The organism is Nocardioides bruguierae (genome assembly GCF_023656415.1).
Taxonomy (GTDB): Bacteria; Actinomycetota; Actinomycetes; order Propionibacteriales; family Nocardioidaceae; genus Nocardioides; species Nocardioides bruguierae.
Map to the genome: position 1 here is coordinate 1 of NZ_JAMOIL010000023.1, position 57,671 is coordinate 57,671.

51 protein-coding genes (1 of these 51 running past the window's edge) are annotated in these 57,671 nt (G+C 71.6%); 16 read left to right on the forward strand and 35 right to left on the reverse strand.

The genetic code is table 11. The features are described from left to right. Window positions 1-138: 138 nt before the first annotated feature. From M8330_RS15925 to M8330_RS15935, 3 genes are read right to left on the reverse strand one after another with little or no spacing between them, the layout of a single operon-like run. On the reverse strand, window positions 139-672 hold the full coding sequence (locus M8330_RS15925) for an IS5 family transposase (protein ID WP_308196302.1): 534 nt from the start codon (window positions 670-672) through the stop codon (window positions 139-141). Further along, entirely contained in the window at window positions 623-1,114 is a 492-nt protein-coding gene (locus M8330_RS15930; RefSeq protein ID WP_308196298.1) for a transposase, read from the reverse strand. Before M8330_RS15930 ends, M8330_RS15925 begins: the two co-directional genes overlap by 50 nt. Continuing rightward, complete coding sequence (locus M8330_RS15935; protein WP_250828120.1) at window positions 1,026-1,952, reverse strand: DUF2690 domain-containing protein; 927 nt, start codon at window positions 1,950-1,952, stop codon at window positions 1,026-1,028. Before M8330_RS15935 ends, M8330_RS15930 begins: the two co-directional genes overlap by 89 nt. A gap of 176 nt (window positions 1,953-2,128) precedes the next feature. Between M8330_RS15935 and M8330_RS15940 the strand changes: the two genes are divergently transcribed. After that, window positions 2,129-2,629 carry a hypothetical protein gene (locus tag M8330_RS15940; RefSeq protein WP_250828121.1) on the forward strand — a complete coding sequence of 167 codons (501 nt, stop codon included), beginning with the start codon at window positions 2,129-2,131 and terminating at the stop codon, window positions 2,627-2,629. Window positions 2,630-2,762: 133 nt separating this feature from the next. Here the strand turns inward: M8330_RS15940 and M8330_RS15945 are convergent, their stop codons facing one another. The 3 genes from M8330_RS15945 to M8330_RS15955 all read right to left on the reverse strand — a co-directional run bounded on the left by M8330_RS15945 (window position 2,763) and on the right by M8330_RS15955 (window position 6,607). After that, window positions 2,763-4,067: an argininosuccinate synthase gene (locus M8330_RS15945; protein WP_250828122.1), complete on the reverse strand. Its 1,305-nt coding sequence runs from the start codon at window positions 4,065-4,067 to the stop codon at window positions 2,763-2,765. Window positions 4,068-4,139: 72 nt separating this feature from the next. After that, window positions 4,140-5,612: an argininosuccinate lyase gene (argH, locus tag M8330_RS15950; protein ID WP_250828123.1), complete on the reverse strand. Its 1,473-nt coding sequence runs from the start codon at window positions 5,610-5,612 to the stop codon at window positions 4,140-4,142. 140 nt (window positions 5,613-5,752) lie between these two features. Then, window positions 5,753-6,607 (reverse strand): EamA family transporter, encoded by an 855-nt coding sequence (locus M8330_RS15955; protein WP_250828124.1) that lies wholly within the window; start codon window positions 6,605-6,607, stop codon window positions 5,753-5,755. A gap of 119 nt (window positions 6,608-6,726) precedes the next feature. On the opposite strand from M8330_RS15955, the gene M8330_RS15960 reads away from it, so the two are divergent. The 3 genes from M8330_RS15960 (at window position 6,727) to M8330_RS15970 (ending at window position 8,493) form a co-directional block, all read left to right on the forward strand. After that, window positions 6,727-7,614 carry an ArgP/LysG family DNA-binding transcriptional regulator gene (locus M8330_RS15960; RefSeq protein WP_250828125.1) on the forward strand — a complete coding sequence of 296 codons (888 nt, stop codon included), beginning with the start codon at window positions 6,727-6,729 and terminating at the stop codon, window positions 7,612-7,614. Between the two features lie 224 nt (window positions 7,615-7,838). Beyond that, complete coding sequence (locus M8330_RS15965; RefSeq protein WP_250828126.1) at window positions 7,839-8,075, forward strand: hypothetical protein; 237 nt, start codon at window positions 7,839-7,841, stop codon at window positions 8,073-8,075. Between the two features lie 43 nt (window positions 8,076-8,118). Next, the gene (locus M8330_RS15970) at window positions 8,119-8,493 is read left to right on the forward strand and encodes a hypothetical protein (RefSeq protein ID WP_250828127.1); all 375 of its coding nucleotides are present in this window, start codon (window positions 8,119-8,121) and stop codon (window positions 8,491-8,493) included. Here M8330_RS15970 and M8330_RS15975 read toward each other — a convergent pair. From M8330_RS15975 to mshA, 7 genes are all read right to left on the reverse strand, one after another. Next, on the reverse strand, window positions 8,484-8,708 hold the full coding sequence (locus M8330_RS15975; RefSeq protein WP_250828128.1) for a hypothetical protein: 225 nt from the start codon (window positions 8,706-8,708) through the stop codon (window positions 8,484-8,486). The two genes, M8330_RS15970 and M8330_RS15975, sit on opposite strands and share 10 nt — an antisense overlap. A 110-nt stretch (window positions 8,709-8,818) precedes the next feature. Then, window positions 8,819-9,217, reverse strand: coding sequence for a hypothetical protein (locus M8330_RS15980; RefSeq protein ID WP_250828129.1), 399 nt, complete (start codon window positions 9,215-9,217; stop codon window positions 8,819-8,821). Next, a complete protein-coding gene (locus M8330_RS15985; RefSeq protein ID WP_250828130.1) occupies window positions 9,214-9,573 on the reverse strand; it encodes a hypothetical protein in 360 nt (119 codons plus the stop codon). Before M8330_RS15985 ends, M8330_RS15980 begins: the two co-directional genes overlap by 4 nt. Before the next feature lies 1 nt (window position 9,574). Next, window positions 9,575-11,698 (reverse strand): hypothetical protein, encoded by a 2,124-nt coding sequence (locus M8330_RS15990; protein WP_250828131.1) that lies wholly within the window; start codon window positions 11,696-11,698, stop codon window positions 9,575-9,577. A gap of 1,174 nt (window positions 11,699-12,872) precedes the next feature. Continuing rightward, window positions 12,873-13,385 carry a hypothetical protein gene (locus M8330_RS15995; RefSeq protein ID WP_250828132.1) on the reverse strand — a complete coding sequence of 171 codons (513 nt, stop codon included), beginning with the start codon at window positions 13,383-13,385 and terminating at the stop codon, window positions 12,873-12,875. Between the two features lie 147 nt (window positions 13,386-13,532). Then, window positions 13,533-14,087 carry a type III secretion system chaperone family protein gene (locus M8330_RS16000; RefSeq protein ID WP_250828133.1) on the reverse strand — a complete coding sequence of 185 codons (555 nt, stop codon included), beginning with the start codon at window positions 14,085-14,087 and terminating at the stop codon, window positions 13,533-13,535. Then, the gene (mshA, locus tag M8330_RS16005) at window positions 14,084-15,430 is read right to left on the reverse strand and encodes a D-inositol-3-phosphate glycosyltransferase (RefSeq protein WP_443689927.1); all 1,347 of its coding nucleotides are present in this window, start codon (window positions 15,428-15,430) and stop codon (window positions 14,084-14,086) included. Before mshA ends, M8330_RS16000 begins: the two co-directional genes overlap by 4 nt. A 180-nt stretch (window positions 15,431-15,610) precedes the next feature. On the opposite strand from mshA, the gene M8330_RS16010 reads away from it, so the two are divergent. Then, window positions 15,611-16,435 carry an SDR family oxidoreductase gene (locus tag M8330_RS16010; protein WP_250828134.1) on the forward strand — a complete coding sequence of 275 codons (825 nt, stop codon included), beginning with the start codon at window positions 15,611-15,613 and terminating at the stop codon, window positions 16,433-16,435. A 437-nt stretch (window positions 16,436-16,872) separates the two neighbouring features. Then, the gene (locus tag M8330_RS16015; RefSeq protein WP_250057569.1) at window positions 16,873-17,562 is read left to right on the forward strand and encodes an aspartate/glutamate racemase family protein; all 690 of its coding nucleotides are present in this window, start codon (window positions 16,873-16,875) and stop codon (window positions 17,560-17,562) included. An 88-nt stretch (window positions 17,563-17,650) separates the two neighbouring features. Here the strand turns inward: M8330_RS16015 and M8330_RS16020 are convergent, their stop codons facing one another. The 3 genes from M8330_RS16020 to M8330_RS16030 all read right to left on the reverse strand — a co-directional run bounded on the left by M8330_RS16020 (window position 17,651) and on the right by M8330_RS16030 (window position 20,703). Beyond that, window positions 17,651-19,282: an NHL repeat-containing protein gene (locus M8330_RS16020; RefSeq protein WP_250828135.1), complete on the reverse strand. Its 1,632-nt coding sequence runs from the start codon at window positions 19,280-19,282 to the stop codon at window positions 17,651-17,653. Window positions 19,283-19,444: 162 nt separating this feature from the next. Beyond that, window positions 19,445-19,915: a PPOX class F420-dependent oxidoreductase gene (locus tag M8330_RS16025; protein WP_250828136.1), complete on the reverse strand. Its 471-nt coding sequence runs from the start codon at window positions 19,913-19,915 to the stop codon at window positions 19,445-19,447. A 140-nt stretch (window positions 19,916-20,055) separates the two neighbouring features. Then, window positions 20,056-20,703, reverse strand: a complete 648-nt coding sequence (locus tag M8330_RS16030; protein WP_250828137.1) for a TetR/AcrR family transcriptional regulator — start codon at window positions 20,701-20,703, stop codon at window positions 20,056-20,058. A 146-nt stretch (window positions 20,704-20,849) separates the two neighbouring features. Between M8330_RS16030 and M8330_RS16035 the strand changes: the two genes are divergently transcribed. Further along, window positions 20,850-21,458: a DUF4386 family protein gene (locus M8330_RS16035; RefSeq protein ID WP_250828138.1), complete on the forward strand. Its 609-nt coding sequence runs from the start codon at window positions 20,850-20,852 to the stop codon at window positions 21,456-21,458. Window positions 21,459-21,606: 148 nt separating this feature from the next. Beyond that, window positions 21,607-23,502, forward strand: a complete 1,896-nt coding sequence (gene typA / locus M8330_RS16040; protein WP_250057559.1) for a translational GTPase TypA — start codon at window positions 21,607-21,609, stop codon at window positions 23,500-23,502. Between the two features lie 122 nt (window positions 23,503-23,624). On the opposite strand, the gene manA is transcribed toward typA, so the two are convergent. Together manA and M8330_RS16050 are read right to left on the reverse strand one after the other, a co-directional pair. After that, entirely contained in the window at window positions 23,625-24,809 is a 1,185-nt protein-coding gene (manA, locus tag M8330_RS16045; RefSeq protein ID WP_250057557.1) for a mannose-6-phosphate isomerase, class I, read from the reverse strand. 114 nt (window positions 24,810-24,923) lie between these two features. After that, a complete protein-coding gene (locus M8330_RS16050; protein WP_250828139.1) occupies window positions 24,924-25,928 on the reverse strand; it encodes a hypothetical protein in 1,005 nt (334 codons plus the stop codon). 226 nt (window positions 25,929-26,154) lie between these two features. On the opposite strand from M8330_RS16050, the gene M8330_RS16055 reads away from it, so the two are divergent. Together M8330_RS16055 and M8330_RS16060 are read left to right on the forward strand one after the other, a co-directional pair. After that, window positions 26,155-27,915 (forward strand): sensor histidine kinase, encoded by a 1,761-nt coding sequence (locus M8330_RS16055; protein ID WP_250828140.1) that lies wholly within the window; start codon window positions 26,155-26,157, stop codon window positions 27,913-27,915. Between the two features lie 40 nt (window positions 27,916-27,955). Continuing rightward, entirely contained in the window at window positions 27,956-29,554 is a 1,599-nt protein-coding gene (locus tag M8330_RS16060; RefSeq protein WP_250828141.1) for a sensor histidine kinase, read from the forward strand. Between the two features lie 30 nt (window positions 29,555-29,584). On the opposite strand, the gene M8330_RS16065 is transcribed toward M8330_RS16060, so the two are convergent. The 12 genes from M8330_RS16065 to M8330_RS16120 form a co-directional block, all read right to left on the reverse strand. Next, a complete protein-coding gene (locus M8330_RS16065; protein ID WP_250828142.1) occupies window positions 29,585-30,397 on the reverse strand; it encodes an enoyl-CoA hydratase-related protein in 813 nt (270 codons plus the stop codon). Window positions 30,398-30,415: 18 nt separating this feature from the next. Beyond that, window positions 30,416-31,168: a hypothetical protein gene (locus M8330_RS16070; RefSeq protein WP_250828143.1), complete on the reverse strand. Its 753-nt coding sequence runs from the start codon at window positions 31,166-31,168 to the stop codon at window positions 30,416-30,418. Beyond that, window positions 31,165-32,139 (reverse strand): vWA domain-containing protein, encoded by a 975-nt coding sequence (locus M8330_RS16075; RefSeq protein ID WP_250828144.1) that lies wholly within the window; start codon window positions 32,137-32,139, stop codon window positions 31,165-31,167. Before M8330_RS16075 ends, M8330_RS16070 begins: the two co-directional genes overlap by 4 nt. After that, entirely contained in the window at window positions 32,136-33,350 is a 1,215-nt protein-coding gene (locus M8330_RS22540) for a VWA domain-containing protein (protein ID WP_250828145.1), read from the reverse strand. The genes M8330_RS16075 and M8330_RS22540 overlap by 4 nt, the downstream gene beginning before the upstream one ends. Beyond that, on the reverse strand, window positions 33,347-33,898 hold the full coding sequence (locus tag M8330_RS16085) for a hypothetical protein (RefSeq protein ID WP_250828146.1): 552 nt from the start codon (window positions 33,896-33,898) through the stop codon (window positions 33,347-33,349). The genes M8330_RS22540 and M8330_RS16085 overlap by 4 nt, the downstream gene beginning before the upstream one ends. Further along, the gene (locus tag M8330_RS16090; RefSeq protein ID WP_250828147.1) at window positions 33,885-34,817 is read right to left on the reverse strand and encodes a DUF58 domain-containing protein; all 933 of its coding nucleotides are present in this window, start codon (window positions 34,815-34,817) and stop codon (window positions 33,885-33,887) included. The genes M8330_RS16085 and M8330_RS16090 overlap by 14 nt, the downstream gene beginning before the upstream one ends. A 29-nt stretch (window positions 34,818-34,846) precedes the next feature. Continuing rightward, on the reverse strand, window positions 34,847-35,902 hold the full coding sequence (locus M8330_RS16095) for an AAA family ATPase (RefSeq protein WP_372490240.1): 1,056 nt from the start codon (window positions 35,900-35,902) through the stop codon (window positions 34,847-34,849). 85 nt (window positions 35,903-35,987) lie between these two features. Then, entirely contained in the window at window positions 35,988-38,810 is a 2,823-nt protein-coding gene (locus M8330_RS16100; RefSeq protein ID WP_250828148.1) for a reprolysin-like metallopeptidase, read from the reverse strand. 158 nt (window positions 38,811-38,968) lie between these two features. Further along, complete coding sequence (locus M8330_RS16105; protein ID WP_250057536.1) at window positions 38,969-39,655, reverse strand: dihydrofolate reductase family protein; 687 nt, start codon at window positions 39,653-39,655, stop codon at window positions 38,969-38,971. 282 nt (window positions 39,656-39,937) lie between these two features. Beyond that, window positions 39,938-41,221: an HNH endonuclease signature motif containing protein gene (locus M8330_RS16110; protein WP_250828149.1), complete on the reverse strand. Its 1,284-nt coding sequence runs from the start codon at window positions 41,219-41,221 to the stop codon at window positions 39,938-39,940. An 85-nt stretch (window positions 41,222-41,306) separates the two neighbouring features. Continuing rightward, complete coding sequence (locus tag M8330_RS16115; RefSeq protein WP_250828150.1) at window positions 41,307-42,350, reverse strand: Ig-like domain-containing protein; 1,044 nt, start codon at window positions 42,348-42,350, stop codon at window positions 41,307-41,309. A 410-nt stretch (window positions 42,351-42,760) separates the two neighbouring features. Further along, the gene (locus M8330_RS16120; RefSeq protein WP_250828151.1) at window positions 42,761-43,513 is read right to left on the reverse strand and encodes a hypothetical protein; all 753 of its coding nucleotides are present in this window, start codon (window positions 43,511-43,513) and stop codon (window positions 42,761-42,763) included. Between the two features lie 1,237 nt (window positions 43,514-44,750). On the opposite strand from M8330_RS16120, the gene idi reads away from it, so the two are divergent. From idi to M8330_RS16140, 4 genes are all read left to right on the forward strand, one after another. Next, entirely contained in the window at window positions 44,751-45,404 is a 654-nt protein-coding gene (idi, locus tag M8330_RS16125; protein WP_250828152.1) for an isopentenyl-diphosphate Delta-isomerase, read from the forward strand. A gap of 101 nt (window positions 45,405-45,505) precedes the next feature. Continuing rightward, window positions 45,506-46,600, forward strand: a complete 1,095-nt coding sequence (locus M8330_RS16130; RefSeq protein WP_250828153.1) for a polyprenyl synthetase family protein — start codon at window positions 45,506-45,508, stop codon at window positions 46,598-46,600. 40 nt (window positions 46,601-46,640) lie between these two features. Then, window positions 46,641-48,173 carry a phytoene desaturase family protein gene (locus tag M8330_RS16135; protein WP_250828154.1) on the forward strand — a complete coding sequence of 511 codons (1,533 nt, stop codon included), beginning with the start codon at window positions 46,641-46,643 and terminating at the stop codon, window positions 48,171-48,173. A 35-nt stretch (window positions 48,174-48,208) separates the two neighbouring features. Next, complete coding sequence (locus M8330_RS16140) at window positions 48,209-50,560, forward strand: DUF5914 domain-containing protein (RefSeq protein WP_250828155.1); 2,352 nt, start codon at window positions 48,209-48,211, stop codon at window positions 50,558-50,560. A gap of 7 nt (window positions 50,561-50,567) precedes the next feature. On the opposite strand, the gene M8330_RS16145 is transcribed toward M8330_RS16140, so the two are convergent. The 5 genes from M8330_RS16145 to M8330_RS16165 form a co-directional block, all read right to left on the reverse strand. Beyond that, entirely contained in the window at window positions 50,568-51,800 is a 1,233-nt protein-coding gene (locus M8330_RS16145) for a fibronectin type III domain-containing protein (protein ID WP_250828156.1), read from the reverse strand. A 78-nt stretch (window positions 51,801-51,878) separates the two neighbouring features. Then, on the reverse strand, window positions 51,879-53,285 hold the full coding sequence (locus tag M8330_RS16150; protein WP_308196299.1) for an FAD-dependent oxidoreductase: 1,407 nt from the start codon (window positions 53,283-53,285) through the stop codon (window positions 51,879-51,881). 104 nt (window positions 53,286-53,389) lie between these two features. Beyond that, on the reverse strand, window positions 53,390-54,139 hold the full coding sequence (locus tag M8330_RS16155) for a class I SAM-dependent methyltransferase (RefSeq protein WP_250828157.1): 750 nt from the start codon (window positions 54,137-54,139) through the stop codon (window positions 53,390-53,392). Continuing rightward, window positions 54,136-54,462, reverse strand: coding sequence for a lycopene cyclase domain-containing protein (locus M8330_RS16160; protein ID WP_250828158.1), 327 nt, complete (start codon window positions 54,460-54,462; stop codon window positions 54,136-54,138). The genes M8330_RS16155 and M8330_RS16160 overlap by 4 nt, the downstream gene beginning before the upstream one ends. Beyond that, window positions 54,462-54,794, reverse strand: a complete 333-nt coding sequence (locus M8330_RS16165; protein ID WP_250828159.1) for a lycopene cyclase domain-containing protein — start codon at window positions 54,792-54,794, stop codon at window positions 54,462-54,464. Before M8330_RS16165 ends, M8330_RS16160 begins: the two co-directional genes overlap by 1 nt. Before the next feature lie 500 nt (window positions 54,795-55,294). Between M8330_RS16165 and M8330_RS16170 the strand changes: the two genes are divergently transcribed. Together M8330_RS16170 and M8330_RS16175 are read left to right on the forward strand one after the other, a co-directional pair. After that, on the forward strand, window positions 55,295-56,752 hold the full coding sequence (locus tag M8330_RS16170) for a sugar transferase (RefSeq protein ID WP_250828160.1): 1,458 nt from the start codon (window positions 55,295-55,297) through the stop codon (window positions 56,750-56,752). A 4-nt stretch (window positions 56,753-56,756) separates the two neighbouring features. Continuing rightward, window positions 56,757-57,671 carry the 5' portion of a glycosyltransferase gene (locus M8330_RS16175; protein WP_250828161.1) on the forward strand. Its footprint extends 177 nt past the window's final position, so only the first 915 of its 1,092 coding nucleotides appear in the window; the start codon lies at window positions 56,757-56,759; its stop codon lies beyond the right edge, outside the window.

A 57,671-nucleotide genomic window follows, 5' to 3' on the forward strand; every position in this document is an offset into this window, starting at 1 on the left:
CGCTGGCCATCCGAGGACGGCATCAACGACTCGATCCGCTCCCACTGAGCGTCATTCAGCACTGCCACACGCGACATGTGTCAACCATCGCCGACCACCACGCCCGGATTAAGCAGACACGCTCTAGGTCGTGTCTCTTTAGTTGAGCCAGAGGGTGATGGCTCGTAAGACGACGCCTCCGCAGTAGGTGGTGGCGAGCTTGTCGTAGCGGGTGGCGAGGCCGCGCCAGTCCTTGATGCGGTTGAACGCTCGCTCGACGACGTTGCGGCCCTTGTAGAGGTTGGCGTCGAAGGCCGGAGGACGTCCGCCGGCTCGACCGCGACGCTTCCGGTTGGCCTGCTGGTCGGCGGGTTGGGTGATGGTTGCCTTGATGCCTCGTGAGCGGAGCAGTGCCCGGTTGGCGTGGGAGGAGTAGGCCTTGTCGCCGAGGACTTGATCGGGTCGGGTGCGTGGCCGGCCAGGGCCGAGGCGGGCGACGCGTAGTTGGCTCAACAGGTGCGGCAGCATGGGTGAGTCACCGCCCTGGCCTGGGCCGATGATCACGACCAGCGGCCGGCAGTGGCGGTCCACGAGTTGGTGGATCTTGGTTGACAGGCCGCCGCGGGAGCGGCCGAGGGCGTGGTCAGCTGGCTCCAGGAGTAGTCCGTTGGCCCGATTCGTGTAGTTCGACAGGTCCCCTTGTGCCGGCCAGGGGTGTGCCGGCCAGGGGTGTGCGGGTCAGCGTGGTTGCGTGTTGGTGGGCTCGGTTGATGGTGGAGTCGATGCTGAGGTCCCATCCGACGTCGCCGTTGGAGTCTGCCAGCGCGATCAGGTGGGCGTGGATGCGGTCCCAGGTGCAATCGACGCCGTAGCGCTTGTGGCGTTTCCAGACGGTCTGCCAGGGTCCGAACTCAGCGGGCAGGTCACGCCAGGCGATGCCGGTGCGGAAGCGGTAGATGATGCCCTCGACCACCTGACGGTGGTCCCATCGTCCGGGGCGTGGCCGTTGCCCCCTTCCCCCACCCCAGCCTGGTGCCCGGCAGTGGCTACTGCTTGTCCACACAGAACCGCGGCGACTTGAACGATTCCTCGTCCACCCAGAAGGTGGCGGCGACACAGAACCCTGAGGCGTCACCGCCGGTGAGTAGGTAGGTGTAGACGGTTGCTGCGTCTGGGTCGTTCGCCACAGCCGGCTCTCGGTTCGAGCCACGAGCGGTGATGGAGAGATCGACGTGGTTGCCGACCTGCTTGCCGTCGGTTCGCTCAGCGCGGGCCCAGTAGGCGTCGCAGCTTGCGGAGTGGACCAGCGAGACCAGGCCGACGGACTTCACGACGACAGTCTTGAGCCGTTGTGACCCTGCATCGACGCAGCCCGCAGCAACGGGGTCGCTGTAGTCGGCCGGCCCCCGCCTCGCTGCTGCGGCGGTCTCTCCGGTGGCGTCGCTGAGACTGCTCGTTGGGGTCCCCGGCCTTTCGCTCGGTGGCCCCGGTCTGGCGCCGCTCCACAGTGCCATGGCGGCTGCGGTCGCGCACAGGATGGCCGTCACGGTCAGGAGTAGCGCGACCCACTCGTGGCGAGGTCGGGGTGACGATCCCGTTGGATCGCTGCTTGCGGCGTCGGGGTCACTAGTAGGCGCGATCTCTGATGCAGGGCCTGTGCCCCGAGTTTGCGCGGCGATGTGGGCGCGTCGCTCGAGCCAATAGCCAAGCCGTGGGTGGTCGTAGGCGGTCGCGAGTCCCCGCACCGTCTCTTCGGACGGGACGGACTTGTCGTCGACGTTCAGGGCATTGGAGACGGTGCTGATGGAGGTCCCAATGACCGCGGCGATCGAGCGGACCTTGGGCAGCTGGTGGTTCGGACCGCCCAGAGCGACGGCAGATCGCAGGTCCAGCTTGAAATCATCAAGGCGGGCGTAGCCCGGTTCCTCGGGGGGCCGGTACCCCGGTGAGTCGCCGTCAGGGGTCTCAACCATCGCTAGAGCGTAGAGGAGGAGCGACACGGGGGTGTTCGCCGAACAGATCGGCGAACGGAGAGCCGAACCGAACGAACAGGCGCCCTCCTCGAAGCCCTGGAGGGGGCGTCGGGAGTCGTGTCACGGTCGACTCGCCGGTGAGGCACCCACCCGACTCCGCTTGAAAGGACCCAGCCATGTTCTCCACCATCCTCGGGCAGGCACGACCCCGACACCTGCTTGCCGCGGCCTTCCTGTCGCCCGCGCTGTTGTTCGGCCTCAGCTCGCCCGCGTCGGCCGCAGACTTTGGCGGTAACGGCAACCCGGCAACGAGTTGCTCCAACGCCTACACGGTCAAGTCTGCACCTCTGGTCGGGTCCCGCGGTCCGACCAGAGGCAAGGTCGTCGGGGTTCTGCAGCTCCGCTGGTCCTGGACCTGTCACGGCAATTGGTCCCGTGTGGTCCTCTACGGCAACAGCGGCTACTCCGACACGGTGAACGTCGAACAGATCGTCGAGTCTGAGGGCCGGCGTGCCGGCGCCAACGACTGGATTCGCCCGGGCTCCTCGGGTGCCTCGTCGTGGACGCCATTCATTCGTCTCGCGAACTCTCAGAGCACGGCGTGCGTCCAGGCGTGGGCCAGTTCGGACTTCAACACGCTCAACTACCACACGATCGGTGCTCGCGTCTGCGCCTGATCTGTCGGAAGCGCCGTGGCGGCTCCAGGCCCGGCTCCACCACCTTGGTGGAGCCGGGCCTCGTCAATAGGGGTTCAGTCCTAGTGTGCTCGGGCTACTACCACCTGCGCGCGGTCCCGCCCGCTGGGCGACGTCAGGCACCAAGCGCCGACGCGGCCGCAGCGGGCTCTCGGGGGTTCTCGGAGGCTGGAATGGCCGGGGTCTTGGCTGGTCCGGCGATCTCGTTGCGGGCGCGGCGCCACTCGCGGCCGGCGAGGGCGGTGATCTCGATGAAGCCTTCGCTCGCGCCGGTGGGGAAGGTGCAGCCGGCGCCGTAGGTGACGAGCTTGTGGTTGTACAGGCTCACGCTGGACGAGCGGCGGATGGCGGTGACGGTGCCGCGCGAGAGTCGCAGGGTGATTGAGCCGTTGAGACCGGCTTGGGTCTCCTTTACGAAGGCGCTGAGGTGTTCGCGCAACGGGCTGTGCCAGAGCCCGTCGTAGATGTACTGGGCGAGGAGGTGGTCGACCTGTGCCTTGCAGCTGGTGACGTCTCGTGGGAGCGCAAGCTGCTCGAGCTCGTGGTGCGCGGTGAGGAGCACGGTTACCGCCGGTGCCTCGTAGAGCTCGCGAGACTTCATGCCCATGATTCGGTCTTCGATGACGTCGAGGCGCCCGATGCCGTGCCGGCCCGCAACGTGGTTAAGGTGGCCGAAGATATCCACCGGGTGCAGGGGTACGCCGTCGAGGCCGGTGGGGACACCGTCATGGAAGTCGACAGTGATGTCGTCCGGCTCATGGTCGACGGTTGTGGGGTCAGCGGTGAGGGCCCAGACCTCTTCGGTGGGAACCCAGTCGAGGTCTTCGATGGGACCGGCCTCGATGTTGCGGCCGAGGAGGTTCAGGTCGACTCCCCAGGGCTTGTCCGCGCTGACGTGCGCGTGGATGCCGTGGCTTTGGATGTAGTCCACGGTCTCGGGACGGGTGAAGCTCCATTCCCGGGCAGGAGCGAGGATCTGCATGTCGAGGTCGAGGAGCTTGATGCCCAGGTCGAAGCGGATCTGGTCGTTGCCCTTGCCCGTCGAGCCGTGGGCGACTGAGCCGCAGTGGTGGTCCTTCGCGGCCTGGAGCACGACGTCGGTGATCACGGGTCGTGCCAGGGCTGAGCTGAGCGGGTACTTGCCGTTGTAGACGGCGTTGGCCTGGAGCGCGGGGAGGCCGTAGTCGAGGATGAGCTTGTGCCGGGCATCGATCACGATCGCCTCGTCAGCTCCTGAAGCGAGCGCCTTCAGGCGCAGCGGCTCGAGTTCGTCACCCTGGCCGAGGTCGACGGCGACGGCCAGGACGTAGGAGCACCCCATGTGTTCCTTGAGGTAGGGGATGCACGCGGTGGTGTCGAGGTCGCCGGAGTAGGCCAGGGCGACTCGACCCCTGTCAAAGTCGACGGTGGTGAGACTCATGGTTGTGGGCCTTTCTGCTCTCAAGGGTGCTTCGTCTGTCGTGGGGGTTGGAGGGGAGTTGGGCGGGCCCTGCTAACTACGCGAGTGACCGTCGCTGCCGAGCGCGCTGTTCGCGGCCGCGAGGGCGGCCGCTTGTGCTCGCACGTTGTCTGGGGCTGTGCCGCCGAACGAGGTGCGGCGGGACAGTGCGTGTTCGAGGGTCGTGAGAGTGGTCGGGATGCCGGCGAAGTCGCTGTTGAGTTCGCCGAGGAGCCCGGGCGGGGCGGTGACCAGATCGAACCCGCGCTCGTCGAGAGCCCGGACGAGCTGTCCGACGCTGTGATGGGCATCGCGGAAGGTGAGCCCTCGGTCGGTGACCAGCCAGTCGGCCAGGTCAGTGGCGTTGGCGTTGCCACGACGGGCGTCCCGGCTCATCTGATCTGTGTTGAAGGTGGTCTCGACGATCAGCATCTGAACCACGCGCAGGCACAGGTTCAAGGTGTCGACGCAGTCGAAGAACGGCTCCTTGTCCTCTTGGGTATCGCGGTTGTAGGCGAGCGGGAGCGCTTTCATCACCATCAGGAGGTTCATGAGCGCCCCTGCCATGCGGCCGGACTTGGCGCGGATGAGCTCGGCAGCGTCGGGGTTCCGTTTCTGCGGCATGATCGAGGAGCCGGCGGTCAGACCCTCTGGGAGCTGGGCGTAGCCGAACTGGGGAGCGCTCCAGTTCACGAGCTCCTCCCCCAGCCTGGACATATGGATGCCGCAGATGCTCGCGGCGGCCTCGACGTCGAGCATGTAGTCGCGATCGGAGACAGCGTCGATGGAGTTGCGGGCAGGTCGCTCGAACCCGAGGTCGCGGGCGGTGGCGAACGGGTCGATGTCAAACCCGGTTCCGGCCAGCGCGGCGGCGCCCAGCGGGGATTCGTCCATCCGGCGCAGCGCGCAGAGAAGCCGGTCGCGGTCTCGGAGGAACATCTCGCCGTAGGCCAACAGGTGATGGCCGAGCGTTACCGGCTGCGCACACTGCAGATGGGTGAACCCAGGCATGGCCGCGTCGCTGAACTCGGTCGCTCGCTCGACGATCGCGGCGATGACGGCTTCCAGGATCGCGTCGCACTCCTGGACCGCGGCCTTGGTCCAGAGCTTCGAGTCGACGGCGACCTGGTCATTGCGAGAGCGACCGATGTGCATCCGCCCGGCGACCGGCCCGATGATCTCGCGCAGCCGGGACTCGATGTTCATGTGAACGTCCTCGAGGGCCGGATCGAGCTGGAGGGTTCCGTCGGCCAACTCGCGCCGTACCTGTTCGAGACCGTCGCGGATAACCTCGCCCTCGCCCTGGCTGATGAGGTTCTGGGAGGCGAGCATCCGTACGTGGGCCTGCGAGCCATCCAGGTCGAACTCGGCGAGCTTGTGGTCGAAGTGGACGGTCGAGTTGATCTCGACCAGCAGGGCGTCTGCTCCTGTGCTGAATCGGCCACCCCACAGCGGGTTGACCGCTGCGGCAGTCTCTGCCTCGGTGATGGGATGCGGTTTTGTGGTGGTGGCGGGTGCCGAACTCATCGCGTGGCTTCTCCTTCTCCTTAGGTCCATAGACGGGGCGCGCTTCTGGGGCGGGCGCCGTCCGGGTGCGGTCGTCATCGGTGATCGCGGACTGGCCGTGATGCCCGCATATATAGCGGGCGCGTAGCAGTGTTTGGTCGCTAGGCGCTGGCGTTGATGAGCAAGATGGCGGCCACGGATGCCAGCAGGCCGCCGCTCTGGATGGGGTGAATGCGTTCGCGGAGCACCAGGACGGCCAGGGCCACGGTGAAAGCCGGGTAGAGCGCGATCACGAGGCTTCCAATCGCCAACTCGCCGAACTGGAAGGTGAAGTACATGGCGGCGTTGGCCACAACGTCGACGACCCCGATCAGGACCGGGATACTCCACGAGCGCAGCCGCTGCGGCCACGACACGGTTGCTTCGGGAGTGTGATGTCGGGTGAGCAGGAAGGCGAACACGACCAGGGTTGCGGCGCCTCGAGCGGCGACCAGAGGCAGCATGCCGGAGCCGGTCGGGATCTCGGCGGTGAGCACGAAGCTCAAGGCGAAGGCCGTGCCGGCGCCGATGGCCAGCAGCAACGTGCTGCCCGTGATGCGGCGGTCAGCGCCGCTGAGATCACAGCTGACCAGGACCACGGCGACCAGACCCAGTGCGATGCCCGCCCAGGTCCAGCCCTGTGGGCTCTCCCCCTGCGCGACACCGATGACCACCGGGATAGCAGCCACCAACACTGCCGTGGTCGGCGAAACGACACTGATAGGGCCTGCCGCCAGCGCGAGGTAGAACCACCAGATCGCGAAGGCCATCACGACACCCGACGCGGCTCCCCACGCCAGACCAGCTGCTGAGGACTCTCCGGGGACCACGAGCGCGAGCAACGCCATGCCGATCACCGAGGTCGGATAGGCGATGGCGACGACTCCCAAGGCACTGGTACGTCGCGAGGCCACCCCCCCGAGGTAGTCGCTCACGCCATAGGCGGCGGACGAGACCAACGGGGTCAAGGTCGACACGATGAACTCCTCTCGGGTGCGGCCGGAACCCCGGTTGCGGGTATCCGATTGCCACCAGGCTGCTGCCTTCAAGCATTCAATGAAAGCGAAAGATGCTCATCAGCGTTTAGCATTGCTGAATGCAGTTCGGGATCGAGGCCCTCGGAACTCTCGCCGCGGTGTGCGATGAGGGGACCTTCGCTGCCGCCGCGGCGCGGCTTCACATCACCACCGGCGCCGTCAGCCAGCGGATCGCGGCCCTTGAACGGCAGGTCGGGCATCCGGTCGTGGCGCGAACGCAACCCGCGATGGCCACTGAGATCGGCCACGAGCTGCTGCAGTTGGCCCGGCAGTCGCTGCTGCTCCAGCAAGAGACCGCGGCCCGACTAGCCCAGACGCTGCACGCCGAAGACCCCGCCGTCCGCGTCACGATCGCGGTCAACGCCGATTCCCTGTCGACATGGTTCCGACCCGTGGTCCAAACCATCGGCGCCGAAGGAAGGTGGCTGCTCGACTTGCGGATCGAGGACCAGGACCGCACCGCGCACCTCCTGCGCTCCGGCGCTGCGCTCGCGGCCGTCACCACCGACCCCGAGCCCGGAGCCGGCTGCACCGTCGAACAGCTCGGGACCATGCGCTACTACCCGGTCTGCTCCCCCGCGATCGCCCCCCAACCAGACGAGGACCTCAGCGCCTACCTCAGCAGCACCCCGATGCTGCAGTTCGACAGCCTGGACCTCCTACCCAAGCACTTCATGGACCAGTTCGACGTCAAGACCCCACCGCCAGCGCACTTCATCCCCTCCAACCGCGAGTACTTCGACGCCGTATGCCTCGGGCTGGGCTGGAGCGTGCTACCCGAGGGGCAGCTCCAGGCAGCCCTGGAAACCGAAGACCTCGTCCTACTGCACCCCACGGCCCGCGTCGACGTCGACCTGTACTGGCAGCGCTGGCGGTTGCAGTCCGCCACCCTCGACCGCATCACCGACCTCGTGAGGCGCGCCGCCACCAGCTCGCTGCACAACTGAGCCAGAGGCGCGCTCTACGCTCCGGCCACACCCATCGACGTGGGTGAGGGGCCAAGGTCTTCGCGCGCCAACGGCACCTTGTGACGAGCCCATAGCCCCATGTCCCGCGGCGACTTCATCCGCAGCCGGGAGTGGCGCCCGGAGATACGCAGACGCTTGAATATCGCAGGGTGTCCAGCAGCACTGACAGCGATCCCTGGTGCATGTCAGGAAACCCTGACAGCGTGATCGCTGTGAACTGGTCAGACGAGGACGGACTGCACGAGGGCTACGTGCTCCCCGAGTTCGGTGATGACGTCCGCGGTCGCGGTCGCGGGATCTGGAGCGGCTCGGTGCCGGCCGACCACGTCATCGTCGGCGTCGACGATGACGAGGACGCCCGCGAACCCGGGGCGCCCCCCCCAGGGGCGCTACACGAGCCGCCCGGCAGCCGAGGTCGTTGGCTGGCGAGTGATGTGTGACTGCCGCGCGAACCCCAGCTCCTCAGCGATCACCAGCACCTGGATGAGTGACCTCATCGCCCGCGTCCCCTCCCAGGCGCTCGAGGACCCCAGCGCCGGACGGATCTTCGCCAACGACCACGACGTCTTCGGTGTCGATGACACCTACTTCGAGACGTTCACCGCCATCTGGCGCCGCGAGCACGTCGAGGGTCAGAGTGCGTTGAACGCCATCACCCGGGCCCGCCGCGCAGTCGCCGTGGCCGAACAGGACCTGGAGGATGCCGTGGAGTCGGCCCGCTCCGCCGGTGAGAGCTGGGAGGCGATTGGACGCGCCGCGGGCATCACCCGACAGTCCGCCCACGCTCGCTGGGCACCATCGGACGCAGACGTCGCGGCCGCGAAACTGGGACCTGGTCGACGAAGTCGTCAGGGTTGAACCCCCTTGCCCTTGATCCACTTCTTCGCGACGTTCGGTGGTGCCGCGGCGAGCTGCTCGAGCTCCTCGGGGACATACCCCTCTCGCTTGGCCCACTCCACCACGTTGCGTCGGATCGCGCGGTTGACCCGACGTCGGTCGTTGTGCTTGCCCAGCGCCGTCTTGCCATTGCAGCCGGGGCACCGACGTCCTCCCTCACCCTTGCCGCGGCACATCTTCTGACCCCCGATTCGGCATGCGGTGCATGCGCGTGTCTCCTCCCGCGTCCTGCCCATTTCTGGGTGGTCGCGCTGCCCGTTGTCCGGCGGGCAGCGACTGGTTCCGATCAGCTGGCTCGTCGGTCGACCTGCCTGCTGGTGGTGCGTTCGGTCGTGGGAGCTGCTGCCTTCGGCCGGGTCTTGCGCTGGCGTCCGGCCTTGGGGGCGGTCCACGTGTCCTTCTGGCGCTCGCCGTTCTCGTAGGCGGCGCCGGCGGCCAGGCCGGTGTAAGTGCCGACCTCGGCGAGCCGGTGGCACGCCATGAGCGCCGGACAGCCGGCGCAGAACTCCTCGCGTGCGGCGGCGACGACCTGGGCGGCCTCTTCCGGGGTGCTGGCACGACGGTGCGCTCGCTCCAGGACCGACCAAAGCCGCCCGCGGCGCGTGCACGCACCGTCGGGCAGTTCTGCCGCCGCCAGCTTCGCTGCCTCGTTGCGCGCTAGGACCTCTCGGCTGATGGGTCTCATCGCATCCGCCGCTCACCGAGCCCGCCGACGTGCTCGGCCGGGCGGGACCAGTAGGCCCGTAGCGCGGCGATCCCGAACACGACGAGGGCCACCAGCGCGGCGACCGCGATCGCGACACGGGGTACGTCGAGGCCTACGCCCTGCCCGGATGGCATCTTCACGATCGGAGAGTTGGATGCCTCGACGAGCACCTGGTGCTCGACGAGCCAGTCCAGGATGCGGTGCCAGAAAGCGACCGTGCACACGGAGCTGGCCACGACACCGGCGGCGATCAGGCCGACCTTCATCACCAGCAGTTCCTCCATGGGCGTGAGGTCGCTGCTCGAGCCGCTGTTGGTCGGTCGGTTGTCGTGCATCTCAGTCCTCCATCGCTGTGGGTCGTCGGGCTTGCATCAGTGCCTCGGAGGCGACGACGAGCTCGCCGCTCTGGTCCTGGTCGTCGCGCCATGCGATGAGCAGGGAGTCGGGGTCGTCGAAGTCCTCGATTGGTTCGTCCTCGACCACGGCCCACGAGCCGAGGTCGTCGTCAACGCACACGAGATCTCCGACCTGGAGGGCGGAGGCCTGGGTGGGGGTGGGGTGGCTGTAGTGGCCGGCGTAGAGGTCGTCGTCGAGATCCCGGTCGTCCCCGGCGGTGCCGGTGTTGGAGGGCGCGTCGGGGACAGACGTCGCCGCGGCGTACGGCTTGCTGGTGTCGACTCGCCCGACCCGGTCGAAGAGGCGGCGGCCGCCACCGGCGGCGTCACGGGAACGGTCGTCGAGGCCGAGGACGGTCATCGCCGAGGAGAGCGTGCGGCCGTCGCCGGCGGTGTTTTGGTCGCGGTCGAGCTCCCATGCGATCGGGTCGAGCTCGGGGTGGTCGGCGGCCTTGACCCACTCCGCCTCGGCGAAGTCGGTGAAGGTGGGCTCGACCGGCTCCTCTCCGCTCCAGTCGATCTCAGGAGACACGATCAGCAGGCGCTCATGGCGGGACTCCGGTGGCCGCAGCTGCTCGAGCAGCTCGTACTCCTCGGTGCCCGGGATGGCCTCCTTGGGGTCCGGCACGCGGTAGCACTGCATCTCGACCGGCAGCCCGGTGCTGTTCGAGCCGATCGCGCGACCGGTGCGTCCACGCGGGATCGTCACGCCGGTCACAGGGTTGTTCCACATCATCTGCGCGCCCTGGGGCGACAGCTGACCCATGCCGGTGCGCTGGCCGAAATTCTCACGTGCTTCACCGGTGAGGATCTCGGCGTCCGGACGCTGCATCGAGAGGACCAGGTGAACCCGGGCGGTACGTCCCTTGCGGGCGATCGACCCAACTTCGGCCAGCGTCGGCGGCTTCGTGGGATCACCCTTGACCTTGATCTGCTGGTACCAGCTCTGCAGGTTGGCCTTGAGGTCGGTGAACTCGTCGACGAAGACCATCAGCGGCTCGAAGTCCTCGGTGCGCGCCTTGCGGTCGACGACCAGCTGGTAGCGGTGCTCCATCAGCTGCCACGCCCGGTGGATGACCGCGACCTGCTCCTCGATCCGCGAGGCCACGATCTGCACGTTGGGCCAGTCCTGGAAGCCGAGGAACTCGATGCCCTTGCCGTCGGCGATCCACACCGGCCACCCGAAGCGGGTGATCTGGGTGAGGATGCCGTGGCCGGTCGACGTCTTGCCCGACCCGGTCTCACCGGTGATGAGCCACTGCGGGGTGATGGCCGGACGCCAGGCGATCGCCTCGCCGTCCTCGTCGACGCCGCAGGGGATCTCGACGGCGCGGTAGTTAAGCAGCGGGTCGTCCTCGGGCAGCGCACGTGCGGGAATCCACAGGCTCTCGGGCAAGGTGGGCCGGACCTCGAAGACGACCGAGTCGGCCTCCATGTCCCACCTCGCTCGCCACCGACCCGGCAGCATCACCGAGACGGTGCGCTCGACTCGGTTGCGGTAGCCCGGCGCCGCGAGCTTGGCGCCGACGTCGTGCTTGACGGTGAGGCGGCGCACCTCGCCGGTTGTGTCGTCGACGTCGACGTTGTCGACCTTGGCCGTGCCGGCCAGCAGTTCGTTGACGACCTTCTTCGCTCGCCGAACCTGGGCAGTCTCAGGGACCTCCCCCGGGAGCGGCTTCGTACGCAGCCGCAGCTGGAGCCGGCCGCGGATCTGGTCGTTGCGCGCGACCTCGTACTCACCTCCGAGACGGCTGCCGATCTGGCGGGCGAGCTCGTTGACCCACCGACTGTCGCCGATATCGACCACCACGTCACCGACCCTCGCTCGGCCGGGGACGTACCGGACCCGCACCCGCCGCGGCCGCCCGGGCCAGTCACGCAGGCCGCTGGTCCAGCTCCTGGTGATGACCAGACCTGAGGTCGCCTTGGGGTTGGTCGCGCTCGAGGCGCTGAGCCCCAGCAGCGGCGCCAGAGTCGAGGTCAGGTAGGTGGTGATCTCGCTGCGTCGTGCCGAGCGTTGACCGCCCACGATCACTCCCGCACCGGTCAGAGTGCCGGCGGCCAAGACGGGCATCGCCAGGCCGGGCTGGGCGACCAAGGGTGCAGCGCCCCAGCCGGAGACGCCCGCACAGATCAGCCCGACCCCATCGCGGACGTGCGTACGGGGCCGGGGGGACATACCGACCGATGCCATCGAGTACTCCTCTCGCGCGCGAGACCCTTCGATGAGGGCCTTCACCCACGACAAGTGCGAGGAGCAGGCCAGGTGTGACGCCGCGGGTCGTCCAACTCGACGACGCAAGGTCGGCCGACCACCGCCGGCACGTGTCGTAGAGCCGTCGAGGAGAGCGAGCGCCTTCCCTCCGACGCGACCCTGCAGGCCCTCAACCGGGCTCCAAGCGGGCGGCCGCTATCACGCAATGGCAGCAGATCGAGAAGTCCCATGACCCACTCGTCGTGTTCCAGGCATGGCTATTCCGCGGCTGTATTCACAACCGCAGCCACGCGCGCAAGTCCTTGACCGCAGGGTCCCCACAGCACGTCGCCGACTCAAGTTTGAAGTCGCTGGTGGTCGTGAGCGAGGACGACACAGCCGTCGCCCCCGCTCTGCAAGCAGAATGGTCGACCGCGCTCCCCGGGGCGCAGGTACTTCGGGTGCAAGAAACACACGAGTTCCGCCGAGGCACGTCCACCCTGGTCAAGCGCTGGCTCTCCACAGTGCGGTAGCTCGGCAGGCCCCCGGTCGCCGCCTGTATGTGCCTAGCCTCGCCGCGATCGTCACCAACCCATGCGACACTCAGACCATGCAATCGCCACCGTTTGAGGGCAGCCCTTTCCGTGGCTTCGGCTCAGCCACTCTAGGACTCGTGCTTCTTGCGATCGGCACCTACTCGGTGAACAACCGTGTCCAAGAAGACATGTTCCTCTACATCGGAGTCGTACTTCTCGGAGTTGCGGCGTTCCTCATCGTGTCGGGGGCGGTCGCTCGCGGGCGACGGAACTCGAGATGACCTCGATCATCGCGCTGACGTGGCCTGACACCATTCACCACGAGTGACAACCAGACCTTCAACTGTCCCACCGAATGGTGGCACTGGTCCTACGGCGACCGCTATTGGGCCCTGATGGGCGGACAGGCCGAGGCGCGATTCGGTCCGGTGCAGACGACAACCGACTCCCCCGCGCGGCTCTGACTTGTCCAGTGACGAGACTCGGGGCCGACCTATGCGCAGCGCGAGTCAGACATCGGTGCCCGAGGGGAGCAGGGTCTCGATGGGCTCGAAGGAGTCGACGACCCATTCCCCGCCGGAGGCCGCGACCACGGTGCAAGTCAGGCTCTGGCCGCCTCGGATCTCGATCTTGAAGAACTCCGCGGGGGCGAGGTGGGCGGCCTTAACGACCTTGCCCGTGGGTCGTAGGCGTGGGTCGGTGTACCTGAGGCCGTCCAGGAGGTCGGGGGTCACGTAGGCCTGGAGGCCGGAGATCCACTGCTGCTGGGGACCGTCGGCGGTGAAGGCCTTGGCGAAGGCTCGTACGACGCTCAGCTGTGGCGCGAGGTCGGGGTGAGCGTGGTCGTGGGCAAGGTCGTCGGTGCTGCTCGGCGGGACGGTGGGCAAGGTCACCGAGGGCGACGAGCTGGGGGACGTACCACTCGTCTGGGTGGGCGAGGTGCTGGAGTCGGGCCAGGCCAGGAGCAGCACTCCGATGAGGAGCAGAGCTCCGCCGAGCCAGGCGAGTGTCCGGGCGTTCATCCGCAGGTACCGCCCTTCCCGTAGTCGATCGTGGCGCGGACGGCTCGCTGGCCCGAGAGGCCAGCGGGCATGACCTGGGCGTCGGGAACGGTCGCGTCCGGGTTGTGCAGCACGTAGCTGGTGCGGCGCTCGGGCTTGGCGTTGGGACTAGTCGCCCGGGTCCGGCTCCTCGGCCTCCAGCCACCCGCGGAACGCCTCGAGGTTCGCGGTGGACTCCCCGCGCAGCCTCCGCCACTCCCACTCCTTGCGGATGGAGGAGGCGAAGCCGAGCTCGAGGATCGTGTTGAACGAGTCGTCGGCGTAGGTGAGCACCGACCCGAGCACCCGGTCGAGGTCGTCGGGCTGCGCCGCGGACAGCGGCAGGCGGCCGTCGAGGTAGATGTCACCGAGCCGGTCGAGGGCGAACGCGACGCCGTACATCCGCAGGTTGCGCTCCAGCAGCCACCGGTAGACGCCGGCGTGGTTCTCGTCGGGGGCGCGGCAGACGAAGGCGTGGACGCCGAGCGCGTGGGTGCCGACGTCGAGGCGCACGGCCGTCGAGAGCTTCTTCTCGCCGGGCAGCGCGAAGGAGAACACCCCGGGGCTGGACTCGTCGACCTCCAGCTCGAGCGAGGCGAGGTGGTCACGGACGACGGCGGCCACGGCCACGCGCTCGGGCGGCAGCGCGCCGCCGAGCAGGGCGTCGTGCTCCGCGCCGCTCATCGGCCGAGCACCTGCAGGTGCTCGAGGCCGGCGGCCGGCACCGACGGGGGCGGGCTGTCGCGGCGCAGCAGCGCGCGGGCCCGCTCGTAGGCGCGCACGGTGGCCTCGGCGGTCGCCTCCCAGGCGAACCCGGAGGCCTGCGGACGGGCCCCGGCCGTGAGCCGGGCACGCAGGTCGTCGTCGCCGAGCACCCGGCCGAGCACGTCGGCCCAGTCGCCCGGCTCGTGGCCGTCGACCAGCAGGCCGCTGCGTCCGTCCCGCACGACCGTCGTGAGCCCGCCGACCGCGGCGGCGACCACGGGCGTGCCCGAGGCCTGCGCCTCGGCGGCGACCAGCCCGAACGACTCGTTGTAGGAGGGCACCGCCACCACGTCGGACAGGCCGTACCAGCGGGCGAGGTCGGACTGGGCGCAGGGCGGCACGAAGCGGACGACGTCGGGGTGGCCGGGACGCCCGACCAGGCCGAGCGTCGAGGCCAGCTCGGCGAGCGACTCGGGGTGGTCGAGGCCGCTGCCGGAGGGGCCGCCGACCACGGGCACGACCAGCCGGTCGCGCAGCCGCGGCTCGCGCTCGAGCAGCACAGCCACGGCGCGCAGCAGCACGTCGGGGGCCTTCAGCGGCTGGATGCGTCCGGCGAACATGACCACGAGCGCGTCGGGCGCGATCCCGGCCCGGGCGCGCGCCCGCGCGACCTCGGCGGCCCTGAGCGGGGCGAACCGGTCCAGGTCGACGCCGGGGTGGACGACCTCGACCCGTGACGGGTCGGCGCCGTAGTGCCGCACGAGCTGGCGGGCCTCGAGGTCGGTGTTGGCGATGAGGAGGTCGGAGGCTCCGACGACCTGCTCCTCCCCGATGACCCGGGCGGCGGGCTCGGGGGTGTCGCCCTCGGCCAGCGACTCGTTCTTCACCTTCGCCATGGTGTGCATGGAGTGCACCAGCGGCACGCCCCAGCGGTCGCGGGCCAGCGCCCCCACCTGGCCGGAGAGCCAGTAGTGGGAGTGCACGACGTCGTAGTGGCCGAGCGGCTGGGCGGCCTCGGTGCGCAGCACCTCGCGGGCGAAGGTGCACAGCTGGCCGGGCAGCTCCGACTTCGTCAGCCCCTCGAACGGGCCGGCGGCGACGTGGCGCACCAGGATGCCGTCGTCCACCTCGACCACGGGCGGCTGGGCGGACGAGGTGGCGCGGGTGAACACGTCGACCTCGCAGCCGGTCGCGGCCAGGCGACGCGCGAGCTCGATGACGTAGACGTTCATGCCGCCGGCGTCGCCGGTGCCGGGCTGGTCCAACGGGGAGGTGTGAAGGCTGATCATCGCGGCCCGACGCACCCGCTCGGCGTTGCTCACCCTGCCTCCTCCTCGACTCGGCCCGGGTCGTCGCGGCACCTGTCGCGGTGCGGCACGGACTCCCGGCCCAGCGCACAACCATGCCACCGCGCCCCGTGTTCCCGAGATCACCCCTGTGACGGTGGGACGCCGCCCACCCGGACCAGGCGGGGCTCCGGCGCCGGTGGTTGCATGTGGCACATGAGCCTCCCCGCCGACGCCGTCACCGGCCCCGCCCCCACCGCGTACTCCGCCCCCGTCCCGCCGTCGGGCTCGACTGCGCTGGCCGTGGTGACCGGGGCGAGCAGCGGCATCGGCGCGGCCACGGCCCGCGGGCTCGCCTCGGCCGGCTACCGGGTCGTGCTGGCGGCGCGCCGCACCGACCGGATCGAGGCGCTGGCCGCCGAGGTCGGCGGCGTGGCCGTGGCGTGCGACGTCACGGACGAGGCGCAGGTCGCCGCCCTGGCCGAGCGGGTCGGTGAGCTGGGCGAGGGTCGGCTCGACGTGCTGGTCAACAACGCCGGCGGCGCCATCGGCAGCGACCCGGTCGCCTCGGCCGGCCTGGACGACTGGCGCGCGATGTACGAGGTGAACGTGCTGGGCACCCTCGCCGTGACGAAGGCGCTGCTGCCCGCGCTCGTCGCCTCCGGGGCCGGCGCCGTGCTCAACGTCGGCTCCACCGCTGGTCGGATCGCCTACGAGGGCGGCGGCGGGTACACCGCGGCCAAGCACGGCACGCAGGTGATGACCGAGACGCTGCGCCTGGAGCTGTTCGACCAGCCGGTCCGCGTGCTCACGATCGAGCCGGGCATGGTGCGCACCGACGAGTTCGCCCTCAACCGCTTCGACGGGGACGAGGAGAAGGCCGCCAAGGTCTACGCCGGCGTCGCGGAGCCGCTGGTGGCCGAGGACGTGGCGGACGCGATCGTCTGGATGGTCACCCGCCCGTTCCACGTCAACGTCGACACCCTCACCATCCGCCCCCGCGCCCAGGCCGCCCAGCACAAGGTCCACCGTCAGGCGTGAGCGCAGCGAGCGCCTGAGCCGGTGGAGGTTGAGGGAGGCCCGCGGCTGAGGGACGAAGCCGCGACGGCCGGCTCGAAACCTACGACCGCCGCCCCTGAGCCTGCGAAGGGGCGATGCGGTCGAGGTCGAGCGAGGCCCACGACCGAGGGACGAGGTCGTGACGGCCGTGTCGAGACCCAGCCGTCAGGCGTGAGCGCAGCGAGCGCCTGAGCCGGTGGAGGTCGAGCGAGGCCCTGCCTCGGTGATCGAGGTGCGAGGCCGGCCACGGCCGAGCCACGAGATCCCCGCACCCGAGCCGGGGCGCGCGCCTTCGTCGGGTGCGGGCGTCTCGTGGCTCCTCGCCGGAGCCGGTCGCACCTCGACGACCCTGGCGGTATGACCTGCGCCCCACGAATGCCCCTGGCGGAGTGACGCACGACACGGCAGGCTCGGTGCTCGTGAAGACGATCGGACTTGTCGGTGGCATGAGCTGGGAATCCAGCGCGGTGTACTACGAGCAGCTCAACAGCGGCGTCGAGGAGCGGGTCGGGCCGCTGTCGTCCGCCCGCCTGGTGATGGCGTCGGTGGACTTCGCCGAGGTGACGCGGCTGCAGGAGGCCGAGGACTGGGACGCGGTGGCCGCGCTGCTGGTCGAGGCCGCGCAGGGCGTCGAGCGCGCCGGGGCCGACGTGCTGCTGCTGTGCACGACGACCTTCCACCAGGTCGCGGACCAGGTGGAGGCGGCGATCGGCATCCCGCTGCTGCACCTGGCCGACGTGGTCGCGCAGGCCGCGAAGGACGCGGGGCTGAGCGAGGTCGGCCTGCTGGGCACGACGTTCGCGATGGAGCGCGACTTCTTCGTCGACCGGCTCGCCTCGCACGGCCTCAAGGTGCACGTGCCGGACCCGGACCACCACGACACGGTGAACCGGATCATCTACGACGAGCTCGTGCACGGCCGCGTGGTCACGCGGTCGCGGCGCACGGTCACCGGCCTGATCGACGACCTGTGGGACGCCGGCGCGGGCGGCGTCATCCTCGGGTGCACCGAGCTCGAGCTGCTGATCTCCCAGGCGGACGCGCAGATCCCGGTGCTGGGCTGCACCAGCCTGCACGTCGGGGCCGCCCTGGACCACGCGCTTGCCTGACCCGGGGGGGCAGCCCGCCGCCCCCGACCGCCCGCCGGGCCTCCCACGCCGGAGGGCCCGACCCGGGGACGGGCGGAGAGGGTGCCGCTCAGGAGTAGTCGGGCTGCTTGACCGCGCGCCAGGGGCCGGTGTTGCCGGCCTTGTCGACCGCGCGCACCCAGGTGAAGACCCGGCCGTCGGCGTTCTTCAGCACGTTCTGCCACTTCTGGCTGACCGCGACCTTGGAGCGGGTCCTGCTGACCTCGATCGTGCCGAGGCCGGACTTCTTGTCGCTGCCCGCGACGTCGAGCCGCCACGTCTTCTCGGCACGGACCCAGCGGGCCTTGGCCGAGGTGATCCGCGGCGCCACGGTGTCGACGACGATCGCGTCGCGCCAGACCGCGTCCGTGCCGCTGCCGGGGAAGCGGACGAAGACCCGGCCGGAGAAGGACGTGTACCAGTCGTAGATGCAGGAGTCCTTCACGTCGGTGGTCCAGGAGTCCTCGAACGCCTTGTTGTTGGCGATCTCGATGGTGTCGGCGCCCTCGGGCGTGGCGACCTGGAGCATGACGCGGCGGGTGACGGTGTACTTGGCGCCGCGGTTGATCAGCAGGTCGTCGGTTCCGCAGGCCCAGGGCTCGTCGGCCGCCGGGTTGTCCGAGCCCGGCTCGACGGTGCTGGCCCAGAACGAGTAGCCGCCGTTGCTCCACCGCTGGACGCGGCCGTTGCGGGTGTCGGCGACGTAGAGGTTGCCCGCCCGCTTGGTGCCGTCCTGCGGGTGCTGGGCGATGGCGGTGGGCAGGTCGAGCCAGCCCATCTTGGCCGAGGCCTGCGCCGGGTGGCCGAGGGTGCGGTACGAGGTGTAGTCGTTGCCGCCGTCCATCATGAACACCGCGTTGTTGGCGGCGTCGAGCACGGCGAGCTGGCCGAGCTTGTCGGCGGACAGGTCGGTGGGCATCGGGGAGAAGCCGTCGGCGACCTTCGGCAGCCGCACCTGGGTGCGGGGCTTGTCGCCGTCGCTCAGGGTGGCCGCGTCGTAGGCGGCCAGGGTGCCCTGGCCGGGCAGCGCGACGACGACCCGCGCCGGGACGCCCTTCGAGCCGGGCACGTAGGCCAGGCCGCCGCCCGGCTTCGTGCCGGGCAGGTCGGTGCTGGCCAGCAGGATGCCGCCGGTGGTGTAGGCCTGCAGCTTGGTGCCGCAGCGCTGGGCGACGTAGACGGTCCGGCCCTGCACCGCGATGCCGCCGTAGAGGCCGGGGTCGCGAACGGACGCCGGGCACCAGACCTCGGGGCGCAGGAGCCAGCGCTTCTTCACCACGCCGTCGAAGGTCATCTGGGTGACGCTGCGGCCGTAGTAGATCCAGAGGCTCTTGCCGGAGACCTCGAGGTCGGTCACCGGGTCGGGCTGGTCGAGCACGAGCGGCGTCAGGGCGTCGTCCTGGCTCGAGAGCCGCGCGAGCGTGCCGCCGTTGCGGAAGCCCACGAACGTGGTGCCGTCGGAGGCCACCGCCACCGCGGTGGGCTTGTCCGCGCCGGCGAGGAACGAGGTCCTGGCGGCAGCGGGGCCGGCCACGGGGGCAGCCACGGGATCGGCGGAGGCGCCGGCGAGCGGCGCGGACCCGAGCGCGAGCGCCAGGGCCGTGGTCAGCGTGAGGCCCAGGACTCGCCTGAGCGCGGGGCGCCGGACGGGGGCCGTGGCCCGCGTCGCGCCGAGATCGTGGTCGTTCCCTCCCCAGAGCACGCGGTCAGGCTAGGGACTCCCGAGCGCGCCCGTGCGCCGAATCGGGCAAACCTGGGGGCGGGACCCAGAAATACCCCGCCCCGTTTCACCACCTGGGCATTCGCGGCAGCCCAGCGCCCGCGGCCGGCACCGGCGCCAGACGTGAGGGGCGGCGTGACGGGCCTACTGCGCCGGCGCCCGGCCCGGCGGGAAGCCACCGGTGGAGACCGGGCCCCAGGAGGTCGGCGAGATCCGCAGCAGGGTCTTGCCCTGGCGTCGCATGGCCTCGCGGTACTCGTCCCAGTCGGAGTGCTCCCCGGCGATGCAGCGGAAGTACTCCACCAGGCCGTCCTGGGCCTCCTGCGACGGCATGTCCAGCACCTCCGCGGTGCCGTCGACCTGCACGTACGCGTCGTTCCACTCCGCCCCGTGCACCATGACGCTGACCCGGGCGTCGCGCCGCAGGTTCACCGCCTTGGCCCGGCCCGGGTAGGTGGAGACGACGAGGTGCTCGCCGGAGACGCCGCCGGAGACCGGGGACATCTGCAGCCCGCCGTCCCGCTTGCGGGTCACCAGCGTCCAGTCGTGCTTGTCCCGCACGAAGTCGAGGAGGTCGGTCAGGTCCACGCGGGTGGTCGTCGCGATCGAGGCCATGACGCCACCGTACGCACGGCGGCGGCCGCGCGCCTCGTCCGGGCGGGCGGACGACGGGCGGACGACGGGCGCACGACAGCGGACGACGGCGGGCGGCACGGGTGTGGACGGACCGCGCCGGTCGGCAGCGGCAGCCGGGCTCAGGCGCCTGCCGCGCGACGGACCTCCAGACCGTCGAGCAGCACGCCCAGGCCGACCTCGAAGTGCGCGGCGAAGTCGTAGCCGGGGGCCAGCACCTGCTCGCGCGCGAGCCCGGCGACGTGCGGGTAGGCCTCCCCCATCGCCGCCAGCATCGGCTCGGCCACGGCCGCGATCTCCTCCTCGAACCCGGGCCCCGCCTCCGTCGGCATCGGGAGCGTGGCCTGCTGGAGCGCGAAGCCGAACGTGAACGCGTCGAGCACCGCGAAGGCCAGCCCGGCGGTGGCGGTGTCGAACCCGGCCTCTGCCAGGGTGGCGAGCACCGCCTCGTGGTGGCCGAGCAGCACCGGCCCGGGCGAGGTGCGGGTCTCGATCAGGTGCAGGCACCACGGGTGGCGGGTCATCGCCAGGCGCGTGGACGAGCAGCGCCCGGCCAGCTCGGTGCGCCAGTCGGCCCCGGCGGCGACGGCCTCGGCCGAGGGCAGCGCGATCTCGGCGACCACCCGCTCCACCAGGGCGTCGAGCACGGCCTCCTTGTTGGCCACGTGGTGGTAGAGCGACATCGGCTGGACGCCGACCCGGGCGGCCAGGGAGCGCATCGTCAGCGCCTCGACCCCCTCGGCGTCGGCCAGCGCGAGCGCCTCGTCCACGACCCGCTCCCGCGTCAGTGCCGGGCGCCGCCGGCCTGGACCACCCGCCGACCCCGCACCGGACCCCGTTGACGCTGCCATGCCGCGACCGTACCTTACAACGTACGACTTACTTAGTAAGGTTTACGTTGGAGCAGGAGACCGCCATGACCACCACCGCCAACCCCGCGCCCGGCACCCGCCGCGCCACCGCACTGCCGTCGGCCCGGGTCGGCGCCCTCGTCGCCGGCACCGCCCTGCTCGTGATGACGGTGCTGGCGCCCGTCGGCGTCCTGCTGCTGGACCGCGGACAGGCCGTGCCCGGCGGTCTGCTGTTCGCCCTGGTCGCCTGCCTCGACGTGACGATCGGCCTGGCGCTGCTCCCCCTCACGATGCCCGCCGGGCGTCGGCTCGCGCTGGTCGCGGCACTGGCCCGCGTCCTGGCCGGCGTGGCCCTGCTCGTGGCGGCGGGCTTCGCCGTGGCGGGACGGGTGGCGACGTTCCAGGACGTCTGGGACGTCTCGCTGCTGGTCTTCGGCGTGCACCTGCTGGCGCTCGGGTGGCTGCTGGCCCGCTCCGGGCCCGCCCCGGCGTGGGTCGGGTGGCTCGTCGTGGTGGCGGGCGTCGGGTACGCCGTGGACGCGGTGGCCGACGTCGTCGCCCTGCTCGGCGGCCCCGCGGGCGCGCCGACGATCAGTCTCGTCACGTTCGTCGGCGAGCTGGTGCTGATGGTCTGGCTGCTCGTGCGGGGCGGCCGCCCCGCCCCGTCCGCCTGAGGCCCACGCGCGCCTGATCGGCACGAATCGGCGCCTGGGGGTCGCGACACTAAGATGGCGGGGGCCAGGCGTGCGCGCCGGCCACTCCCCGAGGCCCACGCGTTCGAGCGGCGGGCCGCCACGAGCCTGGAAGCGACGCCTGAGAGCCATGTCCGAGATCAAGTCCGCCAACCTGCGCAACGTCGCCATCGTCGCGCACGTCGACCACGGCAAGACCACCCTCGTCGACGCCATGCTGCGGCAGGGCGGCGCGTTCAGCGAGCACCAGGCCGAGTCCGTCGCGGACCGCGTCATGGACTCCGGTGACCTCGAGCGCGAGAAGGGCATCACCATCCTCGCGAAGAACACCGCCATCCACTACAACGGTGCGTCCGCCCCCGAGGGCATGACGATCAACATCATCGACACCCCCGGCCACGCCGACTTCGGTGGCGAGGTCGAGCGCGGCCTGTCGATGGTGGACGGCATCGTGCTGCTGGTCGACGCCTCCGAGGGCCCGCTCCCCCAGACCCGCTTCGTGCTGCGCAAGGCGCTCAACGCCGACATGCCCGTCGTGCTGGTGATCAACAAGGTCGACCGCGGCGACGCCCGCATCGACGAGGTCACCGACGAGGTCTACGAGCTGTTCATGGACCTGCTCGACGACTCGCACAGCCAGGACGCGCTCGACTTCCCCGTCGTGTACGCCTCCGGCAAGGCCGGCATCGCCTCGACCGAGAAGCCCGAGAACGCGACGCTGCCCGACGGCGACAACCTCGAGCCGCTGTTCAAGACGATCCTCGAGACCATCCCCGCGCCGAAGTACACCGAGGGCGCCCCGCTCCAGGCCCACGTCACGAACCTGGACGCCTCCCCGTTCCTCGGCCGCCTCGCGCTGCTGCGCATCCACCAGGGCGAGCTGCGCAAGGGCCAGCAGGTCGCGTGGATGAAGACCGACGGCACCGTGAAGAACGTCAAGATCACCGAGCTGCTGATCACCGAGGGCCTGACCCGCGTGCCCGGCGAGTACGCCGGCCCCGGCGACATCGTCGCGATCGCGGGCATCCCCGACATCATGATCGGCGAGACCATCGCCGACGCCGAGAACCCGGTGGCCCTGCCCCGGATCACCGTCGACGAGCCGGCCATCTCGATGACCATCGGCACCAACACCTCGCCGCTGGTCGGCAAGGTCAAGGGCGCCAAGGTCACCGCCCGCATGGTCAAGGACCGCCTCGACACCGAGCTCATCGGCAACGTCTCGCTCCGCGTCCTGCCCACCGAGCGCCCCGACGCCTGGGAGGTCCAGGGCCGTGGCGAGCTGGCGCTGGCCATCCTGGTCGAGCAGATGCGCCGCGAGGGCTACGAGCTGACCGTCGGCAAGCCGCAGGTCGTCACCCAGGAGATCGACGGCAAGGTGCACGAGCCGCTCGAGCGCCTCACCGTGGACGCCCCCGAGGAGTTCCTCGGCACCATCACCGAGCTCCTCGCCACCCGCAAGGGCCGCATGGAGAACATGACCAACCACGGCACCGGCTGGATCCGGATGGAGTTCGTGGTGCCGGCGCGCGGCCTCATCGGCTTCCGCACCGACTTCCTCACCGAGACCCGCGGCACCGGCATGTCGTCCTCGATCTCCGACGGCTTCACCCCGTGGGCCGGCGAGATCCGCGCCCGCAACAACGGCTCCCTGGTCGCGGACCGCTCCGGTGCCGCCACCGCGCACGCGATGACCTCGCTCCAGGAGCGCGGCACGATGTTCGTCAAGCCCGGCACCGAGGTGTACGAGGGCATGATCGTCGGCGAGAACTCCCGCGCCGACGACATGGACGTCAACATCACCAAGGAGAAGCAGCAGACCAACATCCGCTCCGCCACGGCCGACAACTTCGAGAAGCTGACGCCCCCGCGCGACCTCTCGCTGGAGCAGTGCCTGGAGTTCTGCCGCGACGACGAGTGCGTCGAGGTCACCCCGGAGATGATCCGCATCCGCAAGGTCGTGCTCGACGCCAACGACCGCGCCAAGACCGCTGCCCGTGCCCGTCGCGCGGCCGCCGGTCGCTGAGCCTGCGACTCACCTCACGCACCACGCACCACGCACCAACGCCGGACGCCGGCGGGGCGCTCCCCCTCGAGGGAGGCTGCCCCGCCGGCGTCCGGCGTTTTCTGCCGACTCGGCCCGTGGGCTCAGACGAGGTCGAGCATGCGGCGGCGACGGCCCTCGGCGGTCGGCTCGTAGGCCTGGGCGACCTCGCCGGTGCCGCGCAGCCGCACCTCGCCGTCCTCGTAGCCCGCGTACATCACCGCGCCGCGGCTCAGCCGGATGACCTGCCCGCGCTGGCTGACGGCCTCGACCTCGCCACCGGTGCACACGAGGATGCTGCGGCCGGTGACGGGCAGCAGCACGCCGTCGACGTCGGCCGGGGAGGTCTGGGTGACGGCCAGGCCGAACTCGCCGTCGCCGGGCTCGAACACGTCGGTGCTGGCCCCCACCAGCTCGGGCGAGACCCGGGCCAGGCGCGACATCTCGGCGTCCACGCTGGCGACCACGGCCTCGGGCGCGAGGTGCTTGGGCGTGAGGCCGGCCCGCAGCACGTTGTCGGAGTTGACCATGACCTCCACGCACATGCCGGACAGGTGCGCGTGCAGGATGCCCGCCCCCAGGTAGGCGGCCTCGCCCGGCTGGAGCGTGAGGCGGTTGAGCAGCAGCGAGACGATGACGCCGACGTCGCCCGGGTAGTGGGGCGCGATCTCGGTGGCCGAGGCGTAGGCCCGCTTGATGTCGAGGCCCAGCGCCAGGCGCCCGTGGCACAGGGCGACGATCTCGTGCACCTCGTGCACGCTCGGCGGCGAGGTCAGCAGCCGCTCGAGCATGCGGACGATGCCGCGGAAGCCGGGCCGCTCCATGAGCTGCTCGCGCATCCCCTGCACCACCGGGTGGTCCAGCGGACCGAGGATGCGCAGGATCTCGGCGGTCGGCCGGAACCCCACGAGGGTGTCGAAGGTGGTCAGCGCGTAGACCATCTCCGGCTTGGGGTTGGCGTCCTTGTACAGGCGCTCGGGGGAGTCGATCGGGATGCCCCGCGCCTCCTCCTCCTTGTAGCCCTGGCGGGCGAGGTCAGCGTTCGGGTGCACCTGGATCGACAGAGGGCGAGCCGCCGAGAGGATCTTCATCATGAACGGGATGTCGCCGGAGACGTCGCTCAGCGGGCGCCGCTCGTCCTCGACCTGGACCATGGCGGGCCCCAGCGGGTGGGTGCCCATCCAGACCTCCGCCATGGGGTGACCGGTCGCGGCACGGCCCAGGAACGAGGGGATGTCGTAGGCCGTCCCCCAGGCGTAGTCCTGCGAGGGGCAGTCGAGGAGATGCATGGCGCCCAACCTAGGCTGCGACCGTGCCTCACGGGCAACATGGCTCCCAGGTGACGCACGTCTCCTGGTTGTGAGGCGGACGATCGCGCCCGGTGGTCCAGGGCACCCGGCCGATCAGGCGCCCGCGCGGCCCAGCAGAGTGTCGCGCCGCTGCGCCAGCCCGAGCAGCTCCGCGTCCGCCTCGCGGCGCGCGGCGTCCAGGTCGCGGCGCACCTCGTCCACCTGGTGGCGGCCGCGTCGGACCCGCTCGAGGGAGTCCTGGATGCGCCGGCGCACGTTCCAGTCGCTGATGATGTTGTCGAAGAAGACGTCGAAGACCTGCTGCCCGGGACTCACGCCGATGTGGCCGACCCCGACCCGGTCGACGTCTGCGAGCTCACGAGCCAGGTGGGCCAGCGCCGCGTCGGCCTCGACGATGGCCCGCTGCGCGTCGTCCAGGCGGTTGTACTTCATCGCGTCGCCGATCATCCCGCCGCCGAAGAAGGTGTCGTAGCTCGACCAGCCGTGGGCGGAGTCGAGCCGGTCGTGGGCGTGGGCCAGCGCGCCGGCGGCGTGGCCGGCGGCCTCGGCGGCCTCGGCGAGCTCGCGCTGGCGGTCCTGGAGCGTGCCGACCTCCTCGGCCAGCGTGGCCAGGGCTCGCCCGGTCTCGTCGCCGCGCTCCACCAGCCACTGCTCCACCGCGACCCGCGCCCGCTCCAGCCGGGCCGGGCCACCGCGCAGCCGGTCCAGCCGGGTCCGCACGGCCTCGAGCTCGGCCTCGACGGCGCGCTGGTCGGCCAGCGCCCGGGCGGCCGCCACCTCCGCACGCTGCTGCTCGGCCCGCTCCCGCCGCAGGTCGTCGTCGCGCGTGCCGCGCAGCTGGGACCACAGGCGGCCGGCGCTGAGACCCTCCAGCACTGCCACGTCCGCCGTCTCGGCGGCGAGCACGGCCGTGGTCTCCTCGGTGCGACGCAGCGCCGCGTCCAGCTGTCGCACCGCGCGGCGCCGCCGCTCCTCCTGCCGCACGCCCTCGGCGACCTGCTCCCTCGCCGCGCCCAGCTCGGTGAGCAGGTCGGCAGGCACGTCGGCGGGCACGTCCGGGCTGGTGGTCGTCGTGGGAGGGGGCGGTGCATCGCTCACCGGCCCACCGTGACACAGAAGTCCTGACGGCTGCGTCCCCCGACCGGGAGGTACTCGAACCAGGACGTGGGCCGAGTCCGGCAACAGGCGGGAGCGTCACACCCTCCCGGACGTCCACGCCCGGGTCGGACGAGCCGGACCAGACCGGTACGGAAGACGGTGCACCCTTGTCCACCGATCCGTGACTTTGGCAGCGCAGGGGTCGGGCGCGGGGGATGATGCGACCGTGCCAGCCGTCGCCCGACTCACCTCGCAGCTCGCAAGGCGTGCCCCGTGGATCGTCATCGGTCTCGTGGCGCTGGCGACCTGGCTGATCTCGATCGAGCCGCAGCTGGTCATCGGCGAGAACCGTGGCTTCCTGCCGGCGTTCCTGGCCGCGATCGTGCTCTGCGACGCGCTGACCGGCGTCGTCCTCGTGGCCCTCTACGCCACCGGCGGCAGCCCGCGGCTGCTGGCGCTGTCGTGGGCGTACGCGTACTCCAGCACCGTCGTGACCGTGCACGCGCTGGTCTTCCCCGGCGTGTTCACCGACGGCGACCTGCTCGGCGCGGTCGCCAGCTCGGCGCCGTGGCTGTGGACCGCCTGGCACGTCGGCTTCCCGGCCCTGCTCACCATCGGCCTGGTGCCGTGGCCCGACGGGTTCGCGCGGCTCATGTCGGGCCACCGCCGCACCACCGCGGTCACCTCGCACCTGCTCGTCCTGGGCGGCGCCCTCGCCGTGGCCGCGGCCGCCACGCTGTTCTCCCACCACCTGCCGACGATCATGGTCGACGGCAGCTACGCCACGCTCACCCACGTCTACGGCCCGGCGATCCTGGCGCTCCAGGTGGGCGCCGTGATCGCCGCCCTCCAGCGCGCCCGGGTCGGCTCGGGCCTGGAGACGTGGGCCCTCGTCGCGGTCGTGGCCAGCGCCTGCGACGCCTCGCTGGTGATCCTCGCCGAGGGCCGCTGGACGCTCGGCTGGTACGGCGCCCGGGCCCTGACCCTGCTGGCCGCCGTCGTCGTCCTGGTCTCCCTGCTCACCGAGGCCATCCGCGCCCAGCAGCGCATCCGCACCGACACCGAGCGCCTGCGTGCCCACAACGCCGAGCTGCGCGAGGCGCAGGGCCTGCGCGACCACATGATCGCGGTCGTCACCCACGACATGCGCACCCCCATCGGCGGCCTCACCGGCTACCTCGAGCTCATGGACGACGGCGACCTCGGCGACCTCCCACGGCCGGCCGAGAAGGCGGTGCACCGCAGCCAGGTGCTCGCCCGCCGGCTCTCGCTGCTCACCGAGGACCTGCTCATGGTCGCCACCGGGGCCGGCGCGAACCTGAGCATCGACCTGCGCGAGGTCGACCTGCCGGCCGAGGCCCGCGCGGCCGCGGCCGGGTTCCCCGACCGCGACATCCGGGTGACCGAGCCGCTGGCCCTGGTCACCGGAGACCGGCCCGTCCGCGTCCGGGCCGACCCGCTGCGCCTCCAGCAGGTGCTCGAGAACCTGCTGATCAACGCGTTCAAGTACGGCGAGCCGCCGGTGGTGATCACGGTGCGCGCGGAGGGCGACGACGGCGTCATCGAGGTCGCCGACCACGGCCCCGGAGTCCCGGAGGAGTTCGTGCCGCGGCTCTTCGACCGCTACAGCCGCGCCGCCGGCGTCACGGCCAACGGCTCGGGGCTCGGCCTCTCGGTCGTCGCGGACATCGTCGCCGCCCACCACGGCAGCGTCGGCTACGTGCTGGAGCGCAAGGCGTTCGCGATCCGGCTGCCGCTGGTGCAGCCGCTGCTGGGAGGCCCCGCCGCGCCTGTCACGGAAGCGTCGGTGCCGGCCGTGCCGGCCGGCACCACGGTCGAGCCGCGCACGGTGAGCGCCCCGGTGGCAGCACCCACGGCTGCACCGGTGGCAACACCGGCGGCAACACCGGCGGCAGCGCCCACCGTCGTCCCCACCACCGCCCCCGCCGTCGTCCCGGAAGTGGAAGCAGCCCTCGTCGAGGACTGAACCGCGTGCACGCGGGCCCGCGGCACGCCATGATGCTCGCGTGCGTCCCCCCGCTGCACACATCTCCCCCCACGCGTCCGGAGCCGTCGCCCTCACCACGACGGCAACCCCGGCACGCTCCGTGCGCGCGCTCGCGCCCTGGTGCGTGGTGGCCGCGCTCGCCGTCATCACGGTGGTGGTGCTCGTGCAGGCGCAGACCCCGCTGCCGGTGAACACGGACTTCCTGCCCGGCTTCCTGGTGGCGGTCGTTCTCAGCGACGCGATGACGGGCCTCGTCCTCCTCGCCCTGTACGTGACCGGCGACAGCCCGCGGTTCCTGGCCCTGTCCTGGGCCTACGTGTGGACCAGCGCGATCGTCACCCTGCAGGCCCTCGTCTTCCCCGACGTGTTCGCCCCGGCCGGGTTCGCCGGCTCCACCCCCGACAGCGCCCCGTGGCTGTGGGTCGCCTGGCACGTCGGGTTCGCGGTGCTCCTGCTGCCCGGCCTGCTGCCCTGGCCGGCGCGGGTCACGCGGGCCCTGGGCGGGCGGCACCGGGTGCGGGCCGCGCTGGTCAGCCACGGTGTCGTCCTCGTCCTGGTGGTGCTCGTGGGGCTGGCCACCACCGTCGGCGCCGCGCGGGTGCTGCCGCCGATCCTCGAGGACGGCAGCTACGCGCGCCTGACCACCGTCTACGGCCCCTGGATCCTCGGCGTGCAGGCCGTGGCGCTCGTCGCGGCGTTCGTCAGCGTGCTCGGCGCCCACCGGGCCGGTGTCGAGCGGTGGGCCCTCGTCGCGCTCGCGGGCTCGGCGGCCGACGCGTTCGTGGTGCTGATCGCCCAGGGCCGCTGGACGGTCGGCTGGTACGGCGCCCGGATCATGGCGCTGACCGCGTCCTTCGTGGTGCTGGTCGCGCTGGGCGCCGAGGCCATCCGGGCCGCCCGCCGCGTCCGCGCCTACGCCGAGCGGCTGGTCGAGCGCAACGCCGCGCTGAAGGAGGTGCAGGAGGAGCGCGACCACGTGGTCGCCGTCATCAGCCACGACCTGCGCTCCCCGCTCAGCGGCGTGATCGGCTACCTGGAGCTGCTCGACTCCGGCGAGCTCGGCCGGCTGGAGCCGGACGCCCACCGCGCCGTGCGCGCCGCCCGCGACCTCGTCACCCGGATCACCCTGCTCGCCGACGACCTCGGCACCGCCACCGCCTCGGGCGCGGGCCGGCTGCCGGTGACCACCGCCCCGCTCGACCTCGCCGACGAGGTCTACGCCGCCGTCGCCGGGTTCCCCGACCTCGAGGTGCGCGTCGACACCCGCGCGCAGCCCACCGTCACCGCCGACCCGCTGCGCGTGCAGCAGGTGCTCGCCAACCTGCTGGGCAACGCCGCCAAGTACGGCGACGCGCCCGTGCGGGTCCTCGTCGACGCGGACGCCGGCGAGGCGCTGGTCAGCGTCAGCGACGCCGGCCCCGGCGTGCCCGACTCGTTCGTGCCGCTGCTCTTCGACCGCTACTCGCGCGCGCCCGGTGTCCAGGCGCCCGGCACCGGGCTGGGGCTCTCCGTGGTGCACGACATCGTCGAGGCCCACCACGGCACCGTGGCCTACGTGCCCGAGCGCAACGCGTTCGAGGTGCGGCTGCCGCTGGCGACCGGCTGGTCGCTCGGCTGAGCCGTCACCCGGCGCCGGGGCAGGCGGGGATCAGGCCTCGAACACCGGCGGACGACGGCCCGTGAACGCCTCGACGCCCTCGGCGAAGTCGGGGCCGGTGTAGACGGCCAGCAGCCGCTCGTGGTCGTCGGCGGGCGCGGCCTCGAGGCGGTGGGCCCGGTCGAGCAGCTGCTCCTTGGTCGCCCGGACCGTCACCATGCTCGCCGCCTCCAGCCCGGCGAGGAGCGAGTCGAGGGCCGCGTCCAGCGCGGGGCCGTCGTCCACCACCTCCATCACCGCGCCCACCGCGTGCGCGCGGGTGGCGTCGACGAGCCGGGAGGCCAGCAGCATCTCGCGGGTCAGCGGCTCGCCGAACACGCCGGCGCAGCGGTGCACCACGGGCGCGGCCAGCGCGTTGCCGAGCGTGCGGGCGATCGGGTAGCCGAACCGGGAGCCGGCGGTGGCCAGCCGCAGGTCGCAGTGGGTGGCCACGGCGAGCCCGCCGCCCACGCAGACCCCGTCGACGGCCGCGACGGTCACCACGGGGGCGGCCAGGAGGGCCTCGAGCATCGCCCGGATCTCCTCCTCGTAGGCCACGGCCTCGTCGCCGTGCTCGCCGGTGCGGCCGAGGAAGTCGGCGATGTCGTTGCCGGCCGCGAACGCCTTGCCGCCCGCGCCGCGCAGCACCAGTGCCCGCACCCCGTCGGCGTCGGCTGCCAGCCCCTCGCACAGCGTGCGCAGCCCGGCGTACATCTCCCGGGTGAACGCGTTGCGGCGGTGCGGCCGGTCGAAGGTCACGTGCAGCGCGGAGCCGCGGCGCTCCACCGTCATGTCGGGCCGGGGCTCACCGGGGTGCTCGGTCATGCCCGCAACCTAGCGGCGCTACCAGGCGGGCGTCGTCTGCCCGGGGTTCCGCTCGCCGCGCTGCACGTACTGCTGCCGGATGCGCTCGCCCTGTTCGACCCGCTCGTCCAGCTCCACGCGCAGCCGCTGGTCGCTGCGCTCGCGCTCGTCGGGCTCGGTCTCGTCGTCCTCCTCCTCGCCCTCGTCGTCTCCGTCGGTCTCGGTGTCGGAGTCGGCGAGCAGGGAGGTCAGCCGCGCGGCCACGGCGTCGACGTCGGCGCGCACCGCCGCGGTCGCGGACCGGCGCGGGGCGTCGTCCTCGAGGCAGGGGTCGAGCGCGGCGAGGCCGGCGGTCCACGACTCGCGGGTCGCGACCGCCTCCTGGGCCAGCGCCAGGTCCAGGCGGACGCGGCACGCGTACCGCGTCGGCGGGCCGGCGGCCAGCGAGCGCTGGAGCAGCCGCACCGCCGCGCCGGCGTCCCCCGAGGCGAGGGCGGCGACGCCCGTGTCGTGGGGCGCCACCCAGCCGACCGCACCCTCGACGCCCGCCCGGGCCAGCGCCGAGGAGAGCGCCTGCTCCAGCGGGGTGTCGTTCAGCGCGGCCGCGGCCCGCGCGTCGGCGTAGCGGCCGTCCGCGAACGCCTCGGCCGCCCGGTGGTCGGCCCACGCCACGAGCACCAGCCGACCGGCGAGCAGCAGGGCCAGCAGCACCGGCAGCGCCCCGAGCAGGAGCAGCCGGCGGCGGGTGCGGGCCCGGGACCGGGTGCGGGCGGGTGTCGGGGCCGGCGTCATGGCGCGTCCCCCGTCCGGTCGAGCGCACGGCGGGTGCCGCGCAGCACCTCGGGCAGGGCGAGCAGCGCAACGGCCAGCGCCCACCACCACAGCGTGCCGCGGCCGGGCGTGCCGGCGTCGGGGTCGCCGATCGCCTCGGCGGCCAGCGCGGTGGCCAGGTCGGGCATGCCGGCGAGGGTGGTGCGGTGCTCCACGGTGCCGTCGAGGGCGTCGGCCACGGCGTCGAGGACGACCGGGTCGTAGCGGGTGACGGCGGCCTGACCGGTGGCCGGGTCGATCAGCGGGGCGGCGGGTGCCGCCCGGTCGGTGGTGGCGTCGGTGCCGGCGTCGGGGCTGGAGCCGAGCGGCGGCACGCGGCCGGCGTCCGCGGGCATGGTGGCGCCCTCGCGGGTGCCGTAGCCCAGCACGAGCGCGGCGTCGACGTCGTCGGCGAGCGCCGCCCAGGCCTCCGCGGTGCCGCGGGCGGTGGCCGCGGGGGCCGTCTGCTCGCCGTCACTGAGCAGCACCACGGCCGTGCGGGCGGGCTCCTCACCGGTGGCCGGGGCACGGGCGAGCAGGTCGGCCACGAGGTCGGTGCCGGTGGCCAGGGTGGAGCCGGTGCCCGAGAACGGCTCCTCGACGAGCACCTGGTCGAGCTGGCGCTGCAGTCCCTCGGCGTCGGTGGTGAAGGGGGCGCGCAGGGTCGCCTCCTCCCCCACGGTCACCACGGCCACCCGCACCCCCGGCAGCGCGGCGGCCAGGGCCTCGACGTCGACGAGCGCGGCGGCCACCCTCGTCCGGCCGTCAGCACTGTCGTCGGAGCGGGCCGCGTCGGCGGCCGCCATCGAGGTGGTCCGGTCGAGGACCACCACGACGTCCAGCTCCAGCGGGTCCGCGGGCGGCACGGCGTCGCGCTGGCCGACGCCGAGCGCGAGCCCCAGCACCGCCGCGGCCAGCAGCAGCCGCCGCACGAGCAGCATCGTCGTCCTCATCGACTGCTCCCGCCACCGGGGTCGCCGGGCCGGCCACGCAGTCCAGCCACCACCGCCAGCACCAGGACGAGGAGCAGCAGCGCGCCCCCGGCCCCGACCGCCAGGGCGCGGGCCGGCCCGGGCTCGTCGCGGCGCACCTGCTGGGTCAGGCCCGGTGAGCGGGAGGCCTCCAGGGCGTCGACGCGCTCGACGATCTCGGCGGTCCGCGCGGCACCGTCGGCCCCGGGGGCGCCCGTGACGGCGAGGAACCCGCCGGTCGCCCGCACGGCGGCATCCATCTCCGCGAGCGCGGCGGCGTTGCGCGGTCGCTCCAGGGACGGTGCCCCGATCCCGTAGACCACCAGGCCGTCGTCCGCCGCGACCTGGGCCGCCGCCGGCAGCGTGTAGACGCCCGTACCGAGCGGGTCGTTGTCGCTGGCCAGCAGCACGGCGCGGGAGCGGCGCTCGTCGAGCCGGTCGAAGGAGCGCGCGCACGAGACGAGGCCGTCGCCGATGAGCGAGGCGACCCGCTGCGGCAGGTCGATGCCGGCCACGTAGCGGTAGCTGCCCTTGTCGAACGCCTCCTGAGCGCGGGCGAGCTCGTCGGTGACGGCGGTGAGGTCGTCGGTCAGCGGCAGCACGTGCACCGCGGCGCCCGACCACAGCGTGAGGCCCACCCGGTCGCCCGGGCGCAGCCCCGCCACCACCTCGCGGATCGCGTCCAGCACGAGCACGTTGTCGTCCCACATCGACCCCGAGGAGTCCAGGCAGATCATCAGGTCGCGGCCGATCGCCTCGCCCGGCTCGGTCTCCGTGACCCCCGGGCGGCCCGCGACCCAGCCCGCCGCGAGTACCGTGACCAGCGCCAGCACGGCCGTCACCGCGCCCACGGCCCGGCGCCGCCGGCGCAGCGACCGGTACCGCGGCAGCGTCCGCAGCCGCGCCGCCCGCCGCGAGACCAGCGCCCCCTCGGGGGCGCGGCGGGCCGCCCCGCGCAGGCCGAGCACCACGGCCACCAGCACGGCCAGCACCGCGAGCAGCAGGACGCCGACGGCCAGGTGCGGCCACAGCAGCCAGCGGCCCGCCCACCGCTCCAGCGCGTCGGGCAGCAGCGGACCCGTGACCGGCGCCAGCCACCCGTCGATGCGGGTCAGCAGGGCGTCCCCGTCGACGGCTCCAGCGAAGACACCAGCGTCGGGACCAGCACCCGTGGTCATGGGGCCGGCGCTCACGGGTGCAGCCCCTGCACGACGCGCTCGGCCCGGGCGCGGACGTCGGCGGCCGCCAGCCCGGCGGTGGCGGACTCGGCAGTGGCCGGCGCGAACTCGGGGTCCTGGAGGGCCGCGACGAAGGCGGCGGCCTCGGCCAGCCGGGGGTCGTCGGCGGCCGCGGCGGCCAGCCGCTCGGCCGTCATCGCCTCGACCGGCAGCCCCGTCACGGTGGCCGCGAAGGCGCGGACGATGCCGCTGGCGCGGTGCGCGGCCCCGCGCGGGTCGGCGCCGGGCTCGATCGTCGCGAGCCCGGCCAGCGCTGCGAAGCGGCTGGTCTCCACCAGCCGAGCGTGATCAACACGCCGCCGGGGTGCGCGGCCGTCGTCCTCGGGCCCGCGGCGGCGCGTGGCCACGAGCACCACGAGGACGTAGCCCACCGCGAGCACGACGAGCGCCGCCGCCAGCCACAGCCAGCGGGGGTCGTGGCCGATCGGGCCGCGCAGCTCGGCGGGCAGCTCGGCCGTCATCACGGCCGGCATCACGGCCGGGGCGAGCTCAGCGACGCGCACGGCGGCTCCGCTCGATCACGGTGAGCACGGCGCGCGGCACGTCGACGCCACCGGCGAGGTCGAGGTGGGCGTGCGCGGCGCCGGCACGGGTGCAGACGGCGGCCAGCGCCGCGACGCAGGCGGCCTCGGCCTCGGCGGACTCGCGGGCCAGCCGAGCGTCCGTGCGGGTCCAGCGGGGCAGGAGCCGCGCCCCACCCCGACCCCGAGCACCGGCCCGAGAACCCGCCCGAGAACCGGCAGGCGCGGCCGTCCCGGCCAGGGTCGGGTCGGCGTCCCCGACCGAGAGCACCAGCACCTCGTGCTGCGCCTGGAGCCGCCGGATCGCGGGCGCCAGCGCCGCGGCCCCGGCCGGGTCGGCGGGGGCGTCGACGACGAGCAGCAGGAGCGTGCGCCGCCGGACCGTGCGCCGCACGTGGTCGAGCAGCCCGGGCACGTCGGCCGGCGCGGTCGACGGGGCGTCGTGGACGGCGGCCAGGCACCGCTCCAGGTGCAGCTCGCCGGGGCGGGCCGGCAGCCCGGAGAACCCGGTGGCGTCGCCGTGCACCAGCCCCACCGCGTCCCCGTGCCGCACGGCGAGCCAGCCCACGGTGCCCGCGGCGAGCACGGCGACCTCGCGGCGGGTGACCGGGCCGGTGGGGCCGAGCCCCGCGTGCGCGTCGAGGTCGCTGCCGGTGGCGACGGCGAGCAGCACGGTGTGGCGCCGCTGGGCGACGTAGCGCTTGACCAGCAGCTGGCCCGAGCGCGCCGAGGCGCGCCAGTCGAGGTCGGCGACGTCGTCGCCCGGCACGTACTCGCGGAGGTCGGCCAGCTCGGGCCCGCGGCCGGTGGCCACCGAGGCGTACTCGCCGTCCAGCAGCCCGCGGACCCGGCGGTGCGCCGGCAGCGCGAAGTGGCTGCGCACCCGCTGGACGTGACCCATGCGTGTCGGCTGCGTGTCGGCGGCGCGGGTCAGGGCGCCGGGACGGCGGCGAGCACCGCGTCCACGACGTCCTCGGGGCGCACGCGGTCGGCCTGGGCGTCGAAGGTGAGCACGAGCCGGTGGCGGAGCACCTGGTGGGCGAGCGCGACGACGTCGTCGGGTCGCACGTGGTCGCGGCCGGCCAGCAGCGCGACGGCGCGGGCCACGGAGAAGAAGGCGATGCTGGCGCGGGGGCTGGCGCCTGTCTCGACGGCCTCGGCGAGCGCGCCGTCGAGCAGGGTGGCGGTGCTGCGGGTGGCGGTCACCAGGCGCACGACGTAGTCCTTGACGGACGGCTCCACGTGCACCCGGGTGACCAGCCGCTGGAGCTCGGTGACGGCGGCCAGGTCGATGGCCGGCGCCCGGTGGGCCGGGTCCCCGCCGTCGCCGTGCGCGCCCCCGGAGAGCGCTCCGGACTCGACCCGGTCGAGCACGGCCACCTCCTCGGCGTGCGAGGGGTAGTCGAGCACCTCCTTGAGCATGAACCGGTCGAGCTGGGCCTGCGGCAGCAGGTAGGTGCCCTCCTCGTCGAGGGGGTTCTGGGTGGCGAGCACGAGGAACGGACGCGGCAGGGCGTGCGTCTGCCCGGCGATCGAGGTGTGCCCCTCGCCCATCGCCTCCAGCAGCGCCGACTGGGTCTTGGCCGAGGCGCGGTTGACCTCGTCGAGCAGCACCACGTTGGCGTGCACCGGGCCGAGCTGGGTGGAGAAGGTGTGGTCGCGGGGGTCGTAGACCTGGGTGCCGATGATGTCGGAGGGCAGCAGGTCCGGCGTGCACTGGATGCGGCTGAACCGCGCCCCCACCGCGTGGGCCAGGGTGCTGGCGGCCAGCGTCTTGGCCAGGCCGGGCACCGACTCCACCAGCAGGTGGCCGCCGGTGGTCAGGGCCACGAGCAGGCTGCGGCGCAGCGACTCCTGCCCCACCACGCTCGCCCCGACCCGGGCGTCGACCGCACCGGCCAGCGCGACCGCGCGCTCCACCTCCGCGCGGCTCAGCACCTCGCGGGGGTGCGCCGCGCCCGTCGTCGTCCCGGCGTCCGTGCTCACGCGCCCATCCTCCCCGAGTCGGCAGCAACTTTCTGCCGACTCGGCGAGGGCCGGGCAGCTGGGTGCCAGGTCACGCCGGACAGGCTCACCGGCGGATGCGGAACGGCTCGTCGTTGACGTCGTAGAAGTAGTTCTTGTTGGCCATGACGATCACGCGCGCCGCCGAGGAGCGCCGGTTCGGCAGGCGGATGGCGGCGCGGCCGTCGTTGAGGGTCTTGCGGCGCATCATCCGCCACGAGTCCCCGCCGTCGAGGGAGAGCTTGATCCTCACGTACCGGGCCAGCTTGCGGGTGCCGTTGACCCGCCACTTCACCACGATCCGCTGGCCGGCCTGCTTGGCGGCGCCGCCGGCCTGGGAGTAGACGCGGAACGGCCCGGCGTCGGGGTCGACCGTCAGGACGGTCTGCGCCCAGGAGGTGCCGCCGGCGTCGGCGACCGCGTCGCGGGCGGTCAGCCGCAGGTGCATCTCGCGCCCACCGGTGCCCTGCGAGCCGCGCCACGAGGCGGTGGGCAGGAACTCCGAGAAGCAGGCCGCCTCGCGGGCGGTCGGGTAGTACTCCCCCGAGCGGCGGCAGCCGCCGGAGTCGGCGTTGGTGTTGCCGGCGAGCACCTGGTCGAGGTCGGGGAACCAGCGGGCCGACCTGCGGGTGGCCACGTTCTGCCCCGGGGACGGGGACTCGTGCGCGGCCGCACCGTCGACCTCGGCGGCCGTGCCGAAGACCCGGAACAGCGGGCCCCACCAGGCCTTCTCGCGGCGGTGGTTGTCGACCAGCTCGTACCCGGACGAGGCACCGCGGTCGTTCTGCTCCCACAGCAGGCTCAGCGGGTCGCCGTCGGCGTCGGTGGCGTCGCCGCGCACCACGAACGGGGTGCGGGTCGGGATGGTGCGGCTCGCCGGCACCGTGACCACCGGCCGGCGGTTGGCGGTGCGACGGCGGGTGCCCTGGTTGTCGACGGGCCCGCCCTGGGTCGTCTCGCCGACCTCGGCGGTGGCCCCGGAGCCGGACGCGGTGCTGTCGACGTCCACGACGAGGGCCGGTGCGCCCACGTGGCGGCCGCGGGCGTCGGGGTCGACGGAGTCGGCGAAGACCACCTGGAAGCCGGTCTCGTCGGGCGCGGTGACGGTCGTCAGCCGCGAGGAGCCGGTGCCGTAGGGGTCGTAGCCCCACGGCGTGATCGTCACGGTGCGGCCGGTGGCCTCCTCGACGGCCGCCTTCAGGCCCGCCCGGCTGTACTCGCTCACCGGCACCGCCTCGTCCCCCTCGGCGGCGTTGCCCGCGAGGATCGAGAGCGTGTCGGAGGAAGGGTCGAAGTCGCGCAGGCTGACGGTCTGCACCTCGACGGCGCGGCGCTGGTCGGAGCCGATGTAGCGGCGCACCTGGGTCTGCGAGCGCTGGGAGAAGTAGGGGTCGGTGTGGTTCTGGAGGTCGTCGGCGCCGCAGATGCCGGCGTAGGCCATCACCGAGGAGCCCGAACCGGGCTCGACCGAGGCGGCCGCGGTGCGGTTGCCGCCGTAGCAGGCGCCGCCCACGCCGTTGAAGGTGTGCGTGGCGGCGAACTGGTGGCCCAGCTCGTGGGCGACGTAGTCGATGTAGAAGACGTCGCCGGTGGGGTCGGGCAGGCCGGTGCAGCCGCCGGCGGCGTAGTCGCGGCCCACGACGCCGAGGTAGGCCAGGCCGCCGCCGTTCTTGCCGAGCACGACGTGCCCCACGTCGTAGGAGCCCGCCCCGATGAGCTGGCCGAGCACGGTGCGGGAGCGTCCGATGGTGCCGAGGCCGCAGGTGCCGAGCTGGGCGGGCGTGTAGCCGTTGGTGTCGCTGGCCTTGTCGAAGCAGGCGTGGGCGCCGCAGGGACCGTCGGCGCCGGTGGCCTGGGCGGCCGTGCCGAGGTTCAGCTTGCCGGTGCCGTTGACGAGGACGAGGCGGATCGCGAAGTCGTCGTTGTAGACCTGGTTGACCCGGTTGATCATCGTGACCTTGGCGGGCAGCACGTTGGCCCGGCCGCCGACGGCCTTGCGGTAGGACGGGTCGTTGAGCAGCGCGAGCCGGTAGGTGCGGCGGACGACGCGGGTGCCGGCCAGCTTGTCCTGCGTGCGGGTGTCGGTGCTGCTGCCCCCGCCGCCGGCGGACCTGCCCTGGGTGCCGCTCTGGCCCGTGGTCTGCGTCGTGCTCTCCGTGCTGTCCTCGGTGTCGGCGGAGGTGGTGGCCGTGCGGGCGAGCACGGACTCGTCGACCGACTCCTCCAGCGGGGTGCTCTCGGCCAGGGCGGCCGCGGAGTAGGCGACGTGCCGAGTCTCGCCGCGGCTGACGGTCACCGGGTCCACCAGCCACGTGGTCCGGCCGGTGTCGCTGTCGTCCTCGGGGGTGCCGCGCACCGAGGCGTGCAGGCCGAGGGGCGTGACGTCGAGCGCGACGGTGGTGGAGACGTCCCCCAGCGCGTGGCCGGCGTAGGTGCGCAGCTCGGGGTGCCGGGCGGCCAGCTTCTTCTGCATGACGCTGGTCTCGGTGACCACGAACGTCTGGCTGCCGCCGTCGGGGGTGGGCAGGTCGACGGTGGCGGTGGGGGCGGCGGCCTGGCCGCGCACGCTCGTGCGGACGTCGGCGGGGTCGGGCGTGGTCGCGGGCGCCAGCGCGGCGTCCACGGCGTCGAGGTCGACCTGCACGCCGGTCACCTCGGCCGCATCCTGCTCGAGGTCGAGGCCGAGGGTCTTCGCGGTGCGCGCGCCCGGGGTGTAGCCCTCGAGCGGCGTGAACAGGTCGCTGCTCGCGCTGCGGCCCTCGGTCTCCGAGGTGCCGCTGGTGTCGTCGGTGGCGGTGGCCAGCGGGGCGCCGGCCAGCACGAGGGCCGCCGTCACCATCGGCACGAACCACGTCAGTGGCCGGCGGAACCGGCCGCGGTGCAGATGCACGCGTCTCCCCTGCTTCGTCGACTGCTGGAGGGCCACCGGGTACCGGCGGCTCGCTCACGGTAGCGGTCTATACCGACAGCGGGAGAGTCATGGTCGCGGACCGTGAGGAGGTCGTGACCTCCGCACCGTCCGACCTCACCGCACGCGCAGGGGGGAGCTCAGCCCTGCTGGAAGGCCCAGCGGCCGAGCAGCGTGCCGGAGTCCTCCAGCAGCAGGCGCAGGTCGAGGGTCATGTCGACGGGCGCACCCTCGGTGATGCGCGGGTAGGCGCCGGCGACCAGGCGGGGCACGGTGGTCATCGTCAGCTCGTCGACGCAGCCCTGGAAGACCATGTCGCGCAGCAGGTGCGGGCCGCCCTCGCAGAGCTGGGAGAACCAGCCGCGGCCGGCGAGCTCGGACTTGAGCATCGGCAGGTCCACGCGGTGCGAGCCCAGGATGATGATGTGGTCCTCACCGAGGATCTCGGTGGCCTCGGCCAGGCCGTCGGAGCGCGAGCAGGTGGCCAGGTAGACCGAGCCCTGCGGGGCGTCGCGCAGCTTCTCCGGCACCTGGGCCTTGCGGCTGACCAGGACGGTCGGCTTGTCCAGCGGCTCGTAGCCCTCGACCTTGGCGGTGCCGGCGCCGACCACGACCACGTCGGCCAGGTCGCGCAGGGTGGCGAAGACCCGCTGGTCGGGGGCGGTGTTGATCGAGCCGGAGAGGGCGTCGTCGCCGGTGGCGGACCCGTCCACCGTGCTGACCATGTTGACCCGCAGGAACGGGGACCCGGTGGGCACCGCGTACAGACCGCGCAGGTCCTCGTCGGTGACGTTCTCGTTCGGCTCGGCTCCGGTGAGGACTCGCATCGTGGTCTCCGTTCCCAGGAGGTCGGACGAGGCCTGCCGCCTCATCGGTCGTACGTGACTAGGAAAGCAGGTCCGTCTTCACCTGCGCTCGGCAGGGCACCCTTTCCCCACCCTGGTCCAGCACGCACCGGCCCCGCTGGTCGAGGAGGGCCGGCGCCGGGTCGAGGACGCGCGGAGCCGCCGCCGCAGGTCGAGGACGCGCGGAGCCGCCGCTGGTCGAGGAAGGACGAAGTCCTGTCGCGAGACCGAGACGCCGAACACGGAGCAGGACGCACCGCACCCCTACGTCCTCCGGTGGAACCGCACCTGGTTCCCGGCGACCACCTCGGAGTCGTACGCCGGGTCGTGGATGCGCCGGTGGTGGTGCCCGCACAGCAACCGACCGTTGCCGAGGTCGGTGGGTCCACCGCGTGACCACGGTCGGTCGTGGTGGGCGTGGCAGAACCCGGCCGGGGCGTCGCACCCGTCGGCGGTGCAGCCGCGGTCGCGCCGCTGGAGGACGAGCCGCTGGGCCTTGGAGAAGAGCCGCCGCTGGCGTCCGAGGTCGAGCACCTGGCCGTGGCCGCCGAGCACGGCGGGCACGAGTCCGGCCTCGCAGGCGGTGCGACGGGCGTCGGAGGCGGAGAGCCGCTCGCCGGTGTCGAGCGTGGCGGCGCCGCCGCCGTCGCGGTCGAGCAGCTGCTCGAGGGTCATGGTGACGACGACCGTCGCGCTGGCGCCGCCGGCGTCGGGCAGGGCGTCGGCCGGGATGCGGTCGAGCAGCTCGCAGAACGCCTGCCCCATGCGGAACCGGAACGGCTGGGACGCGCCCGGCTCCCGAACAGCGGGCTCGTCGCCGTGCTGCTTCTGCAAAGGCGCGGCGAGCGCGTGCAGGGCCTTGCGCAGCGCGGCTCCCTGCGCGGAGGGGATGCGGAAGCGTCCGTAGGTGGAGCCCTGCCCGTCGTCGGCCATCCAGAGGTCGGCCCGCTCCCACGCGGCGCGCTCCTGGTCGGAGAGCAGCTTGGCGTCGTGGGCCTCGGCGATCTCGGGGGCGACCACGTGGAGCAGGCGGTCGCCGAGGACCCTCAGCTCGCGGGGGCCGAAGTCCCGCGCCTCGTCCAGGAGGTGGCGCTCGGCCCGGCGCACGAGGCCCTCGTCGAGGTCGCCCGGGAGCCTGTCGAGGGCGCGCATGACGACGTCGGCCTGCTCGGCGTTGACGTGACCGTCGGCCAGCGCCCCGGCCACGCCGTGCCAGCGCCCCAGCGAGGCCGCGAACCGCGACCGGCGCCGGGCCTCACGCACGGACAGTCGCGACGTGTGGGCCAGCCAGGCGCCCGCGTCCCGCGTGCCGCTCTCGGTGCCGACGCCGACCGCCTCGGCCTGCGCCGTGATGCGTGAGCGCAGCGCCACCAGACGCGCCTCGACGGCGGTCACGGCCTGCAGCGCCTCCGCCGCGGCCGCCTCGTCGAGGCCGAGCAGCGACGTGGCGAGGCCCTCGGCCACCAGCGTGTCCAGCAGGGCGAGCACGGCCGACACCGGGTGCGCGTCACCCGGTGTCGTCCACGTCTCGGCCCTGCTCGTCGTCATAGAAGACATGACACCAGAGACCACCGACAGTCACCGTCGAGCGGCGGGAGGCACCTCCCTGGGGGGGAGGTCAGCCCACGATCGGTCAGCCCAGGCGCTTGCGCGCGACCGCCTTGTTGCCCGCCTCGTCCACGGCCGTGGCGACGAGCACGGTGCTGCCGCCGCGGCGCACCTTCTTCACCACGCAGCGGCGCAGACCGGACGTCGCGTCCGCGGCGCGGCAGCGACGGCCCTTGAACCGCACGCTCGGCGCGGTGGTGTCGATGCGGATCACCTTCGTGGTCGCGACGGCCTTGCCGCCGTCCTTGGCGACGATCCGCTGGGTGACCTTGGTGCCGCGGGTGTCCTCGTCCAGGCGGACGGCGGCGGGGCAGCCGCCGATGATCGCGGCGGTGGTCGGCGAGCAGACCGGCACGACCTTCACCACGGACCGGTACCAGCCCGACGCGGTGGGCTTGCGGGTGCTGCGCACGCGCAGCCGCAGGCCCGGGTCGCTGCGGTGGTCGCTGCCGGTCGAGGCGAGGTGCGCTGCGTCGCCGACGTAGCTGGCGGTCACGGTGTAGTCACTGCCCGGCGGGAGCGTCGTCTCGAGGTGCGCAGCCGCGCCGTCGAGCGTGAGCGGGATGGCGCTGCCACCGCTCGAGCCGTCGACGGCCACGGTGACGGCGACCTGCCCGGTGGGCTCGACGCCGGCGCCGGCCACGGTGTCCGCGACGGACACCCGGATCTCGCCCTTCACGATCTGCACCGTCGTCCGCGTCGGTGCGAGCTCCACGTCGAAGCTCACGACCGTGTAGGTGGAGTCCCAGCTGGCGTTGCCGGCCTGCTGGAAGATGAAGGAGCACTCACCGGTCGCGACGAACTCGTAGACGCCGTCGCTGGAGACGCACGGACCAGAAGGACTGCTGAGCAGCCCGACGCTGACGGGCAGCCCGGACGACGCGGTCGGGTTCGGCACCCACGTCCGCCCGACGAGCCCGGGGTCGGGCACGTCCCCGACGTCGATGGTCTGGGTCGCGTCGGTGGTCGGGTCGGCCGCCTGCGCGGGCGCGGCCAGCAGCCCACCCACCAGCAGCCCCACGGCCAGCAGTCCAAGGACGAGCGAGTGACGAAGAGAGAAGACGTGCACGGGTCCTCCAAGGTCGAAGTGCGGCTGCCCCACCGCAGGGCCCGACCGTAGGTCAGTCATGAGGGGCATGGCAGGCGTGCCGACGAGGTCGTCGGGCAGGTCCAGACCTGGCGCTCGACGGTGAGCGGGCTGCCGCCGTCGACCCCGGCGTGGATACGTGCTGCAGAGCGACGACCGGAACGCGGACGACCGAGGAGAGCTGACGATCCCGCGCAGTGGCACAGCTCTGGCGCCTCGGCCCGTCCTCGGCTCGCGTTCCCCCCGTGAGCGGCATGGCCCCGTGCCCGAGGCCGCGTCCTCCGCTCGCTCCTCAGACTAGGAGAACGTCGTCACACCGGGGGCGTCTTCACGAGACCTGAACGCAAAGACTCGCGCCACCGCCACCTCAGCGCCCTCCGCACAGCACCACCTCAGAACCTCGTGGTGTAGGTCCCGGTCTTGACCCGGTAGTAGTTGCGCCCGGACCCGAGGAACCGCAGCACCACCTTCTTGCCACGCCACGACTTCGGGAGCGCCCACTTCACGGAGGCCGTGCCCTTCTTGAGGGAGGCGCGTCCGACCTTGGACCACTTCTGCTTGCCGACCTTGCCCTGCATGGTGATCGTCATCCCGGACTTGATCGCCTTCTTCGCACTGTCGACGGCCTTGACTGCGGTCGTGCCGGTGCGCCGGCCCTTGGCGATGCGGCCGGGCCGCAGGGTCGAGGCGTGCAGCATGGTGGCGTTGAAGTTGTAGGTGCCCCCGTTCCGGTAGTAGCGGGAGAAGAACATCAGGACGTGGTCGCCGGCCCGTCCGCTGGTGAACTCGGTGCGCTGCCGGTTGTTGGACTCGGCGTAGTACTCGTCGTAGTCCGAGGAGCCGACGCTGAAGTCGTCGGTACCGACCGGGAAGACCCGGAGCATGTTGTAGGAGTCGTCCTCGATCTCCCAGTCGATCCGCACCCTGTCGCCGGCGGCCACCGGCAGCCTCCAGTACTCGTAGTGGTTGCCCTGAGCGTCCTCGTAGGTCTCGGTGGTGCCGTAGTACTGCACGCGGGAGCGGATCTTCTCGGAGCCCTCGATCGTGTCGCCGTCGGCGCTCGCGGGGCCGGCGAGGCCGGTCACGACGAGCGCAGGGACGAGCAGGAACGAGCACAGGCGCAGGAGCGAGCGGGCGAGCGTCATCGGGTACCTCCGGGTCACGGGGTGCTGGGGTCGCCAGGAACCTAGGAAGGCTCTTCACCCACCGCATGCCCGTCCGTACCAGGCTCCGCGCAGGCACAGGGGACGCCTGCGGGGCACCCGTTCCGGCCCGGGCCGGATTTCGGGGCAGCCCAGGGCTGCCGAGCTGACCCGCCATGCCGTCCGCGGGCCCGCGCCGCCACCTCCGCCCCGCGTGACGTCGACCCGCCGAGTTCCCCCGTCTGAGGTACGGCCTCCAGACGCACCACGGCCCGCCGATCACGGTCGATCGACGGGCCGAGGTGAGCCAGACAGGGCAGGACCAGGTCAGTCCCGCCCAGCGACCTGGTAGCTCCGCTCCCGACCGTGGTACTTCGGGTCGTGCGGGCAGGCACGCCCGTACTTCCGCAGGCAGCGGATCTTCCTGTAGACGTGCTTGAGCATCGTGTCCCCCCATGCAGCTCCGGGTTGGGGCCCGGGTCGTGGCTGACGGCGGAGCGGCGGCCGGAGTCTCGACCACACCGCCGCTCGCGCCCTGTACGAACGTACGCGCAAGGGTGGCCACGACAAGGCGAACCTGAGGTAAGCGGACCAACGGCGCCCACAGAGGTGGTGCCAGCACTACCAAGGTGTCCGGACCACCTCGGTCCAGACCCCAGGGGAAGGGTGGAGGAACAGGCCTCAGGCCGCCGACGACTGCCGGCTCAGCGCCGGCTCGGCCGCACGCGGGGTGGGTCGACCGGCAGGCACGGCCCGACGGGCGCCGTCGCTGCGGTGCGCGGGCTGACCGTGGTAGCGCGGGTCGTGCGGGCACCGGTCGTCGTGACGCCAGCGACAGCGGGCGGAGCGGTACAGGTACTTGAACACGACGAGGCCTCCCCCTCAGGTGCATGGACAGAAATCGCGCAGCGGGCCGGCCGGAGTCTCACGGCCAGCCGGCCCGCTCGCGCACGTCGGAACGTATGGACGTCGCCGCCCGCGCGGAGCCGCACGCGGGGCACTTACCCCAGATGGGGGAACGCCCGTCCAGTCGAGCCAGGAACAGGCGTGGCCCGGATCACGAGGAGCAGGGTCGTCCGGCCCTGGCGCCCACCCTTTCCGGCACAGCCCTCGGGGTGTGCAGCCACCCCGGCCACGCTGCCTAGGTTCGACGCGCAGCACCTCGGGTCCGGCCAGCGTCGTCCGGGCCCACCACTCTCCGAGCAGGCCAGAGCAGCCACGAGCAGCCCCGAGGTGACCCATGCCCGAGCCGCGCGACGCCGTCGTGCTCCTGGACGAGGCGGGGCAGCCGATCGGCACCACCGACCGCACCACGGTCCACACGACGGCCACCCCGCTGCACCTGGCGTTCTCCCTCTACGTGGTCGACGCCGACGACCGGCTGCTGCTCACCCGCCGCGCGCTGGGCAAGACGGCCTGGCCGGGAGTCTGGACCAACTCCTGCTGCGGCCACCCGCGCCCCGACGAGTCCTCCCAGGACGCGGCGCGCCGCCGCGTCCACGAGGAGCTCGGCCTCGACCTCGGCGCGCAGCCGCTCACCACCGTCCTGCCCGACTTCCGCTACCGCGCCGTCGACGTGAGCGGCGTGGTGGAGAACGAGGTCTGCCCCGTGCACGTGGTGCGGCTGCCCGCCGGCGCCACCCTCTCCCCCGACCCCGCCGAGGTCGCCGAGCTGGCCTGGGTGCCGTGGGCCACCGCCCAGCACCTCGTCACGCACGCGCGCCCGCTCGTGAGCCCGTGGATGGCGCTCCAGGTGCCGGGCCTGGTCGCCGCGCTCGAGGCGCTCGGCGCCACCACGCTGGGCGCCCTCACCCGCGCGGGTGACGCCCCCGCGGGTACCGGCGACGAACGATGCGTGAAGAGCGCAGGTACGAGCCTCCCGGAGTCCGCATGAGCGCCCAGCCCCTCCCCGAGCCACAGAGCCCCGAGCCGCAGTCCGGCACACCAGCCCGGTCCAATCCAGGGGCACCCAGCCGAGCACCCTCCCTCCGCCCCGTGCGCCCGGCCGCCGCGGTGCTCGCCGACGTGGAGGACCTCCTCCGCCTGCGGCTCGAGCGCCTCCAGGCGGAGTGGCACCACGGCGAGGCCGACGGCACCACCGACCCCGTGCTCGGCGACGCCGACCTGCCCGGCCTCCTGGAGTCGCTGGTGCTGGGCGGCGGCAAGCGGTTCCGGCCGCTGCTGTGCCACTGGGGCTGGGTGGCCGCCGGCGGGCCGCAGCGCGGCGAGGACCCCAGCGTCCCCGTCCGCCTCGGCGCCGCCCTGGAGCTCCTGCACGCCTTCGGCCTCGCGCAGGACGACGTGATGGACGGCTCCGAGACCCGCCGCGGCGCCCCCGCCGTGCACGTCACGGCCCGCACGCACCACACGGATGCCGGCGGCCGGGACGACGCCCAGCGCTACGGCGAGTCCGTGGCCACCCTCGTCGGCGACCTCGCCCACGCGGAGGCCGACGCGATCGTCGCCGAGCTGCCGCAGGCGGTGCGGCACCTGTGGTGGCGCACCAGCCTGGAGCTGGTCCGCGGCCAGGCCCACGACCTCTCCGAGGCCGCCGCCGGTGGCGGGCCCGACGCGGAGGCCCGCGCCTGGGAGGTCGCCCGTGCCAAGTCCGGCGGGTACACGGTGCAGCGCCCCCTCGAGCTGGGCGCCACCGCGGCCGGGGCCGACGCCGGCGTCCTGCGTGCCCTGGGCACCTACGGCCGCCACCTCGGCGAGGCATTCGCGCTGCGCGACGACCTGCTCGGGGTGTGGGGCGACCCGGCCGTCACCGGCAAGCCCGCCCACGACGACCTGCGCTCCGGCAAGGCCACGGTGCTGCTCGCCCGCGCGGAGGCACACGCCCGGGCCCAGCAGGACGAGGCGGCGCAGCGCGTGCTCACGCGGGTGCGCGCCCAGCAGCACGAGCCCGGCGACGTCGAGGCCGCCGCGGCCGCGATGGAGCGGCTCGGGGTGCGGGCGGGCGCCGAGGAGCAGGTCCGCGCCAGCCACGCCGCTGCCCTGGCGGCGGTGGAGGGCTGCGAGCACCTCGACGCCGCCGGCGTCCAGGGGCTGCGGTGGGCCGCCGACGCGGTGGCCTGGCGGCAGAAGTGAGCACCCACGTGAGAAGCACGAAGCACATCGAGGAGCACCCGTGAGCCGCGTCGTCGTCATCGGAGCCGGGCTCGCCGGTCTCGCCACCGCCTGCCACCTCTCGGGCTCGGGCCACGACGTGACCCTGATCGAGGCCGAGGACGCCCCCGGCGGCCGCGCCGGCCAGATCGTGCGCGACGGGTTCCGCTTCGACACCGGACCCACCGTGCTCACCATGCGCAGCCTCCTCGAGGACGTCGTGGGCGCCGCCGGCGGCGACCTCGACGCGCTGCTGCCGATGCAGCGGCTCGACCCCGCCTACCGCGCCACCTACTCCGACGGCTCGGAGATCCTCGTGCGGCACGGTCACGAGGCGATGCGCGCCGAGATCGCGGAGAAGTCCGGCGCCGCCGACGCCGCCGCCTTCGACCGGTTCGTGCCGTGGCTGAAGCGGCTCTACGAGGTCGAGATGCCGCACTTCATCGACGCCAACTTCGACACCCCGCTCGACCTCGTCCGCAACCCCCGCGCCGCCGCGAGCCTGGTGACGATGGGCGGGTTCGGCCGCCTCGGGCCGGCCGTGAAGCGCCGCTTCATCGACGACCGGCTGCGTCGCCTCTTCACCTTCCAGGCTATGTACGCCGGCCTCCCGCCGTCCTCCGCGCTCGCCATCTACGCGGTGATCACGTACATGGACTGCATCGAGGGGGTCTACTTCCCGGACGGCGGCATGGCGGCCGTCCCCCACGCGCTGGCGAAGGCGGCCACCGACAACGGCGTCGACCTGCGCCTGGGCCAGAAGGTCACCCGCGTGCTGCGCCGCCCCGACGGCCCGGTGGCCGGCGTGGAGATCGACGCCGGGCCGATCAAGGGCAGCGAGAAGCTCATGGCCGACGCGGTCGTCTGCACCCTCGACCTCCCGGTCGCCTACCGGCACCTGCTGCCCGACCTCGCGCCGCCCCGCGTCGTCCGCACGGGCGACTACTCCCCCTCGGCCGTGGTGTGGCACGTCGGCGCCCGCGGCGACCTGCCCGCCGGGGCGCGGCACCACAACATCCACTTCGCCGACGCCTGGGACTCCTCCTTCGACGCCCTCATCAAGCAGGGCCGGATGATGCCGGACCCCTCGCGCCTGGTGACGATCCCGAGCCTCACCGACCCCACGGCCGCCCCCGACGGCGCGCACACGCTCTACGTGCTGGAGCCGGCGCCGAACCTGGACGGGGTGGTCGACTGGCGCACCCAGCGCGGCCGCACCCGCGAGGAGCTGCTGGCCTTCCTCGAGCGGGAGGGCTACCCGACCGACATCGTCACCGAGGAGCTCGTCGACCCGCTCGACTGGCAGGCGCAGGGCATGGAGCGCGGCACCCCGTTCGCGCTGGCCCACACCTTCGCCCAGACCGGCCCCTTCCGCCCCTCCAACGTGGAGAAGCGACTGCCCGGCTTCTTCTTCGCCGGCTCCGGCACCGTGCCCGGTGTCGGCGTCCCCATGGTCCTCGTCTCCGGCCGCCTGGCCGCGGAGCGGGTCACCTCCTACCTCCCGACGGTCCCCCGCCGCCAACCCCGCATCACCACCACGGAAGGCGCGGCCTGATGAGCAACAGCCGCTGGTCGAGGAACGACGAAGTCGTGTCGCGAGACCAAGGCCCCACCGGTGGTCGAGGAGACCGCTGGTCGAGGAAGGACGAAGTCCTGTCGCGAGACCAAGGCCCCACCGCTGGTCGAGACCCCCGCACCCGCGAGCTCCGCCTCACCGACGGCTACCGCCGCTGCGCCGAGCTCACGAGGGAGTACGGCACGACGTACTTCTGGGGCGCGGCGATCCTCCCGCGACCCCAGCGCCGCCACGTGCACGCGGTCTACGCCCTGTGCCGGCTGGCGGACGACATCGTGGACGTGGCGGAGGACTCCTCCCCCGCCGCACAGGCCACCACGCCCGAGCAGGCCGCCGAGATCGAGGCACGCCTGGCCGACTTCCGCGACCGCTTCGCCGCGTCGGTGGCCACCGGCGAGTCCGACGACCCGGTGCTCCTCGCAGTAGGAGACAGCGTCCGCGCCACCGGCATCGACCTGGAGTGCTTCGACCGCTTCTTCCGCGCGATGGCGCAGGACCTCACCACCACCCGGTACCGCACCTGGGACGACCTCATGGGCTACATGGAGGGCTCGGCCGCGGTGATCGGCGAGATGATGCTCCCGGTACTGCGGCCCACCTCCGAGCGCGCGCTGGCGCCGGCCCGGGCGCTGGGGCACGCGTTCCAGCTGACGAACTTCCTGCGTGACGTGGACGAGGACCTCGACCGCGGCCGCGTCTACCTGCCCCAGGAGGACATCGACCGCTTCGGCGCGGACCCGTTCAACCGCACCGCCGACCCCGCCTGGCGCGCACTGATGCGTTTCGAGATCGCCCGCAACCGCGAGCTGTACGCGCAGGCCGAGCCGGGCCTGGCCTTCCTCCCCGACGCCTCCCGCCGCTGCGTCGGCACCGCCAAGACCCTCTACGCCGGAATCCTCGAGCGGATCGAGATGGCCGACTACGACGTCTTCGCCCGCCGCGCCCGCGTCCCCACCTGGCGCAAGGCCGCCGTGGCCGGCGCCGCCCTCACCGGCGTCGCGATGGCAGCCACCATGACGTCCGCTGGTCGAGGAGGGACGAAGTCCCGTCGCGAGACCAAGGCCGAAGACGGTGGTCGAGGTGCGAGGAGCGCCAACGACCCCACCGGTGGTCGAGGTGCGAGGAGCGCCAGCGACCTCACCGGTGGTCGAGGTGCGAGGAGCGCCAGCGACGAGCCACGAGACCCCCGCACCCAGGCACCCACCGACGCCAAGACGCCGCTGGTCGAGGAGACCGTCCACGGCCGTCGGGAGACCAAGGCCGAAGACGGTGGTCGAGGTGCGAGGAGCGCCAACGACCCCACCGGTGGTCGAGGTGCGAGGAGCGCCAGCGACGAGCCACGAGACCCCCGCACGAAGGCAGCATCGAGGGACAACGCCCTCCCCCCACTCCTAGCGAGAAAGATCCCGCTCGCGCTGAAGCCCATGCCGGCACGCCGCGACCTCCAGCCCAGCTGGCGCGAGGCCAAGCCGAGCCGCATCAAGGCAGCACTCGACGCAGCGCTCGCGAAGGACCCGGGCGGCTGGTACGTCGCAGGCGCCTCGACGGACCTCAAACAGAAGAGCATCACGCGCACGATCGGCGGCACGGAGGTCGTGCTCTGGCGCACGCAGGACGGCGTGGTCGCCGGCCCCGGCGCCTGCCCCCACCTCGGGGCACTGCTCACCGACTGCGAGGTCATGGGCGAGAGGCTCTACTGCAAGTGGCACGGACTCAGCCTCCAGCCCGAGGGCCAACCCGGCTGGACACCCTTCAAGGCCCTGGACGACGGCGTGCTCCTGTGGGTCCAGATCCCGACCGCCGGCGAGCAGACCGCCGACGCCCCCACCATCACCCCGCGCCCAGCACTCACCGGCTCCATCAGCGCAGTGATCGAGGTCCCGGGCACCTGCGAACCCCGCGACATCATCGCCAACCGACTGGACCCCTGGCACGGCAGCTGGTTCCACCCCTACGCGTTCAGCCACCTCGAGGTCGACGACGACGCCAGCGACGACGACACCCTCACCGTCGACGTCACCTTCCGGCTGTCCCGCCGCTGGGGAGTCCCGGTCCGCGCGGAGTTCACCTGCCCAGACGCCCGCACGATCATCATGACGATCATCGAGGGCGAGGGCGCCGGCAGCGTCGTGGAGACCCACGCGACCCCGCTCGGACCCGGCCCCGACGGCCACCCCCGCACCATGATGGTCGAGGCCACCATCGCCCACTCCGATCGCCAGGGCTTCCGCCTCGCCACCGGGCTCAGCCGTCTCGTCCAGCCCGGCATGCGCCACACAGCCCGCAGGCTGTGGGTGGACGACATAGTCTACGCCGAACGGTCGTACCTGTTGCGCTCGCGCGCCGACCAGGCCGGGCGCGCCTGATCCAAACTCATCTGACGCTAAAGCGTACAGGCTTGCTCCAGTCAGACTGTGGGACGCCCCTTCCACCGCTGGCCCGGACCTGGAAACGATAAATTCCCCGCCCGAGTCCGCGCATGACCATGCGCGTTCCGATGATGGAAATCTTCTTTCGCGCAACTCTTGGCTGAAGGCTGTACGTGTAAGCCTTGATGTCATTTCCATGCGCGTCAGGACGATTCCATCTCAGAATTGCCCGGCGACCCCGAACCCTTGCCGTAACGTTACGAATTCGGTCAATTTGTCGCGAGATCTGAACTTTCTCACGAACATACTGTCCGGCCCCAGCCGAGGAATCGGCAGCCAGCATGAACACATATGTGCCAGCATCTAGGTTGGCCACCCGAAGTCGCTGACGCTCACTCCCAACCAACCAGGTCTGACCAGTAGTCTTTTCCCGCACGCGGTATCCCTCAAGGGCTGCCGTCGCGTCGCCGCTGTCCTGCACCGACCAGCGAAGCGTAGTCAGGCGGTCATCGACTGAATCGCTGACCGAAAGCCTCAGGTTGGGGTTGGGCGAAGGAGCATCCATCCCCTCGAGAGTCAACGTGTATTGCCCCACTGCCGTTGACTCTGCAGAAGCCAAGGGTGCGGAGTACCGAGACCCGTCCGGCAAGCGCGCAGACACACTGCCCGACGGCATCAGGTCCTCCTCCGGGGAAAGAACCGTGGTTTCGCCAGACCTTGTCCAACCCTCCCAACCCCAGTATGCGTAGGCATAGGCCAGACCCGGTGCGGCAGTTGGGTTTTGTTCAAGGTAGTCCCCGCCAGGTCCCGTCGCAGCAAGGTAGACGTTGTCGATGGGAACGGCATTCCTGTCAACAATCTTAAAGGTCTTGCGATAGAGAGTGGGGATTGTCAGTGGGCCCAGATCGAGGTCAGATTCGAGCATGAAACTGCTTGTAATGAGGTTCAAGATCCCTGAATCGGCACCGTCAGAAAACCTTCGATTGATCGTCAGCGAGTATTCGCCCGAAGCAGCGAGAATCTCGAACGCTCCATCACCGCCCACATTCACGGTCGTCCCGCCTAGTCCGACCGTTCCGTCAACGGGCAACCCCGAATCCCCATCGATGAGTACGCCCGTGACCGCGTGTACGTCAGCCGCTTGTGCGGGAACCAGGCTGAGCAGTGATAAGAGGGTCAGAACTGACAGCAATGTTGACCATGCGCGCGACGAGCTCAAGCGTGAGGTGGTTCGCATCCGTGAAAGGTAGATCGCTCAGAGAGCATTCGCTGGACGTTGACACAATTTTTTGAGGACGTTCGCCGGAACGCGACGCTACGCACCGACACCTCCCATCGGCGGCGTCCAAGTGGACGGGCTCGCCACCCCAAACGCCGCGAGGAAGTGGGCTCCCGCCTGTGTCCCCGTCGTTGCTGCCCGTTCCATGAGGGCAACCGGCAACTCACACCGCACCCCATCGCCGGCCAGCACCACCCGCTCATCCGGCGTCACGACACCGGGCCGCGAAGCCCACTCGTCCAGCCCGACGAGCGGGCAGTCCTCGCGCACGAGCCACTCTTCCCCCCGCACCTCACCGGCGCCAAGGGACGGATGAATCCGCAGCAGTTCCTCCCACAGCACCTTCTGCAACTGCTCACGATCAGCGGCATCCGAGGCAGGCACCGCGTACGCATGCATCTCCACGACGCACCCGCCAGTGGACGAGGCCCACGCAGCCGCCCCTGACTCCAGCTGCTCCAGGAACGACACGTTGTCGAGCGGCCCGAACCCGGAAGTCCCCAGGAACGCCGCAGCATCAGCCGGAGCCGGGCACGACAACCACCGCCGCCACACGACGAACGGCGGCGCAACCTCCAAGCCGAGCAGCCGCGAGCGCCACGCGTCATCCCCCAGCCACGGCGACGCCGACACGATGCGCTGCAGTGGCGCACGGTCGGTGGCCAGCACGACACCGTCGACGGCGAGCGAGTTCACCAACAGTCCGCCCGAGTCGCTCTCCGTCAGCGAGGTCACCGGCGAGGACAGCCGGATGTCGACCCCGAGGGAGGTCAGGTACTCGCCGAGCGGCTTCCAGAGGGCGGTGTCGAAGTCGTCCTCGGCCACGTCGAAAAGGAGCCCCTCGGCGGAGCCGAGAAAGTAGGTGTGGAACATCGCGACCAGCTCGCCGGCCGAGAAGTCGTCGGGGTCAGCGAAGAACGACCGCGCGAAAACCTCGAGCGCCAAGTGCCGGGCGGACTCCGGGAAGTTCAGGGAGTCCAGGAACGACGAGGCCGACATCCCGTCAAGGTCGGAGAAGGTCCGCGGGAACGACACCCGCAGCAGCCCCATCGCCTCGCGCACATTCACCTTGGCCAGATCCCGGAGCGTGAACGACGGCGACTGCGCCACGAACCCGAGGATGCTCCACGGCGGGGTCCGAGGCACGTGCGTAAACGAGTCCCGCGCCCCCGACGCCGCCAGCAGCGGATAGTCCTCCACCGGCTTCAGCCGCGACAGGTCCGGGTCCGTCCGCCGCAGGAGCGCCCGCAGGTTGTAGTACTGCCGGAAGAACGCGTGGAACCCGCGACTCATCGCCGTCTCCTGCCCGTCCACCGTCACAGGCCACGAGGCCACACGCCCGCCGAGCCTGTCGGTCGCCTCGAGCAGCGTGACCCGCACGCCCTTCTCCGCCAGGACGCACGCAGCCGACAGCCCCGCGATCCCACCGCCCACCACGGCCACGTGGTGCCGGCCCTCGTCCGACGGCGCCCCAGGATGCCCCGGGATAAACTCGGCCCGCGAGTCCCGCCCCGGAAGCCACGACGACGAAGACGAGAAGGGCGACCTCACGCGGACGCCTTCCGCGCCCGCCACGCATGCACCTGCCCGGCCTGCCAGCCGCTGACGGTCCGGGTCTCGACCTCGGTCAGGCCGCCGCGCCACAGCCGGTCGGCGAACCCGCGGACCCCGTCGAACGACAGCACGCTGCGCCACAGGTAGCGGTAGATCGGCGACTGCGGCGCCGTCGCCATCCCCAGCGGGACGATCACGCCCCAGCACGTCGCGTGCCAGGCCCAACGGGCAGTCAGGCTGTCGCCCACGGAGTAGTCGTGCACGACGAGCACGCCACCCGGCGCGAGCACCTCGCGGATCTCCCCGATCAGGCGGTCGCGCGCGGCCACGTTGCGGAACAGGTAGGCGGTCAGCACCCCGTCGAAGGACCCGAGGTCCGAGGAGGTCAGGTGCTCGGCGTCCGCCTGCGCGAAGGTGACGCCACTCAGGGCGGGCTTGGACGAGGCGGAGCGGAGCATCCCGGCAGAACCGTCCACGCCGACGATCTCGGCGTCGACGCCCGCTTCGCCGAGGGCGGACACCAGGGCCCGCGTCGACGCGCCGGACCCGCACCCGAGGTCGAGCACCCTTGGTCGGCGACCGGGCGTGGTCGGCAGCGCCTCGACCACGGCGCGAGCCGACGCTCGCAACTGAGAGTGGTACCCGGGGCTGAGCCCGACCATGAGGTCGTAGGTCTCCGCGACGTCGTCGAAGGCATCGGGCACGGTGCCGGCGTTGATCGTCGGCCGAGTGTCGGTGCTCATGCGTGCTCCTTGTTTCTGGTCTGGTGGCGGCCGAAACGAACCCACAGCATCAGCGCGAGGCTCACCATGGCGAACCCGAAGACGAAGTCCTCGACGGGGATGTCCCACGGCGCCCGCCACCCGGTCATGTGGTCGGAGTTGTAGAGCACGATCGGGTCGGAGAGCTTCGTGAGCCATCCGTCCACGGGCACCTGGAAAGCCATCACGATCGCCATCGCCAGCCAGTACTGGAGGGTGCGGAAGATCCCGGTCCGCAGCACCAGCAGCTCCAGGCCGACGACGATCGCCAGCGACGCCAGAGCCGTCGCGGTGTAGACCCCCATCAGCGGTCGGCCCGCCGCGGCAGCATCCGCAGCACGTTGCCGACGGCCTCATAGGTCAGCAGCCCGCAGATGGGCACGACGAGGAAGAAGACGAGCTCTTCCAGCGGCATCTCGAAGGGCAGCAGGACGCCGGTGGTGTGCTGCTCCGAGTACCCCCACGAGTCGAGTGCGATCATGACGACATCCCACGCCGAGTACGCGATGACCAGCGGGAGCAGCGTCATGACCAGCAGCTTCGGCCGCCGCCAGACGCGAGCACCCAGCACGACCTCGAGCGGCAGCGTGATCGCCAGACACAGCCCCATGAGGATCAGGTACTCGAAGTGCTGCACTCGGCCAGCCTGCCGCCCCGAGCACTCCTCCACCCCACCCAATCCGGTGGAGAGCAGGCAGTTAACGACCGGAGTCGAAGGTCACCGCCTACCGGTGGTCGAGGAGCGAGGCCGTCCACGGCCGAGCCACGAGACCCCCGCACAGGTCTAAGCGCTCTGGCCCTGAACTCGCACCGCTCGCTCGTCACTCGTAGGCAACGAGCTAGCAGGCGGTGGTCGAGCAGCGACGAGCGCCAGCGAGGAGCGCACGCCGAGACCACCAGCCCGCTCCCACGGGACCACCTCCTCGCACCGATTCCCCCGAATACCCCACACCACCGCACACAGCCTCTTAACCTGACTGTCACCTCCCGGGATGCGCAGGACGCCGCCGCGGACGTAAAGTCCGCCTTAGCGGAGCCTGACGTCCTCGGACACGAAGGAACCGTGGGCTCGGGACAGGTCTGCACCGTCGCATCACTCAGCCGAGCAGCCACCTGCCACACATGGGGATCGACTGCATGACCATCCTGTCGGACAACCGACGCCTGAGTTCCGTCGCTGCTCCAAGCCGGATGCTCCGCTACCTGCCGACCTCGGCGTTGATCATCGACGCAACGATCATCGTGCTGATCGGGGCGTTGGCTGTAGTCGGGCGCCGCGAGCTTCCGCTCTTCGATGAGGCCGCGTCGGTCGAGATGTCGCTGGTGATCGCCGGCCCTCTGATCTTGTTCGGTTGGCTCCTCGCGGTCGCATTGAACGGCGGCTACCGCAAGGATGTTTTCGGCGTTGGCCTGGACGAATTCAAGCGCGTGCTCAACGGCAGCCTCATCGCCGCTGGGCTCACCGGTGTGGTGTCCTACCTCGCAAAGTTCGATCTCTCGCGGGGCTTCTTTGTCCTGGCTTTCGCCCTCGGCGTGCCACTGCTTCTCATAGGGCGATGGTCACTGCGCCGTGCCCTCCACGCCGCACGTGTCCGAGGGGCGCTAAGACAACGTGTCCTCCTCGTAGGCACGCGAGCCCACGTCGACGAGACCTTCTCGGTTCTCCGACGCGAGAAGTGGCTCGGCTACCAAGTGGTCGGTGCCCTGACCCCGGAATGGGACCTGTCGGAGGAGACGCCGATGGGGCTTCCGATCGTGGGCAACGCCAACGAAGCCGCCGCAATGGCGGTGGACGCACAGGCAGACGCGCTGTTCTTCGCTGGTGGCTCAGTCGGGTCATCCTCCCAGCTACGACGCACCGTCTGGGAGTTGGAGAAGCACCACATCGATGTGGTCGTCGCGCCGAGCGTCTCCGACATCTCCAACGAACGCGTTCGCATCCGCCCCGTGGGTGGCCTGCCGCTCATGCACATCGACCCTCCCACGTGGTCGGATGCCTCGCGGTGGGGCAAGCGGACATTCGACCTGCTGGGCTCGGGGATGCTGATCCTCACCTTCTTACCCCTCCTGGCGTTCATCGCTCTCAGCATCAAGGCAGAGGATCGCGGCCCGATTCTGTTCCGGCAGACGCGGACGGGCAAGGACGGCACGGAGTTCGCGTGCTTCAAGTTCCGCAGCATGGTCGTCGATGCCGAGGCTCGGCTCTCCGCGCTCTACGCTCAGACTGGGCACGACGGCGGGCTCTTCAAGATGAAGGACGACCCGCGAATCACCAAGCCTGGCCGCTGGCTTCGTCGCTTCTCTCTCGACGAGCTGCCCCAGTTGTTGAATGTCTTCCGCGGCGAGATGAGCCTCGTGGGCCCGCGGCCGCCGTTGCCGCGGGAGGTCGCCGAGTACGACGGTGACGCCAACCGACGCCTTCAGGTCCGGCCGGGCATGACTGGACTCTGGCAGGTGAGTGGCAGGTCAGATCTTTCGTTCTCCGAGGCCATCAGGCTCGACCTGTATTACGTTGACAACTGGTCCATGCTTCAAGACTTGAACATCCTCGCTCGCACCCTCGGAGCCGTATTAGGCCGCAATGGTGCATACTGAAAGCATGAATTCAAACGGATTGATAGTTTGCGAATGGCTCGAAGCGACCGGAGGCGCTGAACGAGTCCTAGACGCACTCGTCCGTACCTTGACACCACAAAAAATTCGTTGCTTGTGGAACGATGGCCCCAAGAACCGCTTTCCAAACACGATAATTGAGGAGAGCATCGGCCCACAATCAGTTCTTCGTGGCCGCAAGGCGCTCAGCCTCGCCTACCAGGACAAGCTATTTGGGGGAATCGACCCTGAACAATTCGACTGGATCGTCGCAAGCTCTCACTCGTTCGCCCATCACGTGGGGAAATCAAAACGTGGACGCGAAAACAACGTCTATGTCTACGCTCACACACCCCCCCGGTTCCTCTGGTCGCCCGAAGTCGACCGCCGGGCAAGTCATTTTGCAATGAAACCAGTCATAAGTGCTTTGAAGCGTTTAGACAGGCGCCCCGTCAAAACTGCCAACTACGCCGTCAACAGTCGCTACGTCCAAACCCGGGCAAAGAATGCTTGGAGCATAGAACCCCGAGTCATATATCCAGAATTAGACATGTCTAGACTAATGACCGAATCGGATGACGACGCGGATATCACCCACTGGCGTACTGGAGAATACATCCTTGGCGCATCTCGGTTTGTACCATACAAAGGTCTCGATAAGGTCATACGCCTCGGCGAGTACATGGATCTGCCCGTGCTCATCGCTGGCGACGGCCCCCAACTGAAGGCGCTCCAGGCTATGGCAACGGCCGCGACCGTTCCTGTCAAAATTGTTCGATCACCGTCTGACGCAGAGTTGTATCGCCTGATCACCAACGCATCCCTCTTTGTATTCCCGCCCATCGAGGACTTTGGCATAATGCCACTAGAAGCCATAGCGCTCGGAACGCCAGCCCTCGTCAACAGTGAAGGCGGAGCCCGC

Bases quoted from the DNA above. Each gene is read 5' to 3' on its own strand.
- M8330_RS15935 (WP_250828120.1), bottom strand. From the start codon at position 1,952: ATGGTTGAGACCCCTGACGGCGACTCACCGGGGTACCGGCCCCCCGAG.
- M8330_RS15940 (WP_250828121.1), top strand. From the start codon at position 2,129: ATGTTCTCCACCATCCTCGGGCAGGCACGACCCCGACACCTGCTTGCC.
- M8330_RS15945 (WP_250828122.1), bottom strand. From the start codon at position 4,067: ATGAGTCTCACCACCGTCGACTTTGACAGGGGTCGAGTCGCCCTGGCC.
- argH (WP_250828123.1), bottom strand. From the start codon at position 5,612: ATGAGTTCGGCACCCGCCACCACCACAAAACCGCATCCCATCACCGAG.
- M8330_RS15960 (WP_250828125.1), top strand. From the start codon at position 6,727: ATGCAGTTCGGGATCGAGGCCCTCGGAACTCTCGCCGCGGTGTGCGAT.
- M8330_RS15970 (WP_250828127.1), top strand. From the start codon at position 8,119: ATGAGTGACCTCATCGCCCGCGTCCCCTCCCAGGCGCTCGAGGACCCC.
- M8330_RS15975 (WP_250828128.1), bottom strand. From the start codon at position 8,708: ATGTGCCGCGGCAAGGGTGAGGGAGGACGTCGGTGCCCCGGCTGCAAT.
- M8330_RS15980 (WP_250828129.1), bottom strand. From the start codon at position 9,217: ATGAGACCCATCAGCCGAGAGGTCCTAGCGCGCAACGAGGCAGCGAAG.
- M8330_RS15985 (WP_250828130.1), bottom strand. From the start codon at position 9,573: ATGCACGACAACCGACCGACCAACAGCGGCTCGAGCAGCGACCTCACG.
- M8330_RS15995 (WP_250828132.1), bottom strand. From the start codon at position 13,385: ATGAACGCCCGGACACTCGCCTGGCTCGGCGGAGCTCTGCTCCTCATC.
- M8330_RS16000 (WP_250828133.1), bottom strand. From the start codon at position 14,087: ATGAGCGGCGCGGAGCACGACGCCCTGCTCGGCGGCGCGCTGCCGCCC.
- M8330_RS16010 (WP_250828134.1), top strand. From the start codon at position 15,611: ATGAGCCTCCCCGCCGACGCCGTCACCGGCCCCGCCCCCACCGCGTAC.
- M8330_RS16025 (WP_250828136.1), bottom strand. From the start codon at position 19,915: ATGGCCTCGATCGCGACGACCACCCGCGTGGACCTGACCGACCTCCTC.
- M8330_RS16035 (WP_250828138.1), top strand. From the start codon at position 20,850: ATGACCACCACCGCCAACCCCGCGCCCGGCACCCGCCGCGCCACCGCA.
- typA (WP_250057559.1), top strand. From the start codon at position 21,607: ATGTCCGAGATCAAGTCCGCCAACCTGCGCAACGTCGCCATCGTCGCG.
- manA (WP_250057557.1), bottom strand. From the start codon at position 24,809: ATGCATCTCCTCGACTGCCCCTCGCAGGACTACGCCTGGGGGACGGCC.
- M8330_RS16065 (WP_250828142.1), bottom strand. From the start codon at position 30,397: ATGACCGAGCACCCCGGTGAGCCCCGGCCCGACATGACGGTGGAGCGC.
- M8330_RS16070 (WP_250828143.1), bottom strand. From the start codon at position 31,168: ATGACGCCGGCCCCGACACCCGCCCGCACCCGGTCCCGGGCCCGCACC.
- M8330_RS16075 (WP_250828144.1), bottom strand. From the start codon at position 32,139: ATGAGGACGACGATGCTGCTCGTGCGGCGGCTGCTGCTGGCCGCGGCG.
- M8330_RS16090 (WP_250828147.1), bottom strand. From the start codon at position 34,817: ATGGGTCACGTCCAGCGGGTGCGCAGCCACTTCGCGCTGCCGGCGCAC.
- M8330_RS16105 (WP_250057536.1), bottom strand. From the start codon at position 39,655: ATGCGAGTCCTCACCGGAGCCGAGCCGAACGAGAACGTCACCGACGAG.
- M8330_RS16110 (WP_250828149.1), bottom strand. From the start codon at position 41,221: ATGACGACGAGCAGGGCCGAGACGTGGACGACACCGGGTGACGCGCAC.
- M8330_RS16120 (WP_250828151.1), bottom strand. From the start codon at position 43,513: ATGACGCTCGCCCGCTCGCTCCTGCGCCTGTGCTCGTTCCTGCTCGTC.
- idi (WP_250828152.1), top strand. From the start codon at position 44,751: ATGCCCGAGCCGCGCGACGCCGTCGTGCTCCTGGACGAGGCGGGGCAG.
- M8330_RS16145 (WP_250828156.1), bottom strand. From the start codon at position 51,800: ATGCGAACCACCTCACGCTTGAGCTCGTCGCGCGCATGGTCAACATTG.
- M8330_RS16155 (WP_250828157.1), bottom strand. From the start codon at position 54,139: ATGAGCACCGACACTCGGCCGACGATCAACGCCGGCACCGTGCCCGAT.
- M8330_RS16160 (WP_250828158.1), bottom strand. From the start codon at position 54,462: ATGGGGGTCTACACCGCGACGGCTCTGGCGTCGCTGGCGATCGTCGTC.
- M8330_RS16170 (WP_250828160.1), top strand. From the start codon at position 55,295: ATGACCATCCTGTCGGACAACCGACGCCTGAGTTCCGTCGCTGCTCCA.